This is a genomic window from Candidatus Accumulibacter phosphatis, from assembly GCF_012939955.1.
GTDB lineage: Bacteria > Pseudomonadota > Gammaproteobacteria > Burkholderiales > Rhodocyclaceae > Accumulibacter > Accumulibacter delftensis.
In genome coordinates, this window is the sequence record NZ_SPMY01000029.1 from 1 (window position 1) to 55,668 (window position 55,668).

Genomic DNA, 55,668 nt, shown 5'->3' on the forward strand with positions numbered 1-55,668 from the left:
TCGTAGGTTGCCTGCTCCAGCCTGCGGCTGGAGAAAATACCCGTGATGTAGCCATAGACCAGAATCCCCAGTAGGGTGGCCGGATGGTAGGCTTTCGATCCGCGCCCCGCGTACTCGCGCGTCAGCTTGGACAGATCGAGCTGGTCGATCACTTCAACAATGAATCGCGCCAGGTGATCCTGGTTCAGCCAGTCGTCTACCGACGGCGGTAGCAGATAGTCGGTCTGGCGGTCAGCGACGATAAACTTGGACATGCGACGACCCGATTGCTTGAAGAGGTATGATTATATCATATCCAGATCCGGCGCAGGGAAAGTCCGACAGGCTGCTAGATGTTGGGGACAGACCTTGCCGGCCGCGAGGCGACAGACGGCGGCATGGACTTCGCCAGCTTTCGGCGGCATTGCTGCCCTGAGCCTGGCGAAGAAGCTGCCGACACCGCCGCGGCTTTCACGCGCCAGGAAGAAGTGGTGGCAGGCGATCTCGTCGGGGGATGCGGCATTGAGTGCGGCAAAGGCTGCATACTGGTCCTGCCACAGCTTCAGCGCCAGCTGCGCGTCCTTGAGCGGGTCGTTGCGCGCGTCGCGGACGAGCTTGTAGTCCTTGACCAGGCTGTGGTACGGGTTGGCGGGGAAGGCGAGGGGGGAAAGTTCCAGGGTATCGACCGCTGGCAGCTGGTTCAGCTTGAGCTGTGGATAGACCCGCGCCAGTGCCGGAAGGTCATGGCGGACGATATTGTGTCCGAGGACGAACGCGGCGCCTTCGCTAAGGGCGTCGAGGCGATCGACGGCGGCGGCGATCTGCTGCCCGGCAAGAGAGAAGCCTGCGCTTGTGTCTGCTCTCCAGGCGGCCAGTTTGTGAATGGCAAGCTGGTCATCGAAAGCAGTTTCGATATCCAGACACAGACAGCGCGGCGCGAAGGGCAGGGAACTCATCACGAGTGTGGACTGATTCAGGCGACTTCGGCCATTGCGCCTCGGCCTTGAGTCAATTGCTCCTGAAAATACTCATCGAATTTCTGCCGCGCCTGGTCGCCAAACAGGATTTCACAAGCCTCCAGCAAACCTTCGGCCTTGCGAATCTCCTCGTGGCGCAGCACCAGGGCAATCTTGGAACGGCGACGCAAGAAATCCTCCAGCTTGATGATCATTTCCTGGTGCTTGGCGAGTCGGATTTCGCAGCGAATATAATCGGTGCCTTTGATCAGAACTTCCGCTTGGCGGGGGTCTTCGCGGATTTCCGCCAAAAGTTCAAACGCCTGCCGGTCATAGCGCCGCCACAGCCGGCTGCTGAGGCTTTCGATGGACTCGGGCGAGGTATAGCTATCGAGATTCATCAGCTTCGCTTGATGCAAGTATTCTTCGCGTACCGAGGGATGCGGTTCGCCGTACCATTGGTAGCCTCGATGCGGCAGGGCAACGCCGAGTTGGGCGACGATGTCCGAAACCTCGTCACCGACATTGATGCAGTCGGTGAGCTTGCCGCCAAAAATGCTGAGATGCGCTTTGGCGCGATGCACATCGATCGCATGCTTTCGCGACAATTGCAACCAATCTTCGATCTTGTCGTCGGCCTGAGCCTTTATTACCAATGGCCGCACTCCGCAACGCTCGGCGATGATGTCGGCGCAAGTCAATGGTCGATTGAGGTTCAGGCGCTTGTTGATATTGTCGAGTACGAACTGGCGGTCTTCGTCCGTGACCTCGGTAAAAGGCGATTCCACTCGGGTATCGGTGGTACCAATGCAGGTACGCATGCCCATCGGGATGACAAAAAACAGGCGTCCGTCGTCGGCGAAGAAAGTCATGATGCGCTTATGCGCAGTGAGCTGGGGCACGATCAAATGAATGCCTTTGGAAAACGCATGGTGATGCTCGGTTTGTTCGCCGGTCAGCACATTATGCTGGTCCACGAATGGGCCGGCGGCGTTGATCAACACCTTGGCGCGGATTTCCATCTCCTGGCCGTTCATCACATCCCGCGCGTGAGCCACCCAAATACTGCCTTCACGGCGCGCACCGAGTGATTCCATGTAGTTGGCGGCAATGCAGCCGCGATCCATCGCCGAGTGCACGAATTGAAACACGAACCGCGAATCATTGTCGTGCAGGTAAGCATCCGAATACTCAAAGCCGCCTGCTGCGCTTTCGGTCTTGACAACCGGCTCTTCGCGCTGGATGGTGCGTTTGAAAAACAAGCGGGGGGTTTTTGTGAAACCGTTGCCGAACAGCCAGTACACCCACGTGCCTGCCCATAGGAACAGCGGGTGAAAGCGGAAGCCTTTGTCGATAGTGGAAAAAAACCGGATTTCCTGAACTCGTGACGGATAATGGCGGATCAGATGATTGCGGCTCAAACAAAGTTTCCGAACCAGGCTGTACTCGCGGCTTTCCAAATACTTGATCCCACCCCAGGCCAGGTTCGACGATTGCTGGCTGGTGAAACCGGCGAAATCACGCTGATCGATTAGCGCGACCCGCGCGCCTTTGCCGGACAGGGCGGCGGCGGAGACTGCACCGTTGATGCCGCTGCCGACGATCAGGACATCGTAGATACCCTCTTGCAATTTCTGAATGTTGCTCTCACGAAGTTTCACGCTTGCTCCCCATTCGATGTGGCAATCCGGTTCCTTCTCTCGCTGCTGAATGCGAGAGGTCAAGGTGACTCCATCCCCAGTCTGTGAAGAAAGAGGAGAGGAGGGGGAGGGTGAGTGAACGCTTACTCGTCGTCAAGAGCCCACCCCTTACAGCGCTCAACCGCCTTGTGCCAGCGCCGGAACAGGCGCTCACGCTGCGCTTCGTCGATGCGCGGGCTATAGCGGTTTTCCAGCTGCCACTTTTGCGCAAGTTCTTCGCGACTGCTCCAGAAACCGGTAGCCAGGCCCGCCAGATACGCGGCACCGAGAGCCGTGGTTTCCACGATGCTGGGCACTTCGACCGGGACACCGAGAATGTCGGACTGGAATTGCATGAGCACACTGTTGACCGAAGCCCCCCCCGTCACAGCGCAATTCTTTCAGGGCAATCCCGGAGTCGCGCTGCATGGCGTCGATCACGTCGCGGGTCTGATAGGCCATGCTTTCCAAAACCGCGCGAGCGATATGACCCTGGGTGGTGCCTCGGGTGATGCCGATCAGCAGGCCACGGGCGTAGGGATCCCAGTGCGGCGCACCCAGACCCACCAGCGCCGGCACGAAATAGACGCCCTCATTTTGGGGAGCGGAGCGAGCCAGTTCCTCGCTTTCCGCCGCCGATTTGATCATCTTTAATCCATCTCGCAACCATTGCACCGCGGCGCCGGTGACGAAAATGGCGCCTTCCAGCGCGTACTGAACCGGTTGGTCAGCGATGCGCCAAGCAATGGTGGTCAACAACTTCTCACGGCTGAATACGGCTTTGTCGCCGGTATTCATTAATACGAAGGAACCGGTGCCGTAAGTATTCTTGGCCAGACCCGCACTATGGCAAGCTTGGCCGAAGAGAGCCGCTTGTTGGTCGCCGGCGATCCCCGCCACGGGAATGCGATGAGTGCCGAAAAACATCTCCGGGTCGGTTTCTCCGTAAATGCAGGACGACGCTTTGACCTCGGGCAGGATCGCTTTGGGAATGTTGAGCAACTCCAGAAGCTCATCGTCCCAACGAAGTTCTTGAATGTTGTAAAGCATGGTGCGTGAAGCGTTCGAGTAGTCGGTGACATGCACGTCGCCACCAGTCAAATTCCAGACCAGCCAGGAATCAATGGTGCCAAAAGCAATTTCGCCGCGTTCGGCGCGCGCGCGTAAGCCGGTGACCTTATCCAACAGCCATTTGACTTTGGTGCCGGAGAAATAAGAGTCGATCACCAAGCCGGTCTTTTGACGGATCGTCTCCTCCAATCCCCGTTCCTTGAGCTCATCACAGTAGCCTGCGGTCCGGCGATCCTGCCAGACGATGGCATTGGCGACTGGCTTGCCGGTGGCACGATCCCACAACACCGTTGTTTCCCGTTGATTGGTGATGCCGATGGCGTTCAAGTCGCTGGCGTGGATGTTGCCAGAACTCAAGGCGGCACCAATAAGCTTCATGGTTAGCAGCCAGATTTCCTCGGCATCATGTTCGACCCAACCCGGTTTTGGATAATTCTGCTTAAATTCCGAGTAGGCTCGACCCCTTATTTTTCCGTCATGATCAAAAATCAGCACGGTCGTACCGGTGGTGCCTTGGTCGATGGACAGAATGTACTCGCTCATGGTGGGTTTTCTCCTTTGCGCGTTTATGTTCGTCGCCGACGATAACACTGGCATGATCAGCGCAGCAGCGCAAGCGGCACTCCATCCGGCGAAATTGACTGCTGAAAAACCGCAAGTCCCCGGCAGCCCCAAGCCCTTTTTCGAGAAGACGGCGTGTCGCGCCGATGCGTCGCGGCACGTGAAAACGCTGCCCACGGGAAACACTATTGCCCCGCTGCTCCCGGCCCGAAGTTTGGCGCCTGCCAGCGTTCGGGTACACCCCGCTGGCTAGCCTTCGCCTGGCCGCTGCAGGCAGATGGTGGTAGGGGCACGGGTTCCGGGTTCCGGCTTTCGCGATCCACAAGGACACATTTGCAGGCTGCCCGGGAAAAAGCCGGAAAAGAGCCGAAAACATGCGACTAATCGGTCTCAAGCGATTGAAACACCTGACATATTAGCGCTATCATGGCAGGTGTCGTCAAGCCTTGATCTGGCGGCACTTTTTGTAGCAGAACACACCCACTGGGAGAGAGACAGATGGACAAGAGAACTCCGCCGCCCACCTCGAGCAGCGATAGCAGCAAGGCGGGAGGAACAACGGAAGCCGAAAAACCGGAAGTTGCGGCTGCCAAGCCGCCAGCGCGAGCCCCGCGGGCGCGTGCGGTTTCAGCTTCGGCGCGGGCAACACAGCCGCGTCGGGCAGCCGCCGGAGATGTCGCTCCGGCACGCACGCCTGCCGCCATGGAGGCTTTTGATGTCGCCGAAGCGGCCAGTTCGGCAATCGAGCACAAACAAGTCGCCCTGCGCGACATCATTGCACATGCCACCGTCGGCGACACTGCGTCGCTGGCGAAGACGCTCGAAGCGATCTTGACCGGCGCTTCTCCGGACGACGCGGCAGCGCTGCGCAAGGCGTTGCTGACAGAAAGGAATGAACCGCCGGCGACACCGCCGAGCAGCCCGGACGATGAGCTGGCATCGAGCTGGCGCGAAACGAGTTCCTATCCCTATCGCAACCTGATGTCGCGGCGGGCGTACGAGAAGCAGAAATACCGCCTGCAGGTCGAGTTGTTGAAACTGCAGAACTGGATGAAGGAAACCGGGCAGCGCGTGGTGGTCATTTTTGAAGGTCGTGATGCGGCGGGCAAGGGCGGCGCCATAAAGCGCTTTACCGAGCACCTCAACCCACGCGGCGGACGCGTCGTGGCACTCGATAAGCCCAGCGAACAAGAGCGCGGACAGTGGTACTTCCAGCGCTATGTGCGCCACCTGCCAACGGCCGGTGAGGTCGTTTTCTGTGACCGCTCGTGGTACAACCGCGCCGGCGTCGAGCGCGTGATGGGTTTCTGCAGCGAAGACGAGTACACCGAGTTCATGCGCCAGACGCCGGAAGTCGAACGTACCCTGGTGCGTAGTGGCATTCACCTGATCAAGTTCTGGTTTTCGGTCAGCCGCAAGGAACAGCGCCGCCGCTTCAAGGAGCGCCAGGTCCACCCCCTCAAGCAGTGGAAACTGTCGCCGATCGACCTCGCGTCGCTCGACAAGTGGGACGACTACACCAAGGCCAAAGAGGCGATGTTCTTCCACACCGACACCGCCGAAACGCCGTGGACGGTCATCAAGTCCGACTGCAAGAAGCGCGCGCGTCTGAATGCCATGCGCTACGTCCTGCACAAGCTCAATTACACCGGCAAAGACGTGGACGCCATAGGCCCCATCGATCCTCTGCTCGTCGGTCGTCCGCACGTGGTCTACGAACCGAGTGGATCTGCCCATCCGCAAGGCGAGCACACGCCGATTCTGTAGTCTGGCCGGACTCGATAATCAGTAGCAAAGTACGGGGCGCCCAGAGCGCCCCGTTTTTTTTTGCGCACCGCGGTCAGGGCCTCAAGTGGCCTGGCCTTGACGCTACGCCTTGACTGGCGAGCACTGGCAGGCCGTCGATGGCTTTTCTATCGAGCTCATGAGAGCCGGAGTCGAAGCATTATGGCAATGATTGCCCCTACAATTACCGCTTCGGCAAATGCACTGGGTAGTGATCGGCATGCTCTCCTCGCGAAGACCGTCTAAACACCGGATGTGCGCGCACTTGCCGCTGTTCCATGGCTTCCAGATGCCGGTTTATGAAGGAGCTGAGCGTGCCTAGCCTGCGTCTTCAACAATTGCGCACCCGCCATGTCGGCCCCATCGAACTCAGCGTCGATAGCGGTGAATGCATCTGCATCCACGGGGGCCTCCGGGAGTGGCAAGACGCTCTTGTTGCGTGCCATCGCCGACCTTGATGAACACACTGGCGAGGCGTATCTCGATGCCCAGCGCTGCTCGCTTCTGCCGGCCCCGGACTGGCGGCGTTCGGTTGCCTTGGTGGGAGCGGAAAGCCACTGGTGGGGGGAGTGCGTTGGCGAGCATTTCGAGACGGCGATCAACGCCGGCTGGCTGAAGCAGCTCGGCTTGCCCGAGGAGGCGGTGAACTGGCAGTTGTCCCGCTGTTCGACCGGCGAAAGGCAGCGGCTCGCCTTGTTGAGAACGCTGATGCAGAACCCCGCCGCACTGTTGCTGGACGAGCCGACCGGCAATCTCGACCAGGACAGTACCCTTCGCGTCGAGGAGTTGTTGGCCGAGTATCGGCGCCAGCGACATAGCGCCGTGCTCTGGGTGAGTCACGATTCAGGGCAAATCGAACGTGTTGCGCAGCGCCGCTTCAACCTGCGCGACGGTGGCCTGGTGGAAGAGGAGAGGGTGGGGCTGCCATGCAGGTAATCACCCTTTCACCCTTCGACCTCGGGATTGCCGCAGTGCTGATCCTCGCCCTCGCCGGATTGTCCTTGCGCCTGCGTCTTGGCGTCGAACGGCAATTGCTGACCTCTGCGGCACGTAGCACCATTCAGTTGTTCCTGATCGGTCTGGTACTCAAAGTCTTGTTCGACAACGTTCACCTGCTCTGGGTGGCGCTGATGGCGGGAGTCATGATTTCGGTCGCCGGACGCGAGGTAATGGTCCGTCAGAAACGTCGCTTCATCGGTTGGTGGGGCTTCGGCGTCGGCACTCTTTCGATGTTCATTTCGTCGTTCACGGTTACGGTCATGGCGCTGATCCTGGTGATCGGTACCAAGCCCTGGTATGCGCCGCAATACGCCATACCGCTGCTGGGCATGATTCTCGGCAATACCATGAACGGCATCTCGCTGGGACTCGACCGTCTGACGCAGGACGCCACCCAGAAACGCCCGATTATCGAGAGCCGCCTGGCGCTGGGCCAGAGTTGGCAGCGGGCAATTTCAGACAGCCGCCGCGAAGCCATCCGGGTGGGCCTGATTCCGATCGTCAACGCCATGTCTGCCGCCGGCATCGTCAGCCTGCCGGGAATGATGACCGGCCAGATCCTGGCCGGCACGCCACCAGTGGAGGCCGTCAAGTACCAGATTCTGGTGATGTTTCTTATCGCTGGCGGTACCGGATTTGGTACTGTCGTTGCCGTCAGCTTCGCCGCCAGACGCCTTTTCGACGAGCGCCAGCGCTTGCGACTCGACCGTTTGAGTCGGCCCGGGAATTGATCTGAAAACGGTCATCCGGGATGCAAGCGGGAATTCGGTACGCAGCACGCAGCATGCGATTCCCAAATCCTGAGGGGATAAAATAACCGCCGACGCCCGACAGCTGCTGCTTGCTCAACCAGCATTCGGACGACCGGCGGCCTGATCGCACTTTGCCGTGCGATCTGCAAACTACCGGCTTAGCGTTGAACCAAAGGTGCGACACCAGCCGCTTGCTTTTCAGCCTGTTTGGCGGCTTTTTTTTTCCTTTGGAGTCAAAGCCGCTTGTTTCTTCACTTCCTTGTTGTTTTGCCTTATCTTGCCCATGATCGCACTCCTCTTGAGCACCTGCGAAGGCAGGTGTGCTTACAGTATAGGCCGATCCGTCGCGGGAAACCGGGCGGGCGGGAAATAGGGACGGCCAGCGCTCATCGGTGTACACCTTTCTTGTCAGGCCCATCAGCCAACTGCTTCAATTGCTTGGCTGCTAATTCAGGCTGCCCACATGCCTCGTGCGCTGGTAAGATTGGAGCTGCTTTTATTAACTTTTGCGAAAGGAGCGACACATGAGTCTGAAAGAGACAAAAGACGCCTATGTTGAGAAACTGAAACTGCAGCTCGATGAGTGGAGCGCAGAACTCGACGTCATGGAAGCGAAAGCTCGCCAGGCGGACGCCGATTTCAAGGAAAAATACCAGGGCAAGGCTGACGAACTCAGATACCAGAAGACGCTGGCACAGGGCCGCATAAACGCCCTGCAAGAGGCCGCGGATGACGCTTGGGAAGAACTCAGAAACGGCAGCGAGAGCATCTGGGGAACCGTCCGGCAGACGTTTGCCGACGCCAAAGCAAAATTCGACAACAAGTAGGTCGTGTGAGCTTCGCTTTCCAGATCTGAACGGGGCTACGGCCCCGTTTCCTCTTCTGTCGTGAAGTTTACATAATACAAATTATGCGCACTTAGATCGGTGGTGAAAGAAGGGCCGTTTGAGCATCCGGCCTCATTGCGCGCACGGGAAAAACCGACTGATCGCGCGATCCTACCCGCCACTTGCCTGTTGCCCCGCCTTGAACTGCTCGGTCAAGGCCTGGTTGAAGGTTGCCAAACCACTGAGCACCATGCGGCTGGTCGTCGGCCCGTCCAGGTCAACTTCCATTTCGACCACCTTCGATTTGTTGGCGGCCACGCCAGCAAGATTTCCGACGGCCTGAAGTGCCACGACCGCTACGTTTTTCTGAGAGTCAAAGCCACCAACTTCCCGGAAGCGCGCAAAATTGCCGGCTACGGTGATGCCTTTGGGTGCTCGTAGGCTACCGCCATCGACGTGGCCGCTGGCGGCTACTGCTCCTGGCGGTGCGCTTACCGTCATTCCCTCGCCAGCGCCGGTGCTGGCGCCGGCGCGATTCCAGATCGACGAGCCCGAGCCGGAAGACTCCAGCGCAGCGATATTGATCGCCACCCCGACCGCGATACCGTCGAAGCCGCTCTTGCTCCAATCTATGCGCTTGCCCATGTCACCGGCGCCCATGCCGGCGAATCCACGTTCGTGCAGCTTCATGCCAGTCGGGGTCAGTACCAGATACTTGCGCTCGGTATGTCCAAGGTCCTGTTCGACATACACCGGCGCTCCGATCGTGCTCGCCGCCTCTGTTGCCGCATACACGGCGCCGTTCTGCGCAGTGAAACCCGCGGCGTCCTCGAGCTTGACGCCACTGGCTGCCAGCCGTTCCTGCAGATCGGCCCAGGCCTTGTCGGTCAGGGCCTGCAAGGCAGCGATATCGACGTTGGCCACCTGATATTTGATCCGCGATTGCGTGCCGCCGTAATTCGTTCCTGGCAAGTAGCCGGCGCGAGTGCTGGCGGAAACTTCGCCAGCCACTTCAAAAAGCACCCGGAACTCACTGATATAGATGCGCTTTCCTGCGGTTTTCAGTTTTCCTTCCAGGAGATCGCTGCCATCGAGCACGACGATCGGCTCGGCGGCGGCTGTTTCCACCGCGGCGACCGTAAACGCTTGCACCTCGCCGCCGGCCGGCCCTTCGGCAAGCGTTTTGAATTCGTCGGCGGACAGCGTTTTGCCCAAGTAACCGGGTTCATCGGGCCGACACTCCTTGGCCGTCGCCAGTTTGCCAAGAAACCCCTGGCGTTCCCTGGCTTCGGCGGCGCGCTGCTGTGCCGCGGCGTCGGGTGCCATGCTCTCTTCCACCTGCTGCTGCGCGACGACCCCGGCGACCTTGCCAACCAGACCGCCAAGTCCGCCGAATAGCCCGGAACCCTGCGCCACTGCTGCGCCAGCGACCTGCCCGCCGACGTTTGCCGCACCGCCCGCTGCCGCCTTGCCAATGCTTGGGGCATTGGTGTCGCCAGCGGCGATAAACTCAGTCATCGCCTGCTGTTGGGCAGCCAGCCCTGTGCAATCGAGCTGGGCATCACCCGGATCGACCCGCTGCAGCGGCCCGGCAGTGACCAGCGTTGGCGAACCGGCCAGGCAGGCGATCATGATTGAGTGACGAATGATGTGCTTCATCGGATGCGTTCCCCTCGTTAAGAACTATGACATGGAAGAAGTCTAAACGAGACCCGCCTGCGGGTGATTGGCAATTGTTCGGCGAATGAGAACAATGTCGCAAAGCGCTGCGAAGAGCTTGGCGGGCAGGCGCAGATGGAGCCGCCAAGCATGTGCAGAAAAGGTTTCAGACCGCCTTGAACGAGCGCGCACATTTGCTGCCATCGAGCGGGAGTGGTAGATTGCCGGGGCTGCAGCCTGGCTCACCTCGGCCCCTCCTTGCAAACCCTCTTCTCCTTTTTCATGCCCCAGATCACCGCCAACCATCTTCAGATCGAGTACGAGTCATTCGGCACACCGTCAGCGCCGGCCATTCTGCTGATCATGGGACTCGGCGCGCAATTGAGCCGCTGGCACAAGGAATTCTGCGAAGCGCTCGTCGAGCGTGGCTTCCGTGTCCTTCGTTTCGACAACCGCGACTGCGGCCTGTCCAGCAAGTTCGACGCCGCCGGCGTTCCCGATATCGGCCAGGCGCTGCGCACGGGCACAGCACTGAGCGTGCCTTATACGCTGACGGACATGGCCGCTGACAGCGTCGGCCTGCTCGATGCCCTGACGATCGAAAAAGCGCATATTGTCGGCGCGTCGATGGGCGGTGCAATCGCCCAGATCCTTGCCGCCCGCTATCCGCAGCGTACCCTGTCGCTAACTTGCATCATGACCACCAGCAGCAATCCGGAGCTGCCGCCGCCAACTCGCGAAGCCTCACAAGCCCTGCTGGCCCCCCTGCCGGCGACTCGCGACAAGGAAAGCCTGGTCGAGGACGCGCTCAAACGCCAACTGGCGGTCGCCAGCCCCGATTTTCCGAGTTGTCCGCAACGCTTGCGCGAGGTCCTCGTCGACGAGCACGAGCGGGGCTTCCATCCACGCGGCGTGGCCCGTCAGCTGGCGGCTTTTCTGGCCAGTGGTGATCGCCGCCCCCTGCTGCAAACCATCAAGGCACCGACACTGGTTTTGCACGGGAGCGACGACCCACTGATTCCCGTCGCCTGTGGTCACGATGTGGCCGCACACATCCCGGGGGCAAGAATGCAGGTCATCGAAGGAATGGCACATGACCTGCCGCTGGCCTTGACCGAGGTGTTCGCCGATGCCATTGCGGCTATCGCGCGATCGCCGGAGCGCTGAACGCTGCCGACGCTGAGCATTCTCTGGCAGGCCGCGAACACGGATCGCCGCCACCTGTCGGCGCGGCTTTGCCGCTTGCGCTTGCGCGTGCCCCGGCATCGGCTGACTGGTCTACCTGCTCGTCCGCCAGCCTGTATTTGTCGACGCTCATGAATCCTGCCTTCGTCCCCGAGGCGCTGGTTTTCGTCGATCTGGAAACGAGCGGCGCCAATTTCGCGAATGACCGGATCATCGAAGTCGGCCTGGTCGAAGTGGACAGCGAAGGTGCGCGTGAATGGAGCGTGCTGGTCAATCCGGAGGCTCCCGTTTCTTCCTTCATTACCGGTCTCACCGGCATCGACGACGCGATGCTCAGCTCGGCGCCGACTTTCGCGCAACTCGCACCGTCCTTGCTCGAGAGGCTGCGCGGCAGACTGCTCATCGCGCACAATGCGCGCTTCGATTACGGTTTCCTGAGGTGCGAATTCAAGCGACTCGGGATCGAGTTCCGGGCGCCGACGCTATGCACGGTCAAGCTCTCACGCAAGCTGTTCCCGCAGCACCACCGGCACAATCTGGACACCCTGGTCACACGCCATGGGCTGGCGGTGGCGGGCTCGCGCCACCGGGCGCTGGCCGATGCTCGCCTGCTCTGGGATTTGTGGCGCTGCTGGCACGAACAACTGCCGGTCGAAACGATTCGCAGCGTGGTCGCCAACCTCGTTGGCCGTCCCGAACTGCCGGCACAGATCGATCCCGCACTGATCGACGATCTGCCCGAGGCTGCCGGCGCTTACGCGTTTTACGGCGAAGACGGTCGCCTGCTGTTACTGCGCCGGGCGAGCAATCTTCGCCAGCAGGTATTGGCGCATTTCACTGCCGCCAAGCGCGAAACGCCGCTGCTGCGCGATCTCCGGCGTGTCGACTGGCGCGAAGCAGCCGGCGAGTTGGGCGCTCGCCTGCGCGAAATCGAATTGTCCCGTTGCGCAGCCGAGAGCGGGCCCCAGGCGGGGCTACGCGAGCCTGGCGGCAGCAACGCCGGCGCGGCGGCCAGGGGGCTTTGCTCCTGGCAACTTCAGGCACGGCAAAACGGTCACCTACGCCCGGAACTGGTCTTCGCCGAGGACCTCGACTTTGCCATCGCCGATGATTTGTTCGGAATCTACCCCAGTCATCGCGAGGCTACGCGCAGCTTGCGAAAACTCGCCGACGCACAGCGTCTGTGTTACAAGCTGCTCGGCCTTGATGACAGTAGCAAGCCCGGAGCCTGCGCCGCTTATCGACAGAAAAGCTGCCGCGGCGTCTGCATTGGCAAGGAAACGGTCGCCCTGCACTGCGCCCGAGTACTGACTGCCCTGGCCAAATTCAAGGTCAAGCCCTGGCCTTACAAGGGGCCGCTGCTGCTACTGGAGCGCGACGAATTCGGAATGCGCGAAGAGTTCCACCTGGTAGACCGGTGGCGTCTGGTGGCCACCTTGCACAACGAAGAGGCGCTGCAGGCGCGGCTGGCGGATGGGCCGACCGGCCAGGCTTTCGATCCCGACACCTACCGCGTCATTGGTCGCTTCCTGCAGGCCGGCAAGATCGGCCTCCGTCCCCTGCCCCCGTTCTCACTTTGACGGCTCGGTCTCGGCCTCGGTATCAATGAGTTCGGTCTCAAGCTCAGCCGCGGCCGCCTGCTCCCTTGCCTCCCTCGCCTGGTCCCTTGCCTTCCTTGCCTGCTCCCTTGCCTCCCTTGTCTGCGCACTTGCCTGGCGCAGGATATCGGCGATATTGGTATTCCCGGTCTGCCGCGCCCAGTCCTCCGCCGTCGCACCCCGATCGTTGGCAATGCTCGCATCGGCCTTGTTCTGGAGCAGCAATTCGACGATTTTCAGGTGTCCAAAGCGGGCGGCAAAGAACAGCGCTGTCGAACCGTTCTCGGTCGTCGCATCGATGTCGGCACTCCTCGTGATCAGGTATTCGACGACCGTCGTGTGGCCATTGAAAGCTGCGTAGATCAGGGGCGGCCAACCGTAGAGGTTGACGTCTGCACCGGCTTCGACGAGACGCTTGACGATCGGCAGACTACCCTTGAAGGCGGCGATGCTGAGCGCCGTCTCGCGGTTGCGATTGCGCGTGTTCAGGCGTGCGTGGCGCTTTAGCAGCTGCTCCAGAAAATCGCCGTTGTCGCGCTGCACGGCCTGCATCAGCAAGGTGTTGCCGGCCGCGTCCACCGCGTTGATGTCCATCCCCTGGTCGACCAACTTGACGGCCCACGCGGTATTGCCGGAGATCAGCGCCTCCTCCATATCTTCATGAGCACCGGCTGTGGCGAGGCTTGGCAGCAGCAGGGCGAAGAGCAGAGCAACTGTTTTCATTGGGAAAGTTTTGAACGGGCTTCTGGGAACAGGCGGAAGAAGTTCTCCGTCGTGGCGTCAACAAGGTCCTGGTAAGTCAGGCCACGCAGGCGCGCGACTTCTTCGGCGACGTGCTTCACGTAGCCAGGCTGGTTGGTCTTGCCGCGATGGGGAACCGGGGAAAGATAAGGCGAATCAGTTTCAACCAAGAGACGGTCGAGCGGAACACGCTGCGCCACGTCGCGCACGATTTCGGCCTTCTTGAAGGTAACGATGCCGGACATCGAAATGTAGAAGCCCTGTTCGAGCGCTTGCTCGGCGACCTGCCAGCTCTCGGTGAAGCAGTGCATCACGCCGCCGGCCGCGGCAGCCCCCTCCTCCTGCATCAGCCGCAGCGTGTCGGTAGCCGCTTCGCGCGTGTGAATCACCAGGGGTTTCTGCGCTTCCCGGGCGGCGCGGATGTGGGTGCGGAAGCGTTCGCGTTGCCACTCCGGTGCATCCTTGTGCCAGTAGTAATCCAGACCCGTCTCGCCAATGGCGATGACTCGCGGATGACGAGCCAGCTCGACCAGGTCGCCGACCGAGGGTTCGCGTCCGCCGGTGGCCTCGGGATGAACGCCAACCGAAGCCAGGATCGCCGGCCAGCGTTCGGCCAGCGCCAGCACCCGGTCGAGGTCTTCCAGCGTAACCCCGATGCACACCGCGCAGGCGACCTCGTTGTCCTTCATCAAAGCGAGGATTGGGGCAATTCTTTCGGAGAGATCCGGAAAGTCGAGATGGCAGTGCGAGTCGATCAGCATCGGTGTTCTTCGGCGGGGCTCGCTCAGATGGTATGCGTCGGGCGGCCGGACTGCATCACGCCACCGAGAAGGCCTTCGATGCGCCTCTTGGCTTCGAGCCCGCCTTCGTCGTTGTTGAAGTGCACACCGATGCCTTGCGCCTTGTTGTTCTGGGCACCGACCGGGGTAATCCAGACCACCGTACCGGCAATCGGCAACTTGGCCGGGTCGTCGATCAGCGACAACAACATGAACACCTCGTCACCGATGGCGTAATGGCGGGTGGTCGGAATGAAGATTCCGCCGTTGCGCAACAGGGACATATACGCCGCATACAGCGCCGATTTCGAGTTGATGTTCAGCGACAAGACGCTCGGGCGTGGTGAGTTGGCGGCGGCTTGCTTGCGACTGTCTGCTTCTGCCATATCCCCTCGGGAGGTTCAGAAAAGCCGTATGTAGTTCAGGAAAAACTCTTCGAGAAACAGGCGGCTATTCACGGGTTGCTCGCACTGGGCCTTGTATTGTATCGTCTTTCGATTGAATGCCAAGAGCTTGCGGGTGTCGGTGCCTTGCGCCAGACGCAGCAATTGCGGCGCGTGCGCAACAAAATAGCGCGGCGGCAAGCCCTGGCTGGCCAGGGTCAGGTCAAACAACCACTTCTGAGCCCACTCGAGCGTACGCTTCAATGGCGCCGGACGTTTCTCCGCCTTCACCGCCTTGTCGACAATGGCCGCCGCCACCACGGCGTTGAGGCCCTTGCCATGCGCCACCTGGCCGAGCAGCGAATCGAGCAGCACGCGTTCACCCTTGGCACTGAGTTCGAGGGCCAGCAGCGGCGAGCCAGCGGCGAGCGCCAGCCACTGCTCGCCGTCGCGGACGCCGGCATGGCGCAGCCAGGCGATCGCCCTGGCCGTTGGCGGCGGTCGCATGGGAATCGTCTGGCAACGGCTACGAATCGTCGGCAGCAAGCGATGAGGCTCGCTTGAAACCAATATAAACAAGGTACCTGCAATCGGTTCTTCGAGTGCTTTAAGAATGGCATTGGCCGTCGGTCGATTCATGGCTTCGGCGGGGTTGAGCAAAACTACGCGCGCGCCATGGCGGTGGGTGCCAACATGCAGGAAGTCATCGAGCGCGCGCACCTGATCGATGGTGATCTGCTGACTGGCTTTCTTCCTGCCTGCCGCGTCGCCCGCAGCGGCCTCGGCCTCCTCGCCTTCGGCGAGCGCGCCTGGCTGTAGCAGGCGTAGATCCGGATGGTTGCCCTGCGCCAGCCAGCCGCAAGCCAGGCAACGGCCGCAAGCACTGCCCGACTCGGTGCGCGCTTCGCAGAGCAGCGACGCGGCAAAGCTGCGCGCCAACTCAAATTTGCCGATCCCGCGCTGGCCGGCAATCAGCAGCGCGTGCGGCAACTGAGCGCGTCGCTCACAAAGTTGCTGCCAGCTCTGGCTGTGCATTTCAATTATGTTCATAAACAGTACTTTATCAGAGCTTCTTGAATCAGAATCTTGATTTTCTCTGACGCCTGGTTGGCGTCGATACAGCGTATTCTTTGCGCTGCTGCCGTCGCACGCTCAAGGTAGGCGAGGCGCACACGTTCATGAAACTCGGCGCGCTCCTGTTCGAAGCGGTCGAGGTCGCGCCCTTGAGCGGCGATGCGCTGGCTGGCGATCGACGACGGCAAATCGAAGAGTAGCGTCAGATCCGGTTGCAGCTGACCGTGGACCCAGTTTTCCAGTTGTGCAAACTTCGTCTTGTCGAGACCGCGTCCACCGCTCTGGTAAGCGTAGGTGGCGTCGCTGAAGCGGTCGCAGATGACCCAGTCGCCGCACGCCAGAGCCGGTTCGATGACCCGTTCGAGGTGTTCGCGGCGGGCAGCGAACATCAGCAGCGCTTCGGTCTCGACATGCATCGCTTCGTGCAACAGTAGTTCGCGAAGCCTTTCGCCAAGCGCGGTGCCGCCGGGCTCACGGGTGGTCAGCACGTTCAGTCCACGGCCGCGAACCAGTGCCGCCGCGCCGGCAATATGACTGCTCTTGCCGGCACCGTCGATACCTTCGAAAGTGATGAACTTGCCGCGCGGTCGGCGCTCGCTCTGACTCGCACTCACGGTTTGCCGCCTTTTTGAAAGCGCCTGACGGCGCGATTGTGTTCGTCGACAGTAGGTGAAAACTGGCTACTGCCATCGCCACGTGCAACAAAATAAAGCGCCTCGGTGGACGCCGGATGCAGAGCCGCCTGCAGGGAAGCAAGCCCGGGCATGGCGATCGGCGTCGGTGGCAGACCCGGCCGGGTATAGGTGTTGTACGGCGTGTCGGCGAGCAGGTCGCGCTTGCGCAGATTGCCGTCGAAGCCCTCGCCAATACCGTAGATCACCGTCGGGTCGGTCTGCAGCAGCATTCCCTGGCGCAGGCGATTGACGAACACCCCGGCGACCAGCGGTCGATCATCGGCGCGGCCGGTTTCCTTTTCGACGATCGAGGCCATGATCAAGGCCTGGTAGGGATCCTGATAGGGCAACTCGGGCGCCCTCGCCTGCCAGGCGTGCTCCAGATGCTGCTGCATCGAACGGTAGGCCCTGGCCAGTAGCTCGACATCGCTGCTGCGCTTGGCAAAAAAATAGGTATCCGGAAAGAAAAGGCCTTCAGCGACCGTTTCCGGCGCACCGATCAGGCGCATGATCTCGGTCTCCGGCAAATCCTGGGTGTCGTGACGCAGATCCGGATGTGCATCGAGGCGCTCGCGCATCTGCCGGAAAGTCCATCCTTCGATGAGCGCCAGCTCCGCTTGCGTGACGTCACCGCGGGTCAGCTTCTTCAGCAGCTCCAGCGGTGTAATGCCGACAGCGATTTCGTAACTGCCGGCCTTTATCGAGGTATCGACGCGCAGCAGCTTGCCGAGAAGGCGCAGCACCCACGGGTCCAACTCGACGCCTGCCGCCGCGACCTCCCGTGCCGCGACGCGCATGCTGCTCCCGGGAACGATCGTGAACTCGATCTGCTCGCTCTTCAGAGCGACCGGCGTCAGCACCACCCAGGCGGCCGCGGCGGTCAGCAGAACGATGGCGATGACGGCAAAAAGGAGCAGCTTGAGGAGGTGTTTGCGCATCAATCCGGCGCAGCGGACAGGCTGCAGGGCTGGGAGGTGAGGACGAACTTCGACTGGCCCTATAATAGCCGAAAGCCGCCTGGCTGAACTCAGCCGGCGCCGACCTGGTCAGAGTTCCTCGCAGGCTCCGGCTGATCGCGAAGACTGCTGCTGCCCTGAAGACAAGGAGCAGGCCCGCCCCGAACAATTAACGAGAACGACTTAACGATGAACGCAAGCTGGCTGGAATTTCTTTGTGCTTCAGGAGCACGCGTCGACCAGGACCTGGTCGCCGATTTCGGTGACGCCGCCGCAGAGTTGCTGGCCGCACCCGTGGCGACAGTCGTCGCGCCGCTGGCTCATCTCGGGGTGATTGAAGTCGGCGGCGCTGAGGCGGCAACTTTTCTGCACCAGCAGTTGACCAGCGACGTCACGCATCTCGCCGACGGCGCGGCGCAGCATTCGGCCTGGTGCTCGGCAAAAGGTCGCATGCTGGCCAGCTTTCTGGTTTTCCGCAGTGGCTCGAATTATCAGTTGCAACTGTCTGCAGACCTGCTGCCAGCGATTCTCAAGCGCCTGCAGATGTTCGTGCTGCGCAGCAAGGTGAGCATCGTCGAACACCCTGACGCGCGTCAGATCATCGGCGTATCGGGCCCGCGCGCCGAAGAAGCGCTGCACGCAGCCGGCCTTGCGGTACCCGGCGCAGCGCTGAGCTGCGTGGCCACGGCGGACGCCTGGTGATCCGCCTGGACAGTCAGCGCTTCGAAGTACTGGCCAGCAGCGAGGCCGCACCCGAGCTCTGGCAAGCGCTGCTGGCGGTGGCGCGGCCGGTCGGTACGCGGGTCTGGCAATGGCTGGACGTCGACGCCGGCCTGCCCTTGATTACTGGTGGCACCAGGGAAGAGTTCGTGCCACAAATGGCCAACTTTGATCAACTGGGAGGAGTCAGCTTCCACAAAGGTTGCTATCCTGGCCAGGAAATCATTGCTCGTACGCAGTATCTGGGCAAGGTCAAGCGTCACCTGTACCGGGCCCACTCGAGCACGCCGATTGCGTCCGGCAGCAAAATCTACTCGCCGGCCAATCCCGAGCATCCGTGCGGAATGGTGGTCAATGCGGCAGCGGCGCCGACGGGTGGCTACGATGCTTTGGCAATTGTTCAGGAGAGTTTCGTCGCCGCCGCCGATCTGGAAATTGCCGTCCCGGGCGGCCCGCACATCGACCTGCAGCCGCTTGCACGCTAACGGTCATGACATGTCGAGATACCCCGAATCATGAAAGTCATGACCGTTTCCCTCTTCCCCAGACCCTTCTCCCGCGAGGCAGAAGGGCGCTTCGTGAGTCGCTTGGGCGACTTTCACATTAAGCGAATCAGGGGCGTACTCGGGATCTGCCAGCGATGTGCCTGATCCTGATCGCCTGGCAGGCACATCCGGACTATCCCCTGGTCGTCGCCGCCAACCGCGACGAGTTCTTTGCCCGCCCCTCGGCGGCTGCCGCGTTCTGGCCGGAAGCGCCGCAGGTGCTGGCTGGCCGTGATCTCGAAGCCGGTGGCACCTGGTTGGGAATCAGCCGCGAACAGCGTTTCGCGGCGCTCACCAATTATCGTGAGGGTCGCCAGGCGGCGAGCAATGCGCGCTCGCGCGGCGCCCTGGTCGCCGATTTCCTTAGCGGTGCTGCCAGCCCGTCGGCGTACCTGGCGCAGGTTGCGGCGCGGGCCACCGACTACAACGGCTTCAACCTCTTTGTCGCCGATGGCCAGCACCTGGCCTACTACGCGAACCGTGGCGACAACCCGCCACGCTTCCTGAGCCCTGGCATCTACGGCCTCTCCAACCACCTCCTCGACACCCCCTGGCCCAAGCTGGCGACTGGCAAAGCGAGCTTTGCCGAAGCACTGGCCAAGTTACCGGCTCAGGCCAAGTTCTTCGATCTGCTCGCCGACCAGGAAATCGTTGCCGATTCGCATCTGCCGGAGACCGGTGTAGCGCTGGCCTGGGAGCGTATTCTCTCGGCCGTCTTCGTGCGCTCCGAAGACTACGGGACGCGCGCGTCAACGCTGCTCGTCCGTCACCGGCATGGTCTGACGACCTTGGTCGAACGTAGCTTCGTCGCTGGCGCGCTGCTTAGCGGCGAGGTCTGCGAGAGCTTTGTCAGTCCTCGCTGATCTCGACCGGCGTATAGGGCAGCACCCGTTCAAACAGTTCGACAATATCGGCATTGCGCATGCGGATGCAGCCGTGCGAGCCGGGACGGCCCATGGGCGTGGTGTCCGGGCTGCCGTGAATGTAGATGTAGCGGCGCATGGTATCGACCTGGCCGAGCCGGTTACGCCCGGGCTCGCAGCCGGATAGCCAGAGGATGCGCGTCAGAATCCAGTCGCGCGTCGGGAAGCGTTCGGCCAGTTCACGACAATAGATTTCGCCGTTCGGGCGGCGACCAACCAGGATTGTGTTGGCGGCGAGTCCGGCGCCGATCTTGGCGCGCACCAGGTGCTTGCCGCGCGGTGTGCAGTAGCTGCCAGTGACTTCCCCAGCGCCGTTCGCCGCCGTCGATACCGAATAGCTGTGCAGTACGTGCCCCGCCGCATCGACCAGGCGCAAGGTCTGTTCCTTGATCGAAATGTCAATACGCACTGTTACTCTCCTCCTCGGCGGCGCCGCGCGGCAAAGAAAGCGGAGAGTAGCTGGCCGCACTCCGCCGCCAGAACGCCACTCAGGACCTCGGTGTGATGGTTGAGCCGGGCGACGGCAAAAAGATCGACGACGCTGCCGTGGACGCCCGTTTTCGGGTCGCGCGCGCCGTACACGAGGCGCGCGATGCGCGCCTGCAGGACCGCTCCGGCACACATCGCACAGGGCTCCAGGGTGACGAAAAGCTCGCATCCGGGCAAACGATAGTTCTGCAAGTTGCGGGCGGCATCGCGCAGCGCAGCGATCTCGGCGTGTGCCGTCGGATCATGTTCGCCGATCGGTGAATTGAAGCCACGTCCGACGATGACGCCGTCGCACACCACCAGTGCGCCTACCGGCACTTCACCCAGGCATTCGGCGGCGCGCGCCAGAGAAATCGCTTCGCGCATATAGTATTCGTCGTTCATCGCGCGCATTCTACATTCTACCTTCTACTGCAGCGCTAGCAGGGCAGTCGCGCCGTCGGGCGGCGCGCGACCCGCCCATCGAAGGTGGGCATCAAATCGGGTACCATCGCCTGCAAGCCTCGCCAATCTTGATCGTGAAAAGCGACTTCCGTCATGCGAATCCTCTTTGTCCACCAAAATTTTCCCGGTCAATACAAGCATCTGGCGCCTGCGCTGGCCAATTCGCCTGCCAACCAGGTCGTCGCCATCGGTGAGCAGGCCAACGTCAAGCGCGCGCAGGGCTTCCATCCGCGCGTTCGCCTCCTGGCCTATCCCGAACCGGTCGGGGCTTCGCAGCAGACGCATCATTACCTGCACAGCACCGAGGCGGCGGTGCGCCGTGGACAAGCGGTACTGCGCCTGGCCCTGGCGCTGCGCAAGCAGGGTTTCGTCCCCGACGTGATCTGCGCGCATCCCGCCTGGGGCGAAGCGCTATTCCTCAAGGAAGCCTTCCCCGACGCCCGCTTGCTGCTCTATCTCGAGTTCTTTTATCGCGCCCGCGGTTCGGACATGAACTTCGACGACGAGTTTCCGACCTCATTCGATGACCAGTGCCGGATCCGCCTGCGCAACGCCACGCAGCTGATCAGCCTCGAAGCCGCCGACGCCGGCCTCAGCCCGACGCGCTGGCAGCGCGAGCAGTATCCGAAGGCATTTCAAGGGCTGATCGAGGTGATTCACGACGGCGTGCAGACTGAAGTCGTCTGCCCCGGGCCGGTCGCCGAGTTTGCCCTGCCAGGCGGCGGCACACTTCGTTCCGGGGACGAGGTAATCACCTACGTGGCGCGCAATCTGGAACCATATCGCGGATTTCATCGCTTCATGCGCGCTTTACCGGCAGTACTGAGCGCACGGCCGAAGGCGCAGGTATTGATCGTCGGTGGAGACGAAGTCAGCTACGGGCGGCGCTTGCCTGGCGGAGAAAGTTATCGCCAACGCTATTGGCGTGAAGTCGGTGGCCTGCTCGACGGCAAGCGTGTGCACTTCATGGGAAAGCTGCCGTATCACAAATTTATCGATGTCCTGCGTCTCTCGCGTGCGCACGTCTATCTCACCTACCCGTTCGTCCTCTCTTGGTCACTGCTCGAAGCGATGTCCTGCGCCTGCCCGGTGATTGCCTCGGACACCGCTCCGGTACGAGAAGTCATCTCCGCCGGCCGCAACGGGCTGCTGGTCGATTTCTTTTCGCCAACCGCCCTCGCTGAAACGATTATCTCGGTGCTCGAAGATCCCGGCCAGATGACGGCTTTACGCAGGCGAGCGCGGCAGGACATCGAGGAGCAGCTGGATCTTGCATCGCAGACTTTGCCGCGCTTGCTGGCGCTGGTGGAGCAGCTGGCCGCAGGTAAAAGTTAAGCACTGGATCAGCGGCCGCGATAGGCGCCTCCCCAGGCCGGCCGGCGAAGTCAACAGCACAACAGCAGGAGCCCAGCCATGACAAGCATCCGATTTCTGCAAGACCAGGCGCTGTTTGGCGGCGTAGACGACCGTGCGATGGCCGTCATCATTCCCTTGCTGAGGGAACTCAGTTTTGCTGCCGGCGAGGCGATCGTTGGCGAGGGCGACGACGGCGATTCGCTGTTCATCATTTGCAGTGGCTCGGTCGAAGTGCTGAAGGCGAGCGCTGCCGAAGATGGGCATTTCGAAAAGCGCCTAGCGGTGCTGAAAGTCGGTGACGTGTTCGGTGAGATGGAGTTGATCGACATGCAGCGACGCTCGGCCACGGTGCGAGCACTTGAGCCGGTGTCGGCCTTGGCACTGTCCAACGGCGACCTGTTCACCATCTACGAAACCGATCTGCCGACATTTACCCTCATCGTGCTCAATCTGGCCAGGGAGTTGAGTCGTCGCCTGCGCCGCCTCGACGATCTGGCGGTACATTACATGGCCATGAACACGCCAGCGGAGGCGTGTTAAGCGGCTGTACTCAGGGAGGCTACTCCGGGCGGCCTCAGGGAGTTCCTTTCAGCTTGTCCTGCCACGCGCGCATGGCGATGGCGAGACGGCCTGACATGGTGATGTACTCGCCATAGAGGAGATCGTAAGCGTCGCGGGGCTTCCCGGACGCCGCCAGTTCAACCACCTGCGCGGCCAGCTTATGGAAATCGGCGTGCAAGCGATTCACCTCCTCGTAGATGGCGCTCGCCCGGTCTTCACCCGACAAGCGTGAGCCGTGCAGCCACTTGCCGAATTCGCACTGGTCTTCCGCCTGAACCTCGCTCACATCGACGGTCGGCGGTGCCTGCAGAATGGCATTGCGCAAAAGCGACATCCAGCGAGCGTGATTGCCGATCGCCTCCTCAATATCTGTCACTTTGTCCACCCCCACCCTATCCCCGACTATCCATTTTGACCCTCCGACCGTGCCTGGCTGCGATCAGCTCTTCGCGTAGAGCTTCATTCTACCTCGTTCAAAGTGCCGCTCCATCTGTTCAGCGAGCGACGGTGTTGCGCAGGTTACAGCATGCAGCGTTCTTATGCCGCGACACCCACACTGCTCAACAGCCAGCCGACAAGCGCGCTAGCGATCACCACCAGCCACGGTGGCAGCTTCCAGAACATCAAGGCCAGCAGTGCGATCAGTGCCAGGCCAAAATCGGCCGGCTGGCGTATGGCGCTGGTCCATACCGGCTGATAGAGCGCCGCCAGGAGCAGACCGACGACGGCAGCATTGATGCCGGTCAGCGCCGCTTGCGTGTGGCGGCTGCGCCGCAGCTGCTCCCAGAACGGCAGCGCACCGACGACGAGCAGGAACGACGGTACGAAAACCGCGACCAGGCAGATCAGGCCGCCAAGCCAGCCGCTTGGTGCCTGGTTCATTGACGCGCCAAGGAAGGCGGCAAAGGTGAACAGGGGACCGGGTACCGCCTGGGCGGCGCCGTAGCCGGCCAGGAAGGAGGTATTGCTCACCCAGCCGGTGGGCACCACCTCGGCTTGCAGCAGCGGCAGGACAACATGGCCGCCACCGAAAACCAAAGCCCCCGAGCGGTAGAAAGCGTCGATCATTGCCAGTGTGTTGCTGGGCCATGCCTGTGCCGCGATCGGCAAGACGAGCAGCAGCAGCACAAACAGCAGCAGACAGGCGCTTCCCGCACGACGGCTGGCGATGATCGGCAGCGGCTCGTGTGGCGCGTCTTGTTCCGGCTTGAACAACAATAGGCCAAGGATGCCGGCGGCGACGATCACCCCGACCTGTCCCAAGGCGCTGGGCCAGGCCAGGACCAGGCAGCTGGCGGCGACCATGATCGAAACGCGTGGCGTGTCGGCGCATAGAGTTCGCGCCATGCCCCAGACGGCTTGTGCGACGACCGCCACGGCGACCACTTTGAGGCTATCGAGCACTCCCGCCGGCAGAACCTCGCCCCAGGTCGAAATTCCCAGCGCGAAGGCGATCAGGGCGATCGCTGAGGGCAACGTGAAGCCGGCCCAGGCCGCCAGCGCGCCGGCGTAGCCGCCGCGCGACAGCCCGAGAGCGATGCCGACCTGGCTGCTCGCCGGGCCGGGCAGGAACTGGCACAGCGCCACCAGATCGGCGTAGGCGCGGTCGCCGAGCCAGCTGCGGCGGCTAACGAACTCTTCCCGGAAATAGCCCAGGTGCGCAACCGGGCCACCGAAGGAGGTCAGCCCGAGACGAAGAAAGATCAGGAAAATCTGCCACGCGTTGCTCGCTGCCGCGGCTGCGCCGTTCCTTATGGGGGACTTCATGCGGGCAATACCTCATCATCCTGATGGTTTGCCAGGAATGATAAACGAGGAAAAGGGCGTTGTTGAGAGAACGCCGTCGCGCCAGGGTCGAAGAGCGCGCTTGCGCCAGCACGCCACGCGAGCCTGACCCTGACCCTGACCACCGCCATGGGCGGTCGCCGCTATGCCCCCGCCGCACAATGCGCTACCATGAGCCGTCAACAGCGAGAGGTCGGAATTGAGCCTCAATCAGCAACCCAAGGAGTGAGAATCATGAACAAGCTTGCCGTGCGCGGGGATGCGGAGATCGAGGAAAGCGAGGAAATCGAGGCAATGCTGCTGGCAGCGCCCGCGGAAGAGTACATGTCACCCAGGCAACTGGCGTTCTTTCGCCAGCGACTGCGCGACGAAGAACAAACCCTGCTCTCGGCAGTGAAAGAAACCGCCGGTCACCTGCAGGAGGCAGAGACAAGTGCCGACTGGAGCGACCGTGCCAGTACCGAGGAAGAGCACACGCTGGAGCTGCGCGTTCGCGATCGTGAAAGAAAGCTGCTGCAGAAGATTCGCGAGGCCCTGCGCCGCATTGACGACGGCAGCTACGGCTGGTGTGAGGAAACCGGCGAGCCGATCGGCATAGCCCGCCTGCTGGCGCGTTCGACCGCCAGCCTGTGCCTTGAAGCCCAGGAGCGCCGCGAGCAGAACAAGCGCCGTTTCGGCGGCTGAACCTTGAACGCCGGGAGCTGAAAAGCCCGGCGCTCGCCAGCCGCCAGACGGACGCTACGAGGGCTACTTGGCGCCTGCCTGGAGCAGGTCGCGGCTCAGCGCTTCGGCAACCCTGATGCCATCGACGCCGGCCGAGAGAATACCGCCCGCGTAGCCGGCGCCCTCCCCCGCAGGATACAAACCCCTGACGTTCAAGCTCTGGTAATCGGCGCCGCGGGTGATGCGCAGCGGTGAGGAAGTGCGTGTCTCAACGCCGGTGAGCAAGGCATCGGCCATGGCGAAGCCCGGAATCTGGCGCGCGAAGGCTGGCAAGGCTTCGCGGATCGCGGCAATCGCGTAATCCGGCAAGGCCGTCGATAGATCGCTCAGACGAACCCCGGGTTGGTACGAGGGCATGACGCTGCCGAGATGGCTTGACGGCCGCCCGGCGAGGAAATCGCCGACCAGTTGCGCCGGCGCCTCGTAGTTGCCCCCGCCGAGTTCGAAAGCACGGCTCTCGAGTTCGCGCTGCAAGGCGATGCCCGCCAGCGGCCCGCCCGGGTAGTCGAGCGGCGTGATGCCGACGACGATGCCGGCATTGGCGTTGCGTTCATTGCGCGAATACTGACTCATGCCGTTGGTCACCACCCGCTTTTCTTCCGAAGTCGCCGCCACCACCGTGCCGCCCGGGCACATGCAGAAGCTATACACCGAGCGCCCGTTGCGGCAGTGATGGACCAGCTTGTAGTCGGCAGCGCCGAGCGCGGGATTACCGGCGTGCACGCCGAAACGCGCCTGGTCGATCAGCGCTTGCGGGTGTTCGATGCGCAAGCCGATCGAAAACGCTTTGGCTTCCATGAACACCCCCGCGCCGTGCAGCATCTCGAAAGTGTCGCGAGCGCTGTGGCCAAGCGCCAGAATCAACTGCTCGCAAGGCAGCTCTTCGCCTGAAGCCAGGGTCACGCCACGCACGCGCCCGGCGTCGATGTGCACCCCGCTGACGCGCTGCTGGAAGCGCACCTCGCCACCCAGGCGCTCGATTTCTCGGCGCATCTGCTCGACCATGCCGACCAGCCGGAAAGTGCCGATATGCGGCTTGTTGACGTAGAGAATTTCTTCCGGTGCGCCGGCCTTGACGAATTCCTCGAGCACCTTGCGGCCGTGGTGCTGCGGGTCCTTGATCTGGCTGTAGAGCTTGCCGTCGGAAAAAGTGCCGGCGCCGCCTTCGCCGAACTGGACGTTGGATTCCGGGTCGAGCACCTTCTTGCGCCACAGGCCCCAGGTATCCTGCGTGCGCTCGCGTACCGCCTTGCCACGTTCGAGCACGATCGGCCTGAATCCGGACTGCGCCAGGATCAGCGCCGCGAAAATGCCCGCCGGACCAAAGCCGACGATCAGCGGCCGGCTGGCCAGCCCCTGCGGCGCGCGCGCGACGAAGTGGTAGCGCATATCGGGCGCTGCCTGCACCTGGCGGTCGTCGGCAAAGCGGGCCAGCAAGCCAGCCTCGTCGGGCAAGCTCAGGTCGACGCTGTAACTGAAGACCAGCGCACTCGCCTTGCGGGCGTCACAACTGCGCCGGAAGACGCGGATCTCGCCGATGTCCTGCACGGGAATGCCGAGCCGAGCAGCCACCGCCGCCGGCAGTGCTGCGGGCGGATGGTCGATGGGCAGGCGGATTTCACTGACGCGCAACATGATGGTTTGGCTTTCTCCAGGAGCGCCGGCGCTCAGGCCTGCTGTCCGTAGCTGGCAAACTTGCTCAGCACTGTTGCCATCTCGGCGGTGTCGAGCAGCACCGGCCGACCGAGCTGGCAGGCGCGCCAGTACTGTTCGCAGAGCGTTTCGAGTTCGACGCCGAGCGCCAGCGCCTGCTCGAGATCGTCGCCGATCACCAGCATGCCGTGATTGCCGAGCAGGCAGGCGCAACGCTCGACGATCGCTCGCAGCACCGCGTCGGAGAGTGCCTGCGTGCCGAAAGTCGCGTAGTCGGCGCAACGCAGGCTGTCGCCGCCAAAGCGCGCAATCATGTAGTGAAAGGGCGGGATGTCGCGGCGCAGACAGGCCAGGCTGGTGGCGAAGGGCGAATGGGCGTGCAGAATCGCGCCGGCGGCGGGGCGAGCAAGGTAGAGGTCACGGTGGAAGCGCCACTCGGAGGACGGCTTGCGGCGGCCCTCGGGGGTCCCGTCGAGGCGCATGAAAACGATGTCCTCGGCTTCCAGGGCGTCGTAGTCCATGCCCGTCGGGGTAATCAGGAAGCCCTCCGCAGCGCCTACGACACGAACGCTGAGGTTGCCGGCAGTGCCGCGGTTCAGGCCGACGGCGCTCATCCGCCGTGCCGTGGCGATCAATCTCTGACGAAGCTCAAGCATGCCTTTCCTCCGGGTACAGCGCCAACAGCCCGGCAGCGCTGGCCGGACAGCCGCCGCGTTCAGTGATCAGTGCACTGACCAGCTTCGCCGGGGTGATGTCGAAAGCCGGGTTCACGACGCTTGCGCTGGCCGGCACCTGCTGCAACTGGCCGCGAACACCGCCAGCATCGCGGCCGTGCACGATGCGCAGCTCGTCGGCAGCGCGTTCCTCGATCGGAATCTCCGCCCCGCTCGGACAGGCAAAGTCGATCGTCGAGCGCGGCGCGGCGACGTAGAACGGCACCCCGGCGGCGGCAGCCGCCAGCGCCTTGAGGTAGGTGCCGATCTTGTTGGCGACGTCGCCGTTGGCGGCGATGCGGTCGGCACCGACGATGACCGCGTCGATATCACCGCGCGCCAGCAGCAGGCCGGCGGCGTTATCGGCAATGACGGTATGCGGCACGCCGTGCTGGGCCAGCTCCCAGGCCGTCAACAGCCCCTGATTGCGCGGCCGCGTTTCGGAAACCCACACCTGCACGTCGATGCCGGCATCGAAAGCGGCATAGACCGGCGCCAGCGCCGTGCCGTGATCGACGGTGGCCAGCCAGCCGGCGTTGCAGTGGGTCATGATCTGCAGCCGCTCGCGCCCGCCGCTGGCGCCGCGCAGCCGTTGCAGGCCATGCTCGCCGATCTGACGACATTGCTCGACGTCCTCGTCGGCGATCCGTGCCGCTTCCTGCCAGGCGGCTTCGGCACGCGCCGCGCGTGGCAGCGGCGCCAGGCAGCGCTGCATGCGCGCCAGCGCCCAGCGCAGGTTCACCGCCGTGGGCCGCGTCGCGGCCAGGGTCTCGACGGCCGCCAGGAGCGTCGCGTCATCGTCGCCATGCACCATCGCCAGCGCCAGCCCGTAGGCAGCAGTCACGCCGATCAGCGGCGCGCCGCGCACCTGCATGCTGCAAATCGCCTGCGCCACTTCCTCCAGACTGGCCAGACGCAAGACGCGATACGCGTGCGGCAGCGCCGTCTGGTCGATGATCGCGACCGCGTCGGCATTTGCCAGCGGCCAGATCGTTCTTGTCGGCGTGCCATCAACTCTCATGGCCGCCATTCTAGCAGTGCGACCAGGCTTGCCGAAGGATGCGAGCGACGATCAGCGCTCGCCGCAGACCCCGGCGCTGTTCAGTTTTGCTATTCTCTGCGCGCTTAATGTGAAAGTCGCGCCAGCGACTCACGAAACTTCCTTCTCCCTCGCGGGAGAAGGGTCAGGGGAAGAGGGGAAACAGTCATGGCTGTCATCATCAGGGGCGTCTCGATGTGTCATGACCGTTAGCAGCCCACCCGATTACCGATGAGGACCTCCATGACACGCTTCACCGCCGCCATCACCCGCCGCCGCAGCCCTTCCCTACTCCTTTTTGCGCTGGCGGCATGCAGCCTGAGCAGCCCCCTGCACGCCGCCAGCGGCGAGCTGCCGAAACGCAAACCCGGCCTGTGGGAGCTCAACACGCGCATGGAAGGCATGCCATCGATCGGCGCGATGCAGCAATGCATCGACCGCGAGAGCGACGACCTGATGATGCAGCAGGCGCAGAAGGAAAAACACAAGTGCAGCGTCCTGGACGTCAAGACACAGGGCAACAAGGCCAGCGTGCACGCGGTATGCAAGATCGAGGGCAGCACCGCGACGACCGACGCGACTTTCGTCGGCTCTTTCGACGTCGCCTACAAAGGTAACATGCATACCCGCTTCAGCCCGCCGCTGCACGGCATCAGCGAATCGAAAGCGACCCTCGACGCGCGCTGGATCGGCCCCTGCAAGCCGGGTCAGAAGCCGGGAGACATCAGCATGCCGACCATCGGCGGCATGGACATCAACGAGATGATGAAGGACCCGCGCGTTCGGGAACTGATGAAACAGCAGCAGCGGTAAGTCCGGCGGCAGCGCTGGAGCGCTGGAGCGCTGCAGCGGTGGAGCGGTGGAGCGGGCCCCCGCTCGGCTCGCGCGACACGTCCGTGCGTGGCGGCGAGCGACCGGATCAGCGCTCAGCGGTTTTCCAGACGGTTGTAGTCGAGCAGGCCGGAGCCGATCGGCGAAAACTGCAGGTGCGCTTCCTGCAGCTCGTCGCTGGCCTGCCAGAACTGCGGGTTGCTGCGGCGAACGACGTAGCGATCGGCCAGCGCGCGGTAGTCCTCTTCCGCCGACAAGCTGCCGATGGCCGCCGCCAGGGCCTTGATTTCCGAGCGTTGCAGGCGATAGATGGCGCTCGGGTAGGCGCCGATGAAACCTGGCACGACGGTCATCGTATTCTCGGCCGGCGCTAGCTCACGGCCTTCGCGAAGCAGGCTGGAGACACTGAGGTGGCCGGTATTGCGCAACAGCGTGAAGTAACGCGGCGCCCGCGGCGGATCCTCGAGACGCACGGAGACCATCTCGGGAAACCACGACAGGGCAGCACCGCGCGCACTGGCCAGCGTCGCGAGATCCTTGCGCAAGGCGGCGTCGCTCACTTGCGCAAGCTCGTATTCGCGGTTCAGCACCGGCGCCACTCGTTTCTGGAGCAGCGTGTACAGTTCGCGCTGCGCATCCTTGCTGCGATAAGAGATGCCGCTGTGGCCGTCGAAACTGGCGAGTTTTCCGTACACGTGGTTCTTCACTTCCTGGCTGGCACCGCGATACCAGTAGTCACTCACCTTCTTGCGCTCATCCCGGGGCAGAAAAGTGAGAAAGTTAAACTCGCCTTCCATGCGCAGGAAGTCCATGTACATCCGCGACAGCAACTGGTGGCCGACGTTGCCATAGACGTCGTAACCGGCGACCAGCAGGTAGTGGATGCGCTCGAGCAGGCCGTAGCCGATCACCCACGTCGTCTTCGGAGGCCCGCCGACCAGACCCTTGACCACCGAGGCGTTGTCGAAGTGGCGGAAAATGGTCAGTGCCGCGTTCGGGTTATTGCCGTCGCCGTTCCATATCCACTCTGGATTCGGGCCCTTGTTGGTCGCCGCGTAGCGATCGAGGAACTGCGACTTGGCCTGCAGATACTCGCCCTGCAGTTTGGCGTACTTGCGCCACGGACCGATGATCCCGGCATCACTTCCCTGTGCCGCCGGCAAGGCCAGCAGACTGGATTCGCGCGACAGGAACTCGCCGGCCTGGTCCTGCAGATCGGCGTCGGCGAGGAAGAACACCCAGAAACGATCCTCGATCACGTTCAGGGCCACCTGGCCACGACAGACCGGTCCCTTGATGAAGTTCATGATCGTGAATTGCGCCTCGTCGAGCATGAACTGATAGCGTGTCGAGGTGGGCAGGGCCTGGAAAGTCACGAAGGGATTGGAAGCCACTTTCAGCTCGTAGGACGGCAGTTCGCTGACCGTGTACTCGGCCGCAATGAACAGCTCCCGCCAGCGCTGCATGCGCTTCGCGCCGAGCGCATAAGGCAGATGCGTCTTGTCGACAATCGTCTCGCGTTCGCGATCGAGGCGGTAGTAAACGCGCTCGACGCCGGGGGTCGTCATAGGGCCGGCGGCTGGCAATGAGGTCGATCGGCTGGCCCGGCGGCGTCCGCGACCTGACCATCCGGAAGTAGTGATGCACCGCATCGTCGTCGAAGTACAGATGCGCCAGGAAAAGATGTTCGTAGATGTAGCGGCTGGCCAGGCGCTGCTTGAGCGAGTCGCCATTCAGGAACACCTCCCAGTCGGCGACCTGCTGCTCAATCGCTGCCGGCAGCGGTGGCAGCCCTTCGAATGGCGCGCCCAGTTCGAGCCAGCGGCTCAGGGTGGCCATCTCGGCTTCGTTCAGGCCGGGCAGACCAAAGGGCATTCCCCAGAGGGGATTCTTGCGCTCGAAAGCCGCGTAGTCGTCAATGCGCGGGCATTGCTGTTCCCGGTCGAGCGAAAAATCGAAAGCCTCCGGCAGGATGGCCGTGTCCGGCAAGGGGTGATCCTGCTTGAGCTTCAGCGCCCGATACATCACGCTCGCCGCCAGATTCGCCGCCGGCGTCTGTTCACGCTCGTTGAGCACCGCCGCGAAGCCTTTGTCGCGCCATTGCGAGGCCGTCTGCGCATCAGTGAACAAGCGCGTCAACGGCGCTTCGTCCAGGCGCCCGCTGTCGTAGACCAGCTCCTTGCTGGTGCCCCGGGCAATGCCCTCCCAGGCCGTGAACTTGAGCTGGCAGGGCGCGTCGTAACAGGCGTGGCAAACCACGCAGCGCTGTTCAAGGATCGGCTGCACGTCGCGACGATACGAGAATCCGGCCGGCGGCATGGCCGGCACATCGAAGCGCGCCGGATCCGCTGCGCCGTAGTCCTCGTTGAGCGTGTGCCGGGTAATTGCGGCGCAGCCGCTGAGCACGACGATGAGCAGGAGCAGCGCTTGCCTGTTGATGATCATGAGCATTTTCCAGAGTTGTTGCGCCGCGCGGGCGAGTGCGCGCCGGTGGCCGACACCGGCAAAGCGTGAAGCATACCCACTCTGAGGCTCGCTGCGCCAGTCCCCGGCTTGCCATCCCGGGCCACTTGTCTGCCCGATCAGCGGCGCGGCCGCGCGGGCAGCGACCTGATCGCCACCTGCAGCACTCACCCAGCCTGCCGCGCCATGCCCGGCGGCGAGTGCGACGAACGCGACGAACGCGACGAACGCGACGCCAATGACGGGCGTGCGCCTTCTGCCGCCCGCCCGTCATTGCGAGGAGGCGCAGCCGACGCGGCAATCCAGTTCCATCCTCTCACTATTTCCCGCCGCATCGACATCTTGACCACGCGAAAAGCCAAACCTCTGGATTGCCGCGTCGGCTTCGCCTCCTCGCAATGACGGAGCGTGGGAGATGACGGAGCGTGGGAAATGCATGCCGAAAGTCTCCTGCCCCGACGCGCATCAGACTATCGTCGCGTCGCCAGCCTGCGAAGCGCGTGCGCGACGCTTCATGCTCAATGCGCAAGCCCCTTTGCTCGATCCGCAAGCCCCTGTGATCTTCCGGCAAGCCTTTGATCCGCGCTCGTCAGCCCGCTGAGTGCTACAGCGAAGCATTTGTTTTTAACGGAGCCACGGAGAACTGCCCCGGCAAGGCTCCGAGCTTCCAGGGCAAGGCTCTGCGCTACCCCGGCAAGGAAAAAAAGCCATTCCCGCCAGTCTTTTTGCTGGGCGCGCAAAGCATCGAGGTTTGCACGGCAAGGCTTTGATTCGTCCTCGCGAAGCGCAAAGCCTTGCGCGCGAGTTCGCGAAGCTTGTACTAAGCGCCGTTTTTCAGCTCGATCGAAGCGCGGCGCTTTGCGCGCAAGGCTTTTTTCCTTGCGGCGAAGCCTTTGTTGCTTGCACAGGGCAGTTCAGAGGCTTGTAGCGACAAATCGGAGGCTCGCCGTCGCAGCTCGGAGCCTTGCGCCTGAAGCTCCGAGCCTTGCGCGCCGAGCGAGATGCCTGTCGCGGCACTCAGGCAGCGGCGCCCGAACTCGGTTGAAGCTTGCGCCTGTAGCGACCGGCCATCGCTTCCTTCAAGGCATCGAGCCCGGCGCCCTTGCCGAAGACCTTGGCCAGCGCATAACCCTCGAGCGCGGCGGTGAGGATGTCGCTACCGAGCGCCATTTCGGTGTCGTCGGCCTTGCTCACCAGCTGCCGCAGGTTGGCGAGATGCGGTCGCAAGAGATCGAGGTTGTGGAGATCGCGCTCGGCTTCGGCAAGATCGAGTTCCGGCGGGATGATCTGCTTGTTCTGCGCCAGGACGATCAGCGCCTGTCGGCAAAAGGCTTCGGACTTGTCGCCCATCTTGGTCAGGCTGCGCCGCTGGTCGACCGAGAGCTCGATCAGGCCGCCGAGTTTCTCTTGCAGGGTCGTGATCGCGGCGGCAATCGCCGCCAGGTCGTCGGGGCCGATATTCAACGCTACGAGGTTTTGGCTCATGAGTATTTTCTCCTTGATACAAAGAGAAAAATCAACGGCGCGCCGGCAGTATCCCGCGCTCGGAGTAGGGACGTCAATAGGCTGTGGTCGGCTGCGCCGCGGCGCGGCACGGCGGACGTGCTGTCCAGCGCGGCAAAGCGCCGCGTCGTGCCTCGAATCGGACGGTCCTCATTTGCCCGGCCGCCGCAGCGAATGGAGTAGCTAAGCGCCATCTACTGGCTCCAACGATTCCAAATTGACCCGGCCGGACGGCCGCCCGTCACCCCCCGCTTGCTTGTCGATGACCGCTTTGTAGTACGATCACCGGGCGGCGTCTTTCGGCCAACAGCCGTCGCTCGATGATTCTGGTAAGCGGCCTTCCGAGGGACTGCTGTACCTCGTAACCTGCCGGAAGGCCAATTCACACAACTCGGCCGAAGCGGTGAGTGGTGCCTTTGGCAATAGGTGCCAGCTTAAAGGCGGGCACCTGCCGCTGACAGGGCTAGCCGGCGTAATAGCGCATCCGACACTGACGAGTAGCATATACTAGGGCCCGCCTTCCACTGTTCGATCGGGAAAAGTGGGAAGTGCGCACCGTTTGCCTCAACATGACCAGCAAAGAAGAACACTGGCGCGAGAAACTCCCATACGCATGAACACAATTCCTTCGCTGATTCAAGACCAGCTAACAACTTGGCTTCTACGTAGGACTCCAGCCAACGGGGTTCGACGGGTTGCATCGCTCTCTGCAGCCCTCGCGAGTGATGTGGGCAATGTTCGTGAAGGCAATCAAGATCGACTAGCCGCTGTACGAGGTAGAGATCAGCACGGGAGCGAGTACGCTCTCGTTGCGGTAGCCGATGGGATTGGTGGAATGCATGATGGTGGCACTTGCGCCGCCATGACAGTAGGCGCGTTTATTGCCACAGTAGATCGGCTCGCACAAAACGGTGACCAAAGCCAGCGCCCAGAGGATTGGCTTCGTGAAGGGGCTCATGCTGCGAATGCCGCGGTGTATTCAAAATTTCGCGCGAGCGGCGGCTCAACTCTGGTCGCAATATTGATCCGCCCTGAAACACGCCCGTACTGGCTGAGTATCGGTGACAGTCGTGTTTACTGCATGGATGACAGAACGCTAAGGCAAACGTCGATTGACGACACAATCGCAGGTCAGCTTGGCAAAAGTCCAGAGGACGTGGGCGAACAATCGCGACTGCTCCAATTCGTTGGCATGGGTGCCGACCTTGAACCTCACATTGCAAGACTTGATGCGAAATCAGTGGAAGCGGTAATGCTAACCACCGATGGAATTCACTATCTCTCCCATAGTCCCGGTTGGCTGGGGCAGATTATTCGCCACTCGCCCGATCCTGGTGTATGCGTAAAACGTCTTCTCGACCTTGCAAAGTGGTGTGGCGGCCCCGACAATGCTACGGTCGCGATGATCACCTTGCCGGTAGACCTGAAGGCCGAAGCTATACCCGGCTATCCTTGCTTGGAGATTTGGGATGCTTACGGAGAGTTGCAAATTATCAGCGCGCCACTCTCGCATGCGCCCTCAAGATACATGCCAAACACGACCCCTCTTTGCAGATCAAAACCCGTTCCTGGCATGCCTCCAATTGTTGGGTTGGGGCCTGTCATTGACGAGCAAGCCACCTCACCCACACCTGAACAGACTAAGCTCCGTCGCAGCAGGGCTCCCCGCAAGCCCAAGAAGCCCACTGAAGAACGTAGTAACGACAAACCGGACGAACCCCAACTTCCCCAGCTACACATGGATTTTCCAGCCAAGTCTGACGAATAAGAGCCCCCAAAAGAATGATTGCTGATCGTTATGAAGTTGTGGGAGCATCTTTTATAGGAGGCATGGCCGCTGTTTGGCCGTGCTATGACACGATCCTTGAAAGAAGAGTCGCGATTAAGGTGATGCCTGGCAGTGCCGAAAAACGTCGGATACGCGACGAACTCTGCGCGCTGTTGAAAATGCGTTCGAATCATGTCGTTCAAGTCTACGACGTATTGAACCTCAATAATGACTTGGCCATTGTCCAAGAATTTATTGAAGGTCAGGATCTGTTCGATGACGACTTAGCTCCGAATAACGAGAATGAGTACTTGAAGCTGCTTTGGCAGATAGCGTCCGGAATAGCCAACATCCACGATCTTGGCGTCATTCACCGTGACATAAAACCCGGCAACATGAAGATCGACCCCGAAGGGGTTGTCAAAATTTTTGACTTTGGATTGGCTCGGGATGAGGGTCCGAGTGCTGCAACGCTTGGTTTTGTTGGAACTCCAGGCTTCGCGGCGCCGGAGCTGTACAGCCATCACGTCACCTTTACTGCTGCGGTGGATATTTACGCATTCGGAGCGACTGCTCTTTTTTTTAGGTCTTCGAGATCTCCCCCTACATCTTAAATGCCACCCCCCGGTGCTTTCGGATGAAGATTGTTTTTCAATGCTGCCGTTTAAGATTGGTAAAGACATAATGGCGACTTTGAATGCTTGCCTTGAGCCAGATCCCTCAAACCGACCTGCCATGGGCGACGTTAGGGATTTGCTTGCCAAGCACTTGCTGTGCAACAGGCATAGAGCATTAGTCGTGTTTAATAAAAATGCTTCGTATCTCGATGCAACCCGGCCGAGGGTGGACCTTCGGCTTTCCTCGATTGGCGAGATTGGAATTCGCTACGATGGATTTCATTTCTTGGTCGATAGCGTCAGCGGTGAGGCTTTCATTAACAACACTACTGTGGCAGCGGGAGATCGCTTACCTGGTGCCTGTGTTGTAGCGTTAGGTGCTCCAGAACGAAAAGCCGACCGCAAGTACATCACATTCGACTTGTCTCACCCGGAGATCGTACTGTGACAGGCCCCTTGAAAGATGGCGATATTATTGGTAATCGTTATGAAATTATTCGATACGTTGGTGAGGGTGGCATGCAGTATGTATATCAAGCTAGGGATCGAGTGACTGAGCGGCTTGTTGCGCTAAAAACCCCGAAAAACAGCTCGGCAACTAAGCGTTTCAGGAGAAGTGCCATAGTTGCTGCGAAGGTGAATCATCCGAATGTCGCAAAGACTCTTGACTATCTCAAGACCGATTCCCAGCGGTTCTTAGTGGAGGAATTCATCGAGGGCAGTGATCTGAAAGGAGCACTTCTTCAAGAGACGGCGTTTTTTAGATCCCTATCTGGTAGCAAAAGTACTCCATCATCTTGCAAAAGGTGTAGCCGCAGCCCATCACGCTGGGGTGATACACCGCGACCTAAAGCCGACAAATATCATGGTGATGGGTGGCTATTCTTTGCATGAACTAAAAGTCACCGACTTCGGCATTGCCAAGATGGCTGGAGAGGAGTTCAAAGAGGCCGTCGAAGGTGGTGATGCCACCATGTCTATGTCGCAAACTATGGTAGGGGCGCTTCCTTACATGGCCCCCGAAGCTATTGAAGACCCGTACGCAGTGGGCTCACCTGCGGATATCTGGTCAATTGGAGCGATGATGTACCAACTCCTTTGTGGCCAATACCCTTTCGGCCAAGGTTTAAGGGCGGTTCCTAAAATTATGGATGCAGAACTCCCTGAGACGCCTGACTTCCTCTTCGCAAATCCTCAATTTGCCCCTCTTGCGAGGGAGATACTTAATATCGTCTTTTCGTGCTTAAAGAAGAACCCTGCGGAGCGGCCGACTGCAGACCAACTAGTCGAGAAGTGCAGCAGTCTCTGTTACACCTTATCGCCAAGACGCAAAGGGGTTGTGACTGACTTCCGACACGGTGCTTGGGGGTTCATCAGCACCCATGGAAGTAGCGTCTTTTTTTCATCGTGAATGTGTTTACGGACCGATGCCTATGGTTGGGGACCCAGTCCTTTTCGCCAGCTACGACGGTGGAGGTGCTGACCGAGCGCTACCGGTGGTAAAGCTGGCCGGCGCACCAACCTAAACGGTTGGAGGAAAGTGAGTCTGTTTGAAAGGCTAATCTGGACAGCTATCGATTAAGTGGCTGTGGGGAATAGAAACCATAACAGCTACTCAACTCGGCCACTGCCAACCACCGAACTAACCGATAACCTGCAAGTAAATTGTCGTCTGGAGCGACTGCTGCAATCAGATACCTGCCGTTGAACCACCAAGAACGCGAATGACTGCTGCGGGTCGAAAGGGTGAGTAGCGTTTTTCAGTTAGCGGTCTTCCGGACTCGCCGACCCAGCATTTTTCCGCGAACCCGCTCGAATGGCGGCAATGCCGACCACAGCCGACGCTCAAGGCGCACGCACGAGGCGGCACGGCGAAACACCTGCCCCCAAAAACCGCGAGGATTGTGTTGGGGCCCATCGCTATTGTAGTGTTGGGTTCTTGATGAGACGGTCGGCAAGCCTCTCCCACCCTCCGTCATTGCGAGGAGGCGAAGCCGATGCGGCAATCCAGAGGTTTGGCTTTTCGCGTGCTCACGATGTCAATGCGGTGGGAAATAGTGAGAGGATGGAACTGGATTGCCGCGTCGGCTGCGCCTCCTCGCAATGACGTGGGGGCTGGTGTGGCGCCGCATTCACCATTCCCGACGCGGCCTTCAGCAAGCATGACAACGGCGGGAAATCGGCGGGGTAGCCGGAATTTATAGGTTCCATACTGCGTACAAAACTACGCTAGCGAGTCCTAGACCCAAGGCCTCATTTCCTTGCAAAGCAATAGAATAGTCCGTCGCCACCCGTGGGACGCACTTTCTCCTGACTACAGCCAAGTGTCGGGTGCGCCGAATTCCAGGACATGGCCCAGGCGGCATCGAGGGGACCCGCACGGTCGAAATGACCGGTCATCGCGGCGCCATTGGGTCCGCTGTTGGTCCAGTTGCTGCAGGTCATGTCGGGAAATGGGGCGCCAGGAAAGGCCGTCCCGTCGGCTCGCGAACCGGTGAGTATGTCGTGCTTGTTGGGTTTCTCCGTGCGACTATTTACGGCTTGCCCCTTTTCGTCCAGGGCCGTCAGCTTGGTCAGCTTGCTGTCGGCCGAGTGCAAGTCGTCGACACTGCGCGCGATCACCTCGCCCTTGGCATTCTGCCAGGGGCCTGCACCGATTCTGTCGCGCGCATTCACGAAACTCGTATCGGTCAACTTCGCGGCTTGGGTGCTCAGGTAGGCATGCCAGCTGCGATCACCGGCACCGGCCGCCCGCGCCAGTGATTGGCAGTGCTGGTCGGCTCCGTCCAGCCCCCCCAGATCGCCACCTTTGCCAGAGCCGACACTGGTCACAAAGAAGGTCATTTCCTGGGGCCCCGGCTGCACGCTTGCGCACCCGGCCACGCCGATCGCACCGGCCGCAGCCAGCCCCGCCATTCTCATCATGTGTTGCATCCCGCCCTCCTTTTGGCTTCCGCCAGCTTGATGGAAAGAGACGACCCTGCGCCGCTCAACGGCTTCGGCGACAAAGCTCTGCTCCCGCTTGAATTTGTGGCGCCGTGATCATGCGCCGAAGCCAACTGCAGAGCAAGCTTGCAGGTCCGCTCAAAGGCAGGCCGTCGAGCATCGATCGCCGAGATTTTCGTTTCCCCGACCGCCACAGAATGACAAATGGCATTCTACGGGTTGTTCACGTCCCGGAGCGGTTGATCGGGTCTGTATAAAGCGGCCGTTCAACCCAGCGCACTAACCGGCGGACGGAGCGCAGTCTGTCAGCGGTTCGCGTCAGCGTCGGGTGGGGTGGTACTAACGGTCATGACTTGTCGAGATAGCCCCGATCATGAAAGTCATGACCGTTTCCCTCTTCCCCTGCCCCTTCTCCCGCAAGGGAGAAGGGAGTTTCGTGAGTCGCTTGCGCGACTTGCACATTAACGATTCGCTGCCACCGCTTGAACGTCTTGCTATCATTAGCCGATAAATCGAACCACTCCCCTTTCGTCGGCGCGGGGACGTTCAGGCCGCTCCAGCCATTGGTCGGAGCCTGGCGTCGAATTTTCTGTTTTCCGAGACCCTCCCCGATGAAAAACATCTTCGCCGAACTGCCGCCAGGCGCATCGACCGACGAGCAGTTTCTCGAGCTGCTTGCCCGGCCGGGACTGAGGATCGAACGTATCGTCTCGACCGGCCAGGCCAGCCCGCCGGGTTTCTGGTACGAACAAGCGCAGGGTGAGTGGATCCTGCTGCTTCAAGGCGAGGCGCTGTTGCGCTTTGCAGACCAGCCGCTGGCGCAGCAGCTCAAGGCGGGGGATTACGTGGACATCGCGCCGCTACGACGGCACCGGGTTGAATGGACGATGCCGGGGCGCGAGACGATCTGGCTGGCGGTCCACTACGAAGCGGCTGCCCTCCCCGTCTGATCGTATCCGGGACGCCTGTTCCTGATCGCCGGCCGCGCTATTGTCGTGTTGCACGCAGTATGGAACCTATAAAATCCGGCTACGGCGTGGGTTTTACGCCGCTGTCAGGCTTGCTGAAAGCCCCGTCGGGAATGGTGAACGCTGAACGCTGAACGCGGCGCTACCAGCAGCGCTTCCTCGCAATGACCGAGCGTGGGAGATGACGGAGGGTGGGAGATGACGGAGGGTGGGAGATGCCTGCCGAAAGTCTCATCACGAATGCACCACTACCATCGCCGGCTCCATCGCCGGCCGCGCTGGTCGCGGCGACGACCGGAATCAGCGCTTGCGCGAGCGAGCGCCAGCCGGCGCGGCACTGACGGCTGGACGTACCGGCGCACGTGGGGCAGTGTTCGCCGCGGCGGAGGCCGGCGGCGGGCGCCGCGTGCCGGTGCCCGGCGGCTGAAAGCTCGGAATCAGCTGCTGGTGGCCGTTGCCAATCAGGTCGGCACGCCCCATCTGCTTGAGCGCTTCGCGCAGCAAGGGCCAGTTGTTGGCGTCGTGATAGCGCAGAAAAGCCTTGTGCAGGCGGCGCTGGCGCGCGTTGCGAACGGTTTCGACCGTCGCCGATGCCCGGCCCACCTTGACCAGCGGGTTTTTCTCGCTGTGGTACATGGCCGTGGCAATGGCCATCGGCGTCGGCAGGAAAGTCTGTACCTGGTCGAGGCGAAACTTGTTGCGCTTCAGCCACAGCGCCAGGTTCAGCATGTCGCGGTCGGTGGTGCCCGGATGCGCGGCGATGAAGTACGGAATCAGGTACTGCTGCTTGCCCGCCTCTTTCGAGAATTTCTCGAACATCGCCTTGAACTGGTCGTAGGAGCCCATGCCCGGCTTCATCATGTGCGCCAGCGGCCCGTCTTCGGTGTGCTCGGGCGCAATCTTGAGATAGCCGCCGACGTGATGGCTGACCAGTTCCCTGACATACTGCGGATCGCGCACGGCGAGGTCGTAGCGCAGGCCCGAACTGATCAGCACTTTCTTGACCCCCGGCATCGCCCGCGCCTTGCGGTAGAGATTCACCAGCGGCGTGTGATCGGTGTTCAGGTTTTCACAGATGCCGGGAAAGACGCAGGACAGGCGGCGACACGAGGACTCGATCTTCGGATCCTTGCAGGCCAGGCGGTACATATTGGCGGTGGGTCCGCCAAGGTCGGAAATGATGCCCGTAAAGCCGGGCGTCTTGTCGCGAATCTCTTCGATCTCGTGCAGGATCGATTCCTCGGAGCGGCTCTGGATGATGCGCCCTTCGTGCTCGGTGATCGAGCAGAAGGTGCAGCCGCCAAAGCAGCCGCGCATGATGTTGATCGAGAAGCGAATCATCTCGAAAGCCGGAATCTTCGCATCGCCGTACGAAGGGTGCGGCCGGCGCTGGAAAGGCGAGGCGAAGACGCCATCCATTTCCGGCGTGCTGAGCGGAATCGGCGGCGGATTGAGCCACACGTCGCGCTCCCCATGGCCCTGAATCAGCGCCCGCGCATTGCCGGGATTCGATTCGACGTGGAAGGTCCGCGAGGCGTGCGCATAGAGCACCGGATCGGCGACCACCTGCTCGTACGACGGCAGGCGGATGGCGGTTCGTGTGCGCTCGAGCCTGGGCATGCGCTGATGCAACTGGAACTGCGTCCTGATCACCTGCGTGCGCGGCTGCCCGGCGGCGCCGCCCGATTCCGCAGCGCTGGTTGGACTTGCCGAGGCTGCGGAGTTTTCTGATTGCGCCGCGCACACCGCTTCCTTGCCGCTCTCCGGAGTCATCGCATAAGGGTCGGGATGGCGGATCAGCGTCCCCGGGGTATCGACTTCGCGGGAATCGATTTCGGCCCAGTCGCTGCCCGGCAACCAGCCGCGCGGAGCCATGAAGCCGGTGCCGCGCAGGTCGCGGATATCGGCGATCTTCTCGCCGGCGGCCAGGCGATGCGCCAGCTCGACGATGGCCCGTTCGGCGCTGCCGAAGATCAGCAGATCGGCTTTCGAATCCGGCAGCACGGAGCGACGCACCTTGTCCGACCAGTAATCGTAGTGCGCGATACGGCGCAGGCTGGCTTCGATCGAGCCGATCACCACGTTGGCGCCCGGAAAGGCCTCGCGACAGCGTTGCGCGTAGACCACGACCGCGTGATCCGGGCGCCGGTGCGGCTCGGCGTTGGCCGTGTAGGCGTCGTCGGAGCGCGGCTTGCGATCGGCGGTGTAACGATTGACCATCGAATCCATGTTGCCGGCAGTGACGCCGAAGAAAAGATTCGGCCGGCCGAGGACCTGGAAAGCCTTCGCCGACAGCCAGTCGGGCTGGCTGATGATGCCGACGCGAAAGCCCTGCCCTTCGAGCAGGCGCCCGATCAGCGCCATACCGAAGCTCGGGTGGTCGATGTAGGCATCGCCGGTAACCAGAATGATGTCGCAGGAATCCCAGCCGAGTTCATCCATTTCCGCCCGCGACATCGGCAGGAAGGGCGCGCTGCCGAAACGGCTGGCCCAGAATTTCCGGTAGGCGAAGAGATTGCGGGGGGGCGCTGCGCGTGGCGTCGATGCTGACAGTGTTCATGGGCTGGCGATTCTACAGCAAGGACCAAAAAGCACCATTGAATTGCTGCACTGCAGCTTGCCATCGAGCAAATCTGCGGCTAGCTTGGCGGGCGAATGTTTAGATCGTATACGATATTCGGAGCCCATCTCATTGCCCATGCCGTCGGTTCTTGAACTGATCGCCGCCGAGAAAATTCCGCGCCTCAGCGCGTCGGACCATGTGGCCTTGACGCTCAAGAAAGCCATTGTCGATGGCACCCTAGCAGCGGGCGAGGTACTGCGGCAGGACGAAATCGCCAGCCACTTCCACGTCAGCAAAATCCCCGTCCGCGAAGCCTTGAAGCACCTCGAGGCCAAAGGCCTGGTGACTTTCCTGCCTCACCGTGGCGCCGTGGTGGCCTCGCTTTCCGCCGCCGAGATCGGCGAATACATGGAAATACGGGCCATGCTCGAAGCACGCGCCGCCCGCCTGTCGGCGCCACTGATCGACGAGCAGGCCATCGCCAGCGCTCGCCAGCATCTTGCTGCTTTTGCGCTGGCCAGCGACGGCGGTCGCTGGGGCGAATTGAACTGGCTGTTTCATTCGACGCTCTATGTTGCAGCCGAGCGACCGATCCTGCTGGCCGAAATACGATCGCTGTACAACAAGGTCGAACGCTATGTGCGCGCGCCCTTGTCGATCACCACCGAACTGCCCAAGACCCTGCACGAACACGCCGAGATTCTCGACGCCTTCGTGCGCAGGGACCCCGACGCGGCGGCAGAACTCACGCGGGCGCATGTGCTCGCTGCGGGTGCGTCACTTGTCCATTACCTGAATTACCACCGTAGCAAAGGAGGAAACAAATGAGAAAGTCGATCCTGACGGCCAGCTTCAGTCTGCTGGCCCTCGCCGGCGGCAGTGCTTACGCCGACATTCTGGTGGCCATCGCCGGGCCGATGACCGGTCAATACGCGTCGGCAGGTGACCAGATCCGCAAGGGCGCCGAGATGGCCATCGCCGACATCAACGCCAAAGGCGGCGTCCTTGGCCAGAAGCTGCAGCTGGAAATCGGCGACGACGCCTGCGATCCGAAACAGGCCGTTTCAGTGGCCAACACCATGGTCAACAAGCAGATCGTCTTCATGCACGGGCACTGGTGTTCGAGCTCGACGATCCCGGCGTCCGACGTCTACAACGAGTCGCAGATTCCGATGGCCACGGTGTCGACCAACCCGCAGGTCACCGAGCGCGGCTTGAAGAACATCTTCCGGATCATGGGCCGTGATGACCAGCAGGGCCTGGTTGCCGGCACCTTCCTGGCCGAGCACTTCAAGGGCCAGAAGATCGCCGTGGTCGACGACAAGAGCGCCTACGGCAAGGGTCTCGCCGACGAAATCGCCAAGGCAATGGAAGCCAAGGGCGTCAAGCCAGCACTGCGTGAATCGATCACCGCCGGCGAAAAAAGACTATTCGGGTCTGGTCAGCAAGCTCAAGTCGGCTGGCGTTGAGGTGATGGCCTTCGGTGGCTACCACACGGAAGTCGCGCTGATCCTGCGCCAGGCACAACAGGCAGGCCTGAAACTGACGGTGATGGGTGGTGACACGATGACCAACTCCGAGCTGGTGACCGCTGCCGGCCCGGCCGCCGACAACGTGTTCTTCACCTTTGCGCCGGATCCGCGCAAGAACCCCTCTGCCGCCGCCGTCGTCAAGCAGTTCCGTGACGCCAAGGTCGAGCCCGAGGCTACGTGATGTACGCCTATGCGGCCATGCAATTGTTCGCCGAAGCGGCCAACGCGGCCAAGAGCACCAAGTACAAGGATATGGAAAAGGCGCTGCGTTCAGGCAGTTTCGACACGGTGATCGGCAAACTGAGCTTCGACGCCAAGGGCGACAACAAACTGCCCGGCTTCATGGTCTATCAGTGGCAAGGTGGCAAGTACGATTACGTGAAGAAGTAAGCAGCGACCCGAGTGCCGGCTGGCTCTGCCAGCCGGCACTCGGGACCAAGAAGGACTCGCGGCGCCCGCCCCGAGGGCGGACTTTCGACAACGCATGGCGGCACCGACGCAGCGTGCCAAATCGGATCAACTCGCATCAACTGGGAGACAGCATGAGCGTGGCCACACCCCAAGCACTACGGCAGCGTTTGCGTGACTATCACCGCATTGACGAGGAAACGCTCGTCGAGGAGCTGATTGCCAAGGCGCGCTTCACCGCATCCGAACAGCAGGGTATCCGCCAACGCGCGACGCCACTGGTGCAGACGGTTCGCGACCAACGCTTGAAAAGCGGCGGCATCGATGCCTTCCTGACCACCTACGACCTTTCGTCGCGCGAGGGGGTGGTGCTGATGTGCCTCGCCGAAGCGCTGCTGCGCATCCCCGACGCAGACACCGTCGATCGCCTGATTCGCGACAAGATCGGCAGCACCGAGTGGCAGAAACGACTCGGCGCCTCGCACAGCACTTTCGTCAATGCCGGCACCTGGGCCTTGATGCTCACCGGCCAGATCGTCAATCTCGACACGGCGCAACGCAACCTCAGCGGCATTCTCAGGCGCCTGGTTTCGCGTACCGGCGAACCCGTGATCCGCCAGGCGGTGACCACCGCGATGCGCATTCTCGGCAAGCAGTTCGTCATGGGGCGCAATATCAATGAGGCGCTGGAGCGCGCACGTAGCGCGGAAAAAGCCGGCTACCGGCACTCCTACGACATGCTCGGCGAAGCCGCACGCACCAGCGCCGACGCGCTGCGCTACTTCGATTCCTACAGCAAGGCGATCGCCGCCATCGGCGACTCGGCCAGTGGTCGGCCGCCGTTCATCGCGCCATCGATCTCGATCAAGCTCTCCGCCTTGCACCCGCGTTATGAAGTCGCCAACGAAGAACGTGCGCGCCGCGAACTGCTGCCGGCGATCAAGGCGCTGGCGGTCAGGGCCAAGGCCAGGAACATCGGCCTGACCATCGACGCCGAGGAAGCCGAGCGCCTTGAACTGTCGATGGGACTGATCGAAGCGCTGGCCACCGATCACGAACTGCTCGGCTGGAACGGGCTCGGTCTGGCCATCCAGGCCTACCAGAAACGCGCCCTGCCCCTGCTCGACTGGCTTGCCGACGTTGCCCACCGTGGCCAGCGGCGCTTGCTGGTGCGCCTGTGCAAGGGCGCCTACTGGGACGCCGAGATCAAGATCGCGCAGGAGCGTGGGCATAGCGATTACCCGGTGTTTACGCGCAAGGTGACGAGCGATGTCTCCTACCTGGCCTGTACCAGGCGCTTGTTCGCCGATCCACAGGCCTTCTACCCGGCATTCGCGACGCACAACGCGCACACCCTCGCCGCCGTCGCCGAAATCGCGATCAGCGCCGGCGGCAGCGACGAATGGGAATACCAGCGCCTGCACGGCATGGGCGAAGAGCTCTACGACCAGATCGTCGGGGCCACAAAGTGGAACCGGCCCTGTCGCGTTTACGCGCCGGTCGGCAGCCATGAAGACCTGCTCGCTTACCTGGTTCGTCGCCTCCTCGAGAATGGTGCCAACTCGTCCTTCGTCAATCGCATCGCCGACGCCGAGCTGCCGATCGACGCGCTGATTGCCGACCCGGTCGAAAGACTGGCCGCGCTGGCGGTCAAACGCCAGCCGCGCATCCCGCTGCCACGTGACATTTTCGGTGCCAAACGCGCCAACAGTGAAGGACCGGACATGAACGACAAAGCCGCACTGCAAGACCTGCACCAGGCCATCCAGCAAAGCCAGACGGTGAACTACCTCGCCGCGCCGCTGATTGGCGGCAAGCAGGGAACCGGCGCCAGCAGCCGGCCGGTCTGTTCGCCGGCCAACCGGCGCGAAGTCGTCGGACAGGTGATCGAAGCCAGCGTCGCCGACGTCAACGCCGCGCTGGCGGTCGCGCAGGCAGCCTTCCCGGCCTGGGAGGCGACGCCCGCCGCCACCCGTGCGGCCGCTCTCGAGCGTGCCGCCGACCTGATGCAGGAAGGCCTCCCGGAACTGGTCGCGCTGATCGTTCGCGAAGGCGGCCGCATCCAGGTCGACGCCGTTTCCGAAGTCCGCGAGGCGATTGATTTCTGCCGCTACTACGCCGCCCAGGCCAGGGAGAAGTTCGCCGCGCCGATCGTGCTACCCGGCCCGACCGGCGAGAGCAACAGCCTGTCGCTGCACGGCCGCGGAGTTTTCGTCTGCATCAGCCCGTGGAATTTCCCGCTGGCCATTTTCGTCGGCCAAATCGCCGCGGCGCTGGCCGCCGGCAACACGGTGCTCGCCAAGCCCGCCGAGCAGACGCCACTGGTCGCTGCGCTGGCTGTGGGCATGCTGCACAGCGCCGGCATCCCGACCAATGTCCTGGCCTTCCTGCCCGGCGATGGCCGTGTCGGTGCGGCGATGGTCGCCGGCCGCGAATGTGCTGGCGTGGCCTTCACCGGCTCGACCGAGGTGGCGCGCATCATCGCCCGCAGCCTGGCCGGCAAGGACGGCCCGCTGGTGCCGTTGATCGCCGAGACCGGTGGTCAGAACGCGCTGATCGCCGACTCGTCGGCACTGCCCGAACAGATCGTCCGCGACGTCCTCGCCTCGGCCTTCAATTCGGCCGGTCAGCGCTGCTCGGCGCTACGCGTGCTCTTCGTCCAGGCGGATATTGCCGACCGCGTCGGCACGATGCTCGCCGGCGCGATGCAGGAACTGCGCATCGGCGACCCGGCCGACCTGCGCACCGACGTCGGCCCGGTAATCGACGAAGCCGCGCGCAAGGTGCTCGTCGCCCACGCCAGCTGGCTGGACAGTTTTGCGACCCCGCTCTATACCTGCGCGCTCGACGAGCAGGCCACCGCCGACGGCAGCTTCTTTGCCCCACGCGCCTACGAAATCGACAGCCTGTCGCGCCTCGAACGCGAAGTCTTCGGGCCGATCCTGCACATCGTCCGCTGGCGTGGCGAGGATCTGGACAAGGTCTGCGACGCCATCGCCAGCACCGGCTATGGCCTGACCCTGGGCATCCACAGCCGCATCGAGGACACCGTTCGACGCATTACTGCCCGGCTGCACGTCGGCAACACCTACGTCAACCGCAACCTCATCGGAGCGGTGGTTGGCGTGCAGCCTTTCGGTGGTGAAGGACTGTCGGGCACCGGGCCGAAGGCCGGTGGGCCGCACTATCTCTACCGCTTTGCGAGCGAGCGCACGCTGTCGGTCGATACCACCGCCGCTGGCGGCAACGCCAGCTTGATGGCGCTCGATGCGGGTGATGAATGAGAAAGCGCCAAGATGCAAATACTGGATCGATGTAGACGGCTTTGATATTCAGGAAGCCAATTGTTGCGGATTGTCATCCCGGGACAGGAAGCAAATACGGCAAATAACCTTTGAACACTTCGATTATGTCATTGAGCAGTGGAGAGAATTCCAGGAAAGGCGGGGAAAATGAAAAAGCACCATGAAATGGATGACATCGCTATCGAACGGGGCATTCTCAGCCCCGTCGTCGATGGCCAGAGAATTCAGCGTGACCTGAAGCAAATATCACCGGCGCTGGCGGCCGCGACGGAGGAAGAACAGAAGGAATTCGAAGTTTCTCCCTCGCGGTATGGTATTCACTGGAAATTGATCGACGAAGACATCTCGATCGATGCTCTGCTTGGTGTCGCACATCATCCGACCCCGAGCAGACGAAGCGCCTGACCACAATCGTGACCTACCCAATACTGATGCTTGCCGGCCGAAGCGATTGCGCTCCGAAGCGCTGCCAGTTTGATGGTCACCGAGGCTTTTGGCGGTCGCGTCACATGACTGACGACATGACAGCCTGGCCATTAGGGTCCAGGTCAAAGACACCCTTGATTCACCGAAAGCCTGCCAGCAAGGGGCCTTCCATTGGGATGCGCGTGGCGAGGTTCGGAACGGGAGGGGTGTGGCTTGGGTGCAGGACGGTCTCGCCAGATCAAGATTGGGAGAGAGCATGAGCCAATCTGCGACGGCCAAGAAGCATGCGGAATTTCTGCAGTGGATGCCTCACATACTCGATGCCTTGCGGGAATTGGGAGGGTCAGCTACACCCAGAGAGGTATGCGACTCCGTGGCCAGGCTTGCAAACGTTCGAGATGAAAAGCGTTTCGCGAGGCTCGGAAGTGGCAGCCTTCGGTTCCCGAATCAGGTCGCCTGGGGCCGCCAGTATCTTGTTTGGGAGGGACTGCTGCAATCGCCGAAACATGGCATCTGGATGCTCACGGCTTCCAGCAAGGAACTCCACCTCACTCTTGATCAAGCCCGCGAAATAGTCAGGAAGTGGGTTGCCATTCACGCCAAAAAACCGGTTCAAGCGCCACAAGCACCGCAATTACCACTGGAAACAACGGTCGATCAGGCCTCTCTGACAAGCCCATCCAACGCCTACGGCGAAGAACTGCTCCTGCAGTTGCAAGCGCTTTCACCCGAGTCGTTCGAGCAGTTCTGCGCGGACCTCTTGAAACATCTGGGACTGGAACGAGTGAGAGTCACTGGTGGCACCGGTGACAAAGGGATTGATGGCGAGGGCTATCTTCCGCTGGGGCCAATCGTCACCGCCAAGATTGCCTTTCAATGCAAGCGTTACTCCGGCTCTGTCTCTCCAAGTGCGGTACAGGCCTTTCAAGGAGCCATTGGTGATGCCGAAAAAGGAATCTTCTTTACCACCGGGTACTTCACGGACAGCGCGCGGGATGCCGCTCGACGCCCCGGCTGCAAGCCCATCGAATTGATTGACGGGGATCGCCTAATCGAATTGCTGGAACTGCATGAATTCGGGCTGCTTCCGGCGAAAACCTACGAAATCGACTACACCCTGCTGTCAAACTACGAAAGAGATCCAATGAAGTCAGTCGACGAGTTGCCCAGCAAGATGTCCCCGGGAACGCGTCGCAAGCACGGAGCGCGCGAGTAGCGCTCGAAAGGATGAGGAAGCATGAATCGAACCTACACCGCAGTAATCAAGCAGGATGCCGAGTGGTGGATTGGCTGGATCGAAGAGGTGCCGGGGGTCAACTGCCAGGAATCTTCACGAGAAGGTCTCTTGCAATCCCTGCGCGAAACCCTGATCGAAGCCATTGACCTCAATCGGGCAGATGCACTTGACGCGGCTGGAACCCGATTTGAAGAACTGCCAATTGCATTGTGAAGCGGCACTGTGAAGCGGCCCTGTGAAGCGGCGCGATTTGCTGGCACATCTCATGGCGCATGGTTGCGCCTTGCTGCGTGAAGGTGGTAACCATTCCTGGTGGTGCCATTCAAGTACCAACAGGCGAAGCGCCGTTCCAAGACATAACGAAATCAGCAATTACCTGGCGATCAAGATTTGCCGTGACCTTGGCATTCCAGAGCCGGGAAGATTCTGACGCTGCGCTTGCCGGCGAAGTTTGACGGTCTGACGCAAGCACAATAATCAGCGCATTTCGCGCCAGCAGCAAAGGAGGAAGGTGATGGCTCTTGCACTTCAGCAACTGATCAACGGCCTGACGCTTGGCGCCGTCTATGGCCTGATCGCCATCGGTTACACGATGGTCTACGGCATCATCGGCATGATCAACTTCGCGCACGGCGACATCTACATGGTCAGCGCCTTCATCGCCGTCACCGTGTTTACCCTGCTCGCCAGTTTCGCGATCAGCTCGGTGCCTCTGGCGCTGGTGCTGGTGCTGATCATCGCCGTCCTGTTTACCTCGGTCTATGGCTGGGCCGTCGAGCGCATCGCTTACCGGCCGCTGCGCGGGGCGACGCGGCTGGCGCCGCTGATTTCGGCGATCGGCATGTCGATTTTCCTGCAGAACATGGTGCAGTTGACGCAGGGGGCGCGCGTCAAGCCGATCCCGCCGGTGCTCGTCGGCGGCATCGATCTGATGACCGTCGACGGCTTTACCGTTCGCCTGGCCTACACCCAGATTCTCATCGTTATCGTCACCGTGGCGCTGATGGCCGGCTTCACTTACCTGATCACAAAAACCTCGTTCGGACGACAGCAACGATCCTGCGAGCAGGACCGGACGATGACCGCCCTGCTCGGCATCAACGTCGACCGCACGATTTCGCTGACTTTCATGCTTGGTGCAGCGCTGGCGGCGGTGGCCGGGGTGATGGTCACCGTCTATTACGGGGTGGTCGACTTCTTCATCGGTTTCGTCGCCGGCATCAAGGCGTTCACGGCGGCCGTTCTCGGCGGCATCGGCTCGCTGCCGGGGGCGATGCTCGGCGGCCTGCTGATTGGCCTGATCGAAGCTTTCTGGGCCGCCTATCTGTCTGCCGAATACAAGGACGTGGCGACTTTCAGCATCCTGATCCTGGTCCTGATGTTCCGCCCTTCCGGCCTGCTCGGCCGTCCTGAAGTGGAGAAAGTCTGATGGCCGCTTTCGTTCTCGCCCCACACAGCCTCTCGCCCGCGACGCGTCTCAAGGACGCCGCCGCGGTGGCCTTCATTGCCCTGCTGCTGGGCATTCCGATGATCGGCCTGACCACCGTCGATAGCGGTGGCGCCTTGCAGATCGCCACGCGCTGGCCGACCCTGTTCATCTTCGTCGGCGTCGCTTTCGCGGGCCGGCTGCTTCTGCGTTACGGCATCGACCAGTTCAAGGCGCACCAACTGACGCGGGAGCGCTCGACTGCGGCCACGGCCGCGGCAGCGCTGACCGACAGCAGTGGACGCAGCGGCAGCCCGATGCTCACCTGGGTCGCCTGGGCAGCATTAGGCGTGGCGTTGACCCTGCCGATGTTCTTTGCCGACAACCGCTACGTCGTCGATACCGCGACCACCGTGCTGATCTACGTCATGCTCGGTTGGGGCCTGAACGTCGTCGTCGGCCTGGCTGGCCTGCTCGATCTTGGTTACGTCGCCTTCTACGCCGTCGGCGCCTACACCTACGCCATCCTCGGAACGCAATTCGGCTGGGGCTTCTGGGAGGCCCTGCCGGTGGCCGGCGCCATGGCGGCCCTTTTCGGCGTCCTGCTCGGCTGGCCGACGCTGCGCCTGCGTGGCGACTATCTGGCCATCGTCACACTCGGCTTCGGCGAGATCATCCGCGTCATCCTGGTGAACTGGACCGAACTCTCCGGTGGCCCGAACGGCATTGCGTCGATTCCGCGGCCGACCTTCTTCGGTCTCGAACTCAAGCCGCCCGGCGATGATCCGACCTTTGCCTCGTTTTTCGGTATCGAGTATTCGCCAATCCAGCGCCTGATCTTTCTCTACTACCTGATCCTGGCGCTGGCGCTGCTCACCAACCTCTTCGTCTCGCGCATGCGCAAGCTGCCGATCGGGCGCGCCTGGGAAGCGATCCGCGAAGACGAGATCGCCTGCAAGGCAATGGGCATCAACGCCCGCAACGTCAAGCTCTCGGCCTTTGCCATCGGGGCCATGCTCGGCGGTTTTGCCGGCGTTTTTTTTCGCGGCCCGGATGGGCTTCATCTCGCCGGAATCCTTCACTTTCAGCGAGTCGGCGATCATCCTGGCGATCGTCGTTCTCGGCGGCATGGGCAGCCAGCTGGGCGTCGTGCTGGCCTCGCTGGTGCTGGTACTGCTGCCCGAGTTGGGACGCGATTTCGCCGAGTACCGGATGCTGCTCTTCGGCGCGGCGATGGTCCTGATCATGGTCTGGAAGCCGGGCGGCATCCTGTCGCACCGCGAACCGACGCTGCGTTACACCGCCGACGGAGAAGGCAAATGAGCGCCACCACCACTCCGCTCCTCAGCGTCGAGCGCCTGACCATGCGCTTCGGCGGTCTGCTGGCCATCGACGACATGTCGCTGGACGTTGCCGCGCGCCAGATCACCGGCGTCATCGGGCCGAACGGCGCCGGCAAGACAACTTTCTTCAACTGCCTGACCGGCTTCTACAAGCCGACCGAAGGCAGTGTCCGCCTGAACCATCCCAAGCGCGGTCTGCTGCGCCTCGAAACGCTGCCCAGCCACCAGGTGGCGCACAAGGCGCAGGTGGTGCGCACTTTTCAGAACATCCGCCTGTTTCCGAAGATGACCGTCCTCGAAAACCTGATGGTGGCCCAGCACAATGCGCTGCAGCATGCCTCGGTTTTCTCGCTGGCCGGACTCTTCGGCCTCGCCGGCTACCGGCGTGCCGAGGCGGCGGCGATGGACAAGGCCATCGGCTGGCTGAAGCGGCTGGATCTGATCGACAAGGCCAATACCGCGGCCGGCGACCTGCCCTACGGCATGCAGCGGCGCATCGAGATCGCCCGCGCTCTCTGTGTCGACCCGCTGTTGCTGTGCCTCGACGAGCCGGCGGCCGGCCTCAATCCGCGCGAATCGGCCGAACTCAACGAACTGCTCAAGCACCTGGCAGCTGACGAAGGCATCGCCATCCTGCTCATCGAGCACGACATGAGTGTGGTGATGAACGTCTCCGATCATATCTGCGTGCTCAACTACGGGCGCAAGATCGCCGAAGGCACGCCGGCACACATCCAGCAGGACGCGAACGTCATCAAGGCCTATCTGGGCGAGGACGATGCCGACGAACAACTGCACGCGGAGGCCAGCTCATGATGCTGCAACTGTCGGGTGTCCATGCCCACTATGGAAGCATCCACGCCCTGCACGGTGTCGATGTGGCGGTGCAGGTCGGCGAGGTGGTGACCCTGATCGGCGCCAACGGCGCCGGCAAATCGACGCTGATGATGTCCATCTTCGGCCAGCCGCGCGCCTCGGCCGGGCGCATCGTCTTCGATGGTGAAGACATCACCGCCCTGCCGACCCATGACATCGCCCGCCGCGGCATCGCCCTGGTTCCCGAAGGGCGGCGCATCTTCCCGCGCATGACGGTCCTCGAAAACCTGCAAATGGGCGCCGTTCTCGGCGAAGAGAGCAACTTTGCGGTCGACCTGAAGCGCATGTACACCCTTTTTCCGATTCTCGAAGAGCGTTGCACGCAGAGTGCCGGCACGCTATCGGGTGGCGAACAGCAGATGCTGGCCATCGCCCGCGCGCTGATGAGCCGGCCGCAACTGCTGCTCCTCGACGAGCCTTCGCTGGGCCTGGCGCCGCTGTATATCAAGAAGATTTTCCAGATCATTCGCGAGCTCAACCGTGAGCACGGCATGACCATCCTGCTCGTCGAGCAGAACGCGCACCACGCCCTGCGCGTGGCGCATCGTGGCTACGTCCTGCAGCACGGCCAGATCATTCTCTCCGGCACGGGGAGCGAACTGCTGGCCAGTCCGGAAGTGCGCGCCGCCTATCTCGAGGGCGCCCAGACGGAGACCGCTGCCTAGCCGAGCGCTGGCAGCGAAGGCGTGGAAAAAAGTGCGGAGGAGAGCGCGGCGCTGCCGCGCTGGCTGCCCTTCGTGGTCCTCGGCATCGGGCTGCTGGCGATTTCCTTTGGCGCCATTCTCGCGCGCCTGGCGCAAGGCCACGGCCTGCCGTCCCTGACCATCGCCACCCTGCGCCTGGGGCTGGCGGCGCTGATCATCACCCCGATTGCCCTCTGGCAATCGGGCCATGTGCTACGCGCGCTGAGCCTGCGCCAGGCCCTGCTGACCTGCGGCGCCGGTTTCTTCCTGGCGCTGCACTTCGCCACCTGGATCACCTCGCTCGAATACACCTCGGTAGCCAGCAGCACGGCGCTGGTGACCACCAATCTGCTCTGGGTTGGCATCGCTTCGTTTTTTCTCTTCGGGGAAAAGCCGGGCGCCGTGATGGCCCTGGGCATCGTCATCTCGCTTTCCGGCAGCATGCTGATCTTCTGGAGCGATAGCCAGAGCAGCGTGGCCGGCAGTGACCCGCTGCTCGGCAACTTCCTGGCCATCGTCGGCAGTTGGTGTTTTTCCGCCTACCTGCTGATCGGGCGGCGCCTGCGCGCCAATCTGCCGCTACCGGCCTACGTCTGGCTGGCCTATGGCAGCGCCTCGCTGTTTCTGCTCTTCGCCTGCCAGTTGAGCGGCACGCCGCTCACCGGCTATTCCGGCGCCGCCTACCTGATTGCTCTGGGAATGGCGCTCGGCCCGCAGTTGCTCGGGCACACTTCGTACAACTGGTCGCTGAAACACGTCTCCGCGACTTTCATCGCCGTGGTGACGCTCGGCGAACCGGTCGGCAGCGCAGCGCTGGCCTGGATATTCTTCGCAGAGTCGTTCGCGCTGTTGCAGGGGATTGGTTTTGCGCTGCTGCTCTTCGGGATTTACCTGGCGGCGCGTGGCGAAGGTCGTTGAGCCAAGGTCACGCGGGTTCGAAAACGCAGTCACTCGACGCAACACGGAAGACGAGCGAAAAGAAAAGCAAGGCGTCCCTCAGGCGATCTCGCAGGCTTCCTCGAAACTCAAGCGTGGCCCGCGCGGGTGCAGCGCCGCGGGATCGCCGACGCCAAGATTGCACAGAAAATTGGCCTGGTAACGGCCGTCCGGGAAGAACGCGGCGTTGAGCTTGCCAGCATCGAAGCCGGACATCGGCCCGCAATCCAGACCCAGAGCACGCGCGGCGAGAATCAGGTAAGCGCCTTGCAAGGTGCCGTTGCGTGCGGCGGTGCTGGCAGCCAGTTCTGCGTTGCCGGCAAACATCGGCCGGGCGTCGTAGGCCGGAAACATCGTCGGCAGATGCTCGTAGAAGCGGCTGTCGGTGGCAACGATTACGGTTGCCGGGGCAGCCAGCGTCTTGTCCAGGTTGCCGGGCGACAGCGCTGGCGCCAAGCGTGCCTTGCCCTCGGCGCTGGTCACGAAGAGCAGCCGCGCGGGCTGGCAATTCATGGACGTCGGACCCCACTTCATCAAGCTGTACAGGTGACGCAGAGTCGCCTCGGGAAGGGGCTCGGGGGCGAAAGCGTTGTGGGTTCGCGCTTCGCAGAATAGTTGGGCGAGTGCTGCGCTGTTCAGGCTTCTGGTCATGTGCTCTCTCCTCCGGAGGTTTGGGTGGGTGCTGAGCAAGCGGCTGTGGATGCCCGCTGCAGCGCTTCGCCGCTTTGGCTTCTTGCGTCCGTTGCGGCTATTTCGGCCGCTTCGTCCGTTTCGTCCGTTTCGTCTTTCTCGTTATTAATGTGAAAGTCGCGCAAGCGACTCACGAAACTCCCTTCTCCCCTTGCGGGAGAAGGGGCAGGGGTGAGGCGGGGAATTCAGGGAGCATGCTCCCTGCCCGGCGAACGATTCCGGCGTGCAAGCCGGAATGCGCACGGCAAGTGAGAAGGAAACGGTCATGACTTTCATGATTTGGGGTGTCTCCACGTGTCATGACCGTTAAAGCTTCTTGTGGCTGCCGTCGCACAGCGGCTTGTTGGCGCTGTGCTTGCAACCGCAAAAGTAGAGCTTCGCGGCCGCTTCCGCTTTGTACTCCAGCGGCAAGAAGGGGCCAGCTTTGTGGCTACCGTCGCAGAAAGGCTGCTTCTTGCTGTTACCGCAAGCGCACCACCAGTAGGTCTTGCCAGCTTCGACATCAACCGCGTACGGCGCTTGTTGGGCAACGGTGGGC

The 55,668-nt window shown here is 62.0% G+C and carries 53 protein-coding genes and 5 pseudogenes (1 of these 58 only partly in view); 33 read left to right on the top strand and 25 right to left on the bottom strand.

The window, feature by feature from the left end; all coding sequences use genetic code 11:
* The 4 genes and pseudogenes from E4Q23_RS10910 to glpK all read right to left on the bottom strand — a co-directional run.
* Positions 1 to 254: transposase (locus tag E4Q23_RS10910; protein WP_169066665.1), on the bottom strand; the 254-nt coding region annotated here is incomplete at its 3' end.
* Positions 255 to 284: 30 nt separating this feature from the next.
* Entirely contained in the window at positions 285 to 935 is a 651-nt protein-coding gene (locus E4Q23_RS10915; RefSeq protein ID WP_169066666.1) for a hypothetical protein, read from the bottom strand.
* Between the two features lie 17 nt (positions 936 to 952).
* On the bottom strand, positions 953 to 2,596 hold the full coding sequence (locus E4Q23_RS10920) for an FAD-dependent oxidoreductase (RefSeq protein WP_169066735.1): 1,644 nt from the start codon (positions 2,594 to 2,596) through the stop codon (positions 953 to 955).
* A gap of 122 nt (positions 2,597 to 2,718) precedes the next feature.
* A pseudogene (gene glpK, locus E4Q23_RS10925) lies at positions 2,719 to 4,228 on the bottom strand (glycerol kinase GlpK).
* A gap of 516 nt (positions 4,229 to 4,744) precedes the next feature.
* Here glpK and ppk2 point away from each other — a divergent pair.
* The 4 genes from ppk2 to E4Q23_RS10945 all read left to right on the top strand — a co-directional run bounded on the left by ppk2 (position 4,745) and on the right by E4Q23_RS10945 (position 8,609).
* On the top strand, positions 4,745 to 6,013 hold the full coding sequence (gene ppk2 / locus E4Q23_RS10930; RefSeq protein ID WP_169066667.1) for a polyphosphate kinase 2: 1,269 nt from the start codon (positions 4,745 to 4,747) through the stop codon (positions 6,011 to 6,013).
* 402 nt (positions 6,014 to 6,415) lie between these two features.
* Complete coding sequence (locus E4Q23_RS10935; protein WP_336511667.1) at positions 6,416 to 6,967, top strand: ABC transporter ATP-binding protein; 552 nt, start codon at positions 6,416 to 6,418, stop codon at positions 6,965 to 6,967.
* Positions 6,958 to 7,761, top strand: coding sequence for an ABC transporter permease (locus E4Q23_RS10940; protein WP_169066668.1), 804 nt, complete (start codon positions 6,958 to 6,960; stop codon positions 7,759 to 7,761). The genes E4Q23_RS10935 and E4Q23_RS10940 overlap by 10 nt, the downstream gene beginning before the upstream one ends.
* A 545-nt stretch (positions 7,762 to 8,306) precedes the next feature.
* Entirely contained in the window at positions 8,307 to 8,609 is a 303-nt protein-coding gene (locus E4Q23_RS10945; protein WP_169066669.1) for a hypothetical protein, read from the top strand.
* A 171-nt stretch (positions 8,610 to 8,780) separates the two neighbouring features.
* Here the strand turns inward: E4Q23_RS10945 and E4Q23_RS10950 are convergent, their stop codons facing one another.
* Entirely contained in the window at positions 8,781 to 10,268 is a 1,488-nt protein-coding gene (locus E4Q23_RS10950) for a hypothetical protein (protein ID WP_169066670.1), read from the bottom strand.
* 282 nt (positions 10,269 to 10,550) lie between these two features.
* On the opposite strand from E4Q23_RS10950, the gene E4Q23_RS10955 reads away from it, so the two are divergent.
* Positions 10,551 to 11,435, top strand: a complete 885-nt coding sequence (locus tag E4Q23_RS10955) for an alpha/beta fold hydrolase (protein WP_169066671.1) — start codon at positions 10,551 to 10,553, stop codon at positions 11,433 to 11,435.
* A gap of 149 nt (positions 11,436 to 11,584) precedes the next feature.
* Positions 11,585 to 13,033, top strand: coding sequence for a 3'-5' exonuclease family protein (locus E4Q23_RS10960; protein WP_169066672.1), 1,449 nt, complete (start codon positions 11,585 to 11,587; stop codon positions 13,031 to 13,033).
* Here E4Q23_RS10960 and E4Q23_RS10965 read toward each other — a convergent pair.
* Genes E4Q23_RS10965 through mltG form a run of 6 tightly spaced genes read right to left on the bottom strand, consistent with a single transcriptional unit; the run spans position 13,025 to position 17,640 of the window.
* Positions 13,025 to 13,774, bottom strand: a complete 750-nt coding sequence (locus tag E4Q23_RS10965) for an ankyrin repeat domain-containing protein (protein WP_169066673.1) — start codon at positions 13,772 to 13,774, stop codon at positions 13,025 to 13,027. The genes E4Q23_RS10960 and E4Q23_RS10965 overlap by 9 nt on opposite strands.
* Complete coding sequence (locus E4Q23_RS10970) at positions 13,771 to 14,553, bottom strand: TatD family hydrolase (RefSeq protein WP_169066674.1); 783 nt, start codon at positions 14,551 to 14,553, stop codon at positions 13,771 to 13,773. Before E4Q23_RS10970 ends, E4Q23_RS10965 begins: the two co-directional genes overlap by 4 nt.
* A 23-nt stretch (positions 14,554 to 14,576) precedes the next feature.
* Positions 14,577 to 14,957: a PilZ domain-containing protein gene (locus tag E4Q23_RS10975; RefSeq protein WP_169066675.1), complete on the bottom strand. Its 381-nt coding sequence runs from the start codon at positions 14,955 to 14,957 to the stop codon at positions 14,577 to 14,579.
* 15 nt (positions 14,958 to 14,972) lie between these two features.
* On the bottom strand, positions 14,973 to 16,004 hold the full coding sequence (holB, locus tag E4Q23_RS10980) for a DNA polymerase III subunit delta' (protein WP_169066676.1): 1,032 nt from the start codon (positions 16,002 to 16,004) through the stop codon (positions 14,973 to 14,975).
* Complete coding sequence (tmk, locus tag E4Q23_RS10985) at positions 16,001 to 16,642, bottom strand: dTMP kinase (protein WP_169066677.1); 642 nt, start codon at positions 16,640 to 16,642, stop codon at positions 16,001 to 16,003. Before tmk ends, holB begins: the two co-directional genes overlap by 4 nt.
* On the bottom strand, positions 16,639 to 17,640 hold the full coding sequence (gene mltG, locus E4Q23_RS10990; RefSeq protein ID WP_169066678.1) for an endolytic transglycosylase MltG: 1,002 nt from the start codon (positions 17,638 to 17,640) through the stop codon (positions 16,639 to 16,641). Before mltG ends, tmk begins: the two co-directional genes overlap by 4 nt.
* Before the next feature lie 207 nt (positions 17,641 to 17,847).
* Between mltG and E4Q23_RS10995 the strand changes: the two genes are divergently transcribed.
* From E4Q23_RS10995 to E4Q23_RS11005, 3 genes are all read left to right on the top strand, one after another.
* Positions 17,848 to 18,360, top strand: a complete 513-nt coding sequence (locus E4Q23_RS10995) for a YgfZ/GcvT domain-containing protein (protein ID WP_169066679.1) — start codon at positions 17,848 to 17,850, stop codon at positions 18,358 to 18,360.
* Entirely contained in the window at positions 18,357 to 18,863 is a 507-nt protein-coding gene (locus E4Q23_RS11000) for a hypothetical protein (RefSeq protein WP_169066680.1), read from the top strand. The genes E4Q23_RS10995 and E4Q23_RS11000 overlap by 4 nt, the downstream gene beginning before the upstream one ends.
* Positions 18,864 to 19,018: 155 nt before the next feature.
* Positions 19,019 to 19,786 carry an NRDE family protein gene (locus E4Q23_RS11005; protein ID WP_169066681.1) on the top strand — a complete coding sequence of 256 codons (768 nt, stop codon included), beginning with the start codon at positions 19,019 to 19,021 and terminating at the stop codon, positions 19,784 to 19,786.
* Here the strand turns inward: E4Q23_RS11005 and E4Q23_RS11010 are convergent.
* Positions 19,773 to 20,255 (bottom strand): L,D-transpeptidase family protein, encoded by a 483-nt coding sequence (locus tag E4Q23_RS11010; protein ID WP_169066682.1) that lies wholly within the window; start codon positions 20,253 to 20,255, stop codon positions 19,773 to 19,775. The genes E4Q23_RS11005 and E4Q23_RS11010 overlap by 14 nt on opposite strands.
* 2 nt (positions 20,256 to 20,257) lie before the next feature.
* Positions 20,258 to 20,719 carry a tRNA adenosine(34) deaminase TadA gene (tadA, locus tag E4Q23_RS11015; protein WP_169066683.1) on the bottom strand — a complete coding sequence of 154 codons (462 nt, stop codon included), beginning with the start codon at positions 20,717 to 20,719 and terminating at the stop codon, positions 20,258 to 20,260.
* A 153-nt stretch (positions 20,720 to 20,872) separates the two neighbouring features.
* Here tadA and E4Q23_RS11020 point away from each other — a divergent pair, with 153 nt between their 5' ends.
* Together E4Q23_RS11020 and E4Q23_RS11025 are read left to right on the top strand one after the other, a co-directional pair.
* Positions 20,873 to 22,114: a glycosyltransferase family 4 protein gene (locus tag E4Q23_RS11020; protein WP_169066684.1), complete on the top strand. Its 1,242-nt coding sequence runs from the start codon at positions 20,873 to 20,875 to the stop codon at positions 22,112 to 22,114.
* 78 nt (positions 22,115 to 22,192) lie between these two features.
* Positions 22,193 to 22,675, top strand: a complete 483-nt coding sequence (locus E4Q23_RS11025; RefSeq protein WP_169066685.1) for a cyclic nucleotide-binding domain-containing protein — start codon at positions 22,193 to 22,195, stop codon at positions 22,673 to 22,675.
* A gap of 34 nt (positions 22,676 to 22,709) precedes the next feature.
* Here E4Q23_RS11025 and E4Q23_RS11030 read toward each other — a convergent pair whose 3' ends face one another.
* Both E4Q23_RS11030 and chrA read right to left on the bottom strand, forming a co-directional pair.
* A complete protein-coding gene (locus E4Q23_RS11030) occupies positions 22,710 to 23,072 on the bottom strand; it encodes a CZB domain-containing protein (protein WP_211203725.1) in 363 nt (120 codons plus the stop codon).
* 161 nt (positions 23,073 to 23,233) lie between these two features.
* Positions 23,234 to 24,463 carry a chromate efflux transporter gene (gene chrA, locus E4Q23_RS11035; RefSeq protein WP_169066687.1) on the bottom strand — a complete coding sequence of 410 codons (1,230 nt, stop codon included), beginning with the start codon at positions 24,461 to 24,463 and terminating at the stop codon, positions 23,234 to 23,236.
* Between the two features lie 252 nt (positions 24,464 to 24,715).
* Between chrA and dksA the strand changes: the two genes are divergently transcribed.
* Positions 24,716 to 25,165, top strand: coding sequence for an RNA polymerase-binding protein DksA (gene dksA, locus E4Q23_RS11040; RefSeq protein ID WP_169066688.1), 450 nt, complete (start codon positions 24,716 to 24,718; stop codon positions 25,163 to 25,165).
* Positions 25,166 to 25,228: 63 nt separating this feature from the next.
* Here dksA and E4Q23_RS11045 read toward each other — a convergent pair whose 3' ends face one another.
* Genes E4Q23_RS11045 through mtnA form a run of 3 tightly spaced genes read right to left on the bottom strand, consistent with a single transcriptional unit; the run spans position 25,229 to position 28,591 of the window.
* Positions 25,229 to 26,839, bottom strand: a complete 1,611-nt coding sequence (locus tag E4Q23_RS11045) for an NAD(P)/FAD-dependent oxidoreductase (protein WP_169066689.1) — start codon at positions 26,837 to 26,839, stop codon at positions 25,229 to 25,231.
* Between the two features lie 32 nt (positions 26,840 to 26,871).
* On the bottom strand, positions 26,872 to 27,513 hold the full coding sequence (locus E4Q23_RS11050; RefSeq protein WP_169066690.1) for a class II aldolase/adducin family protein: 642 nt from the start codon (positions 27,511 to 27,513) through the stop codon (positions 26,872 to 26,874).
* Positions 27,506 to 28,591, bottom strand: coding sequence for an S-methyl-5-thioribose-1-phosphate isomerase (mtnA, locus tag E4Q23_RS11055; RefSeq protein ID WP_169066691.1), 1,086 nt, complete (start codon positions 28,589 to 28,591; stop codon positions 27,506 to 27,508). The genes E4Q23_RS11050 and mtnA overlap by 8 nt, the downstream gene beginning before the upstream one ends.
* Before the next feature lie 261 nt (positions 28,592 to 28,852).
* On the opposite strand from mtnA, the gene E4Q23_RS11060 reads away from it, so the two are divergent.
* Entirely contained in the window at positions 28,853 to 29,422 is a 570-nt protein-coding gene (locus E4Q23_RS11060) for a DUF3617 domain-containing protein (protein ID WP_169066692.1), read from the top strand.
* 113 nt (positions 29,423 to 29,535) lie between these two features.
* Here E4Q23_RS11060 and E4Q23_RS23805 read toward each other — a convergent pair whose 3' ends face one another.
* Both E4Q23_RS23805 and E4Q23_RS23810 read right to left on the bottom strand, forming a co-directional pair.
* On the bottom strand, positions 29,536 to 31,008 hold the full coding sequence (locus E4Q23_RS23805) for a fatty acid cis/trans isomerase (RefSeq protein WP_248595386.1): 1,473 nt from the start codon (positions 31,006 to 31,008) through the stop codon (positions 29,536 to 29,538).
* A 40-nt stretch (positions 31,009 to 31,048) separates the two neighbouring features.
* A pseudogene (locus E4Q23_RS23810) lies at positions 31,049 to 31,891 on the bottom strand (fatty acid cis/trans isomerase); the annotation flags it as partial.
* Between the two features lie 198 nt (positions 31,892 to 32,089).
* Between E4Q23_RS23810 and E4Q23_RS11070 the strand changes: the two are divergent.
* Both E4Q23_RS11070 and E4Q23_RS11075 read left to right on the top strand, forming a co-directional pair.
* Complete coding sequence (locus E4Q23_RS11070) at positions 32,090 to 32,305, top strand: hypothetical protein (protein ID WP_169066693.1); 216 nt, start codon at positions 32,090 to 32,092, stop codon at positions 32,303 to 32,305.
* Positions 32,306 to 32,478: 173 nt separating this feature from the next.
* Positions 32,479 to 32,673 (top strand): hypothetical protein, encoded by a 195-nt coding sequence (locus E4Q23_RS11075; protein WP_169066694.1) that lies wholly within the window; start codon positions 32,479 to 32,481, stop codon positions 32,671 to 32,673.
* A gap of 247 nt (positions 32,674 to 32,920) precedes the next feature.
* On the opposite strand, the gene E4Q23_RS11080 is transcribed toward E4Q23_RS11075, so the two are convergent.
* The gene (locus E4Q23_RS11080) at positions 32,921 to 33,388 is read right to left on the bottom strand and encodes a hypothetical protein (protein WP_169066695.1); all 468 of its coding nucleotides are present in this window, start codon (positions 33,386 to 33,388) and stop codon (positions 32,921 to 32,923) included.
* Between the two features lie 631 nt (positions 33,389 to 34,019).
* On the opposite strand from E4Q23_RS11080, the gene E4Q23_RS11085 reads away from it, so the two are divergent.
* The 5 genes and pseudogenes from E4Q23_RS11085 to E4Q23_RS24835 all read left to right on the top strand — a co-directional run bounded on the left by E4Q23_RS11085 (position 34,020) and on the right by E4Q23_RS24835 (position 37,202).
* Positions 34,020 to 35,174: a PP2C family protein-serine/threonine phosphatase gene (locus E4Q23_RS11085; RefSeq protein ID WP_211203726.1), complete on the top strand. Its 1,155-nt coding sequence runs from the start codon at positions 34,020 to 34,022 to the stop codon at positions 35,172 to 35,174.
* 14 nt (positions 35,175 to 35,188) lie between these two features.
* Positions 35,189 to 35,788, top strand: coding sequence for a serine/threonine-protein kinase (locus tag E4Q23_RS23815; protein ID WP_248595376.1), 600 nt, complete (start codon positions 35,189 to 35,191; stop codon positions 35,786 to 35,788).
* A 40-nt stretch (positions 35,789 to 35,828) separates the two neighbouring features.
* Entirely contained in the window at positions 35,829 to 36,239 is a 411-nt protein-coding gene (locus E4Q23_RS23820) for a hypothetical protein (RefSeq protein ID WP_248595377.1), read from the top strand.
* A gap of 71 nt (positions 36,240 to 36,310) precedes the next feature.
* Positions 36,311 to 36,481: pseudogene (locus tag E4Q23_RS24830) on the top strand (serine/threonine protein kinase); the annotation flags it as partial.
* A gap of 82 nt (positions 36,482 to 36,563) precedes the next feature.
* Positions 36,564 to 37,202 (top strand): protein kinase domain-containing protein, encoded by a 639-nt coding sequence (locus E4Q23_RS24835; protein WP_336511671.1) that lies wholly within the window; start codon positions 36,564 to 36,566, stop codon positions 37,200 to 37,202.
* An 842-nt stretch (positions 37,203 to 38,044) separates the two neighbouring features.
* Here E4Q23_RS24835 and E4Q23_RS11100 read toward each other — a convergent pair.
* Positions 38,045 to 38,716 carry a hypothetical protein gene (locus tag E4Q23_RS11100; RefSeq protein WP_423753341.1) on the bottom strand — a complete coding sequence of 224 codons (672 nt, stop codon included), beginning with the start codon at positions 38,714 to 38,716 and terminating at the stop codon, positions 38,045 to 38,047.
* A gap of 632 nt (positions 38,717 to 39,348) precedes the next feature.
* On the opposite strand from E4Q23_RS11100, the gene E4Q23_RS11105 reads away from it, so the two are divergent.
* Entirely contained in the window at positions 39,349 to 39,687 is a 339-nt protein-coding gene (locus E4Q23_RS11105) for a cupin (protein ID WP_169066698.1), read from the top strand.
* 318 nt (positions 39,688 to 40,005) lie between these two features.
* Here E4Q23_RS11105 and E4Q23_RS11110 read toward each other — a convergent pair whose 3' ends face one another.
* On the bottom strand, positions 40,006 to 42,162 hold the full coding sequence (locus E4Q23_RS11110; RefSeq protein ID WP_248595378.1) for a YgiQ family radical SAM protein: 2,157 nt from the start codon (positions 42,160 to 42,162) through the stop codon (positions 40,006 to 40,008).
* Positions 42,163 to 42,403: 241 nt separating this feature from the next.
* Between E4Q23_RS11110 and E4Q23_RS11115 the strand changes: the two genes are divergently transcribed.
* The 12 genes and pseudogenes from E4Q23_RS11115 (at position 42,404) to E4Q23_RS11170 (ending at position 54,422) form a co-directional block, all read left to right on the top strand.
* The gene (locus tag E4Q23_RS11115; protein WP_169066737.1) at positions 42,404 to 43,096 is read left to right on the top strand and encodes a GntR family transcriptional regulator; all 693 of its coding nucleotides are present in this window, start codon (positions 42,404 to 42,406) and stop codon (positions 43,094 to 43,096) included.
* Positions 43,093 to 44,190 (top strand): annotated as a pseudogene (locus E4Q23_RS11120) (branched-chain amino acid ABC transporter substrate-binding protein). Before E4Q23_RS11115 ends, E4Q23_RS11120 begins: the two are co-directional and overlap by 4 nt.
* Before the next feature lie 152 nt (positions 44,191 to 44,342).
* Positions 44,343 to 47,492: a bifunctional proline dehydrogenase/L-glutamate gamma-semialdehyde dehydrogenase PutA gene (gene putA, locus E4Q23_RS11125; RefSeq protein WP_169066699.1), complete on the top strand. Its 3,150-nt coding sequence runs from the start codon at positions 44,343 to 44,345 to the stop codon at positions 47,490 to 47,492.
* Positions 47,493 to 47,660: 168 nt separating this feature from the next.
* Entirely contained in the window at positions 47,661 to 47,918 is a 258-nt protein-coding gene (locus tag E4Q23_RS11130; protein ID WP_169066700.1) for a DUF2442 domain-containing protein, read from the top strand.
* A 277-nt stretch (positions 47,919 to 48,195) separates the two neighbouring features.
* Complete coding sequence (locus E4Q23_RS11135; RefSeq protein WP_169066701.1) at positions 48,196 to 49,155, top strand: restriction endonuclease; 960 nt, start codon at positions 48,196 to 48,198, stop codon at positions 49,153 to 49,155.
* A 21-nt stretch (positions 49,156 to 49,176) separates the two neighbouring features.
* A complete protein-coding gene (locus E4Q23_RS11140) occupies positions 49,177 to 49,389 on the top strand; it encodes a type II toxin-antitoxin system HicB family antitoxin (protein ID WP_169066702.1) in 213 nt (70 codons plus the stop codon).
* 22 nt (positions 49,390 to 49,411) lie between these two features.
* Positions 49,412 to 49,606: a type II toxin-antitoxin system HicA family toxin gene (locus tag E4Q23_RS11145; RefSeq protein ID WP_169066703.1), complete on the top strand. Its 195-nt coding sequence runs from the start codon at positions 49,412 to 49,414 to the stop codon at positions 49,604 to 49,606.
* Between the two features lie 84 nt (positions 49,607 to 49,690).
* The gene (locus E4Q23_RS11150) at positions 49,691 to 50,605 is read left to right on the top strand and encodes an ABC transporter permease subunit (RefSeq protein WP_169066704.1); all 915 of its coding nucleotides are present in this window, start codon (positions 49,691 to 49,693) and stop codon (positions 50,603 to 50,605) included.
* Positions 50,605 to 51,925: pseudogene (gene livM, locus E4Q23_RS11155) on the top strand (high-affinity branched-chain amino acid ABC transporter permease LivM). The gene E4Q23_RS11150 and the pseudogene livM overlap by 1 nt, the downstream one beginning before the upstream one ends.
* On the top strand, positions 51,922 to 52,761 hold the full coding sequence (locus E4Q23_RS11160) for an ABC transporter ATP-binding protein (RefSeq protein ID WP_169066705.1): 840 nt from the start codon (positions 51,922 to 51,924) through the stop codon (positions 52,759 to 52,761). Before livM ends, E4Q23_RS11160 begins: the two are co-directional and overlap by 4 nt.
* Positions 52,761 to 53,486 (top strand): ABC transporter ATP-binding protein, encoded by a 726-nt coding sequence (locus tag E4Q23_RS11165; RefSeq protein WP_042330205.1) that lies wholly within the window; start codon positions 52,761 to 52,763, stop codon positions 53,484 to 53,486. Before E4Q23_RS11160 ends, E4Q23_RS11165 begins: the two co-directional genes overlap by 1 nt.
* 21 nt (positions 53,487 to 53,507) lie before the next feature.
* On the top strand, positions 53,508 to 54,422 hold the full coding sequence (locus E4Q23_RS11170; protein ID WP_336511668.1) for a DMT family transporter: 915 nt from the start codon (positions 53,508 to 53,510) through the stop codon (positions 54,420 to 54,422).
* 78 nt (positions 54,423 to 54,500) lie between these two features.
* Here E4Q23_RS11170 and E4Q23_RS11175 read toward each other — a convergent pair whose 3' ends face one another.
* Positions 54,501 to 55,091: a malonic semialdehyde reductase gene (locus tag E4Q23_RS11175; protein ID WP_169066706.1), complete on the bottom strand. Its 591-nt coding sequence runs from the start codon at positions 55,089 to 55,091 to the stop codon at positions 54,501 to 54,503.
* 345 nt (positions 55,092 to 55,436) lie between these two features.
* A protein-coding gene (locus tag E4Q23_RS11180; RefSeq protein WP_169066707.1) for a CDGSH iron-sulfur domain-containing protein crosses the window boundary here: on the bottom strand, positions 55,437 to 55,668 show its 3' portion. Its footprint extends 14 nt past the window's final position; 232 of the gene's 246 nt are visible here — the last part of the coding sequence; its start codon lies beyond the right edge, outside the window — the gene reads right to left on this strand; its stop codon occupies positions 55,437 to 55,439.

Bases quoted from the DNA above. Each gene is read 5' to 3' on its own strand.
- E4Q23_RS10915 (WP_169066666.1), bottom strand. From the start codon at position 935: ATGAGTTCCCTGCCCTTCGCGCCGCGCTGTCTGTGTCTGGATATCGAA.
- ppk2 (WP_169066667.1), top strand. From the start codon at position 4,745: ATGGACAAGAGAACTCCGCCGCCCACCTCGAGCAGCGATAGCAGCAAG.
- E4Q23_RS10940 (WP_169066668.1), top strand. From the start codon at position 6,958: ATGCAGGTAATCACCCTTTCACCCTTCGACCTCGGGATTGCCGCAGTG.
- E4Q23_RS10945 (WP_169066669.1), top strand. From the start codon at position 8,307: ATGAGTCTGAAAGAGACAAAAGACGCCTATGTTGAGAAACTGAAACTG.
- E4Q23_RS10950 (WP_169066670.1), bottom strand. From the start codon at position 10,268: ATGAAGCACATCATTCGTCACTCAATCATGATCGCCTGCCTGGCCGGT.
- E4Q23_RS10955 (WP_169066671.1), top strand. From the start codon at position 10,551: ATGCCCCAGATCACCGCCAACCATCTTCAGATCGAGTACGAGTCATTC.
- E4Q23_RS10960 (WP_169066672.1), top strand. From the start codon at position 11,585: ATGAATCCTGCCTTCGTCCCCGAGGCGCTGGTTTTCGTCGATCTGGAA.
- E4Q23_RS10965 (WP_169066673.1), bottom strand. From the start codon at position 13,774: ATGAAAACAGTTGCTCTGCTCTTCGCCCTGCTGCTGCCAAGCCTCGCC.
- E4Q23_RS10970 (WP_169066674.1), bottom strand. From the start codon at position 14,553: ATGCTGATCGACTCGCACTGCCATCTCGACTTTCCGGATCTCTCCGAA.
- E4Q23_RS10975 (WP_169066675.1), bottom strand. From the start codon at position 14,957: ATGGCAGAAGCAGACAGTCGCAAGCAAGCCGCCGCCAACTCACCACGC.
- holB (WP_169066676.1), bottom strand. From the start codon at position 16,004: ATGAACATAATTGAAATGCACAGCCAGAGCTGGCAGCAACTTTGTGAG.
- mltG (WP_169066678.1), bottom strand. From the start codon at position 17,640: ATGCGCAAACACCTCCTCAAGCTGCTCCTTTTTGCCGTCATCGCCATC.
- E4Q23_RS10995 (WP_169066679.1), top strand. From the start codon at position 17,848: ATGAACGCAAGCTGGCTGGAATTTCTTTGTGCTTCAGGAGCACGCGTC.
- E4Q23_RS11005 (WP_169066681.1), top strand. From the start codon at position 19,019: ATGTGCCTGATCCTGATCGCCTGGCAGGCACATCCGGACTATCCCCTG.
- tadA (WP_169066683.1), bottom strand. From the start codon at position 20,719: ATGAACGACGAATACTATATGCGCGAAGCGATTTCTCTGGCGCGCGCC.
- E4Q23_RS11020 (WP_169066684.1), top strand. From the start codon at position 20,873: ATGCGAATCCTCTTTGTCCACCAAAATTTTCCCGGTCAATACAAGCAT.
- E4Q23_RS11025 (WP_169066685.1), top strand. From the start codon at position 22,193: ATGACAAGCATCCGATTTCTGCAAGACCAGGCGCTGTTTGGCGGCGTA.
- chrA (WP_169066687.1), bottom strand. From the start codon at position 24,463: ATGAAGTCCCCCATAAGGAACGGCGCAGCCGCGGCAGCGAGCAACGCG.
- dksA (WP_169066688.1), top strand. From the start codon at position 24,716: ATGAACAAGCTTGCCGTGCGCGGGGATGCGGAGATCGAGGAAAGCGAG.
- E4Q23_RS11045 (WP_169066689.1), bottom strand. From the start codon at position 26,839: ATGTTGCGCGTCAGTGAAATCCGCCTGCCCATCGACCATCCGCCCGCA.
- E4Q23_RS11050 (WP_169066690.1), bottom strand. From the start codon at position 27,513: ATGCTTGAGCTTCGTCAGAGATTGATCGCCACGGCACGGCGGATGAGC.
- mtnA (WP_169066691.1), bottom strand. From the start codon at position 28,591: ATGAGAGTTGATGGCACGCCGACAAGAACGATCTGGCCGCTGGCAAAT.
- E4Q23_RS11060 (WP_169066692.1), top strand. From the start codon at position 28,853: ATGACACGCTTCACCGCCGCCATCACCCGCCGCCGCAGCCCTTCCCTA.
- E4Q23_RS23805 (WP_248595386.1), bottom strand. From the start codon at position 31,008: ATGACGACCCCCGGCGTCGAGCGCGTTTACTACCGCCTCGATCGCGAA.
- E4Q23_RS11070 (WP_169066693.1), top strand. From the start codon at position 32,090: ATGCCCGGCGGCGAGTGCGACGAACGCGACGAACGCGACGAACGCGAC.
- E4Q23_RS11080 (WP_169066695.1), bottom strand. From the start codon at position 33,388: ATGAGCCAAAACCTCGTAGCGTTGAATATCGGCCCCGACGACCTGGCG.
- E4Q23_RS11085 (WP_211203726.1), top strand. From the start codon at position 34,020: ATGAACACAATTCCTTCGCTGATTCAAGACCAGCTAACAACTTGGCTT.
- E4Q23_RS23815 (WP_248595376.1), top strand. From the start codon at position 35,189: ATGATTGCTGATCGTTATGAAGTTGTGGGAGCATCTTTTATAGGAGGC.
- E4Q23_RS23820 (WP_248595377.1), top strand. From the start codon at position 35,829: ATGCTGCCGTTTAAGATTGGTAAAGACATAATGGCGACTTTGAATGCT.
- E4Q23_RS11100 (WP_423753341.1), bottom strand. From the start codon at position 38,716: ATGATGAGAATGGCGGGGCTGGCTGCGGCCGGTGCGATCGGCGTGGCC.
- E4Q23_RS11105 (WP_169066698.1), top strand. From the start codon at position 39,349: ATGAAAAACATCTTCGCCGAACTGCCGCCAGGCGCATCGACCGACGAG.
- E4Q23_RS11110 (WP_248595378.1), bottom strand. From the start codon at position 42,162: ATGTCGCGGGCGGAAATGGATGAACTCGGCTGGGATTCCTGCGACATC.
- E4Q23_RS11115 (WP_169066737.1), top strand. From the start codon at position 42,404: ATGCCGTCGGTTCTTGAACTGATCGCCGCCGAGAAAATTCCGCGCCTC.
- putA (WP_169066699.1), top strand. From the start codon at position 44,343: ATGAGCGTGGCCACACCCCAAGCACTACGGCAGCGTTTGCGTGACTAT.
- E4Q23_RS11130 (WP_169066700.1), top strand. From the start codon at position 47,661: ATGAAAAAGCACCATGAAATGGATGACATCGCTATCGAACGGGGCATT.
- E4Q23_RS11135 (WP_169066701.1), top strand. From the start codon at position 48,196: ATGAGCCAATCTGCGACGGCCAAGAAGCATGCGGAATTTCTGCAGTGG.
- E4Q23_RS11140 (WP_169066702.1), top strand. From the start codon at position 49,177: ATGAATCGAACCTACACCGCAGTAATCAAGCAGGATGCCGAGTGGTGG.
- E4Q23_RS11150 (WP_169066704.1), top strand. From the start codon at position 49,691: ATGGCTCTTGCACTTCAGCAACTGATCAACGGCCTGACGCTTGGCGCC.
- E4Q23_RS11160 (WP_169066705.1), top strand. From the start codon at position 51,922: ATGAGCGCCACCACCACTCCGCTCCTCAGCGTCGAGCGCCTGACCATG.
- E4Q23_RS11165 (WP_042330205.1), top strand. From the start codon at position 52,761: ATGCTGCAACTGTCGGGTGTCCATGCCCACTATGGAAGCATCCACGCC.
- E4Q23_RS11175 (WP_169066706.1), bottom strand. From the start codon at position 55,091: ATGACCAGAAGCCTGAACAGCGCAGCACTCGCCCAACTATTCTGCGAA.